We start from the raw sequence: 47,611 nt of genomic DNA, 5'->3' as shown, positions 1-47,611 counted from the left end.
CGAGCTGCTGGAGGCCGAGGCGACCCACCGCGCCATCCGGCTCGCCCAGGTCGCGGGCTCCCCGCTCTACGTCGTCCACGTCTCCGCCCGGCAGGCGGTCGAGCAGATCACCCTCGCCAGGGACGAGGGGCTGAACGTCTTCGGCGAGACGTGTCCGCAGTATCTGTTCCTGTCCACGGACAATCTNGCGGAGCCGGACTTCGAGGGGGCCAAGTACGTGTGCTCCACGCCGTTGCGGCCGAAGGAGCACCAGGCGGCGCTGTGGCGGGCCCTGCGGACCAACGACCTGCAGGTGGTGTCGACGGACCACTGCCCGTTCTGCTTCGTGGGTCAGAAGGAGCTGGGGCGGGGTGACTTCTCGAAGATCCCGAACGGTCTGCCGGGGGTGGAGAACCGGATGGACCTGTTGCACCAGGCCGTGGTGGACGGTCACATCAGCCGCCGCCGGTGGATCGAGATCGCCTGTGCGACGCCGGCGCGGATGTTCGGTCTCTATCCGCGCAAGGGCACCATCGCGCCGGGTGCGGACGCCGACATCGTGGTCTACGACCCGGACGCGGAGCAGGTCGTGTCCGCCGCCACCCACCACATGAACGTCGACTACTCGGCCTACGAGGGCAAGCACCTGCGCGGCAAGGCCCGCACCGTGATCTCGCGCGGCACCGTCGTCGTCGACCAGGACCGCTACCTGGGCAGGGCCGGTCACGGCCGCTACCAGACCCGCGAGACATGCCAGTACCTCGTCTAGCCACCCCAGGGAGCGCAGCCATGGATTTTGGTCTCGTCCTGCAGACGGACCCGCCCGCCGCGGGGGTCGTGGAGCTGATGCGGCGTGCCGAGCGCAACGGCTTCACCCACGGCTGGACGTTCGACTCGACCGTGCTGTGGCAGGAGCCGTTCGTCATCTACAGCCAGATCCTGGCGAACACCGAACGGATGGTCGTCGGCCCGATGGTCACCAATCCGGGCACCCGTACCTGGGAGGTGACCGCCTCCACCTTCGCCACGCTCAACGAGATGTTCGGCAACCGGACGATCTGCGGCATCGGCCGGGGCGACTCGGCGATGCGTGTGGCCGGACGCAAGCCCAACACCCTCGCGCGCATCGAGGAGGCGATGCACGTCATCCGGGAACTCGCCGAGGGCCGCGAGGCCGACCTCGGCAGCGGGGCGGTGGTGAAGTTCCCGTGGGTGCGGCCCGGTGCCGAACTGCCGGTGTGGATGGCGGCGTACGGGCCGAGGGCGCTGGCGATCGCCGGGGCGAAGGCGGACGGGTTCATCCTGCAGCTCGCCGACGTCTATCTGACGGAGTGGATGGTCAAGGCGGTCAGGGAGGCCGCGGTCGCCGCCGGACGTGACCCGGCCGAGGTGAAGGTGTGCGTGGCNGCTCCGGCGTACGTCACCGAGGACGACTCCCCGCAGGCGCTNGCCCACGCCCGCGAGCAGTGCCGCTGGTTCGGCGGCATGGTCGGCAACCACGTCGCCGACCTNGTNTCCANGTACGGNGAGNNNTCNGNCNCNGTNCCCNANGNNCTCACNGANTACATCANGGCCCGCNAGGGNTACGACTACTCGCACCACGGCCGGTCGGGGAACCCCGACACCGCGTTCGTCCCCGACGAGATCGTCGACCGCTTCTGCCTCCTGGGCACCCCCGAGCGCCACGTCGAGAAGCTGCGCGCTCTGGAGGCCCTCGGCGTCGACCAGTTCGCGGTCTACGACATGCACGACGCCAAGGAGTCCACCATCGACGCCTACGGCTCCAGCGTCATCCCCGTACTCCGCGGCTGAGGGGGAGCACCGCGCCCATGCCGGCCCCCACGCCGCCCGCCCAGATCACGCACCCCGACGGCCGCGTCGAGCTCCGCCTCGACGCGGCCGTCCCGCACGGCCCGTTCGCCAACCAGGACCTGCTGCCGATCCCCATCGCCAAACGGCACTGGACCACCTACAACTTCACCGCGCTGTGGGTCGGGATGGCGCACAACATCCCGTCCTGGACCCTCGCTTCCGGGCTGGTCGCCCTCGGCATGGACTGGAAGCAGGCGGTGCTCACCATCGCCCTCGCCAACGTCATCGTGCTGGTGCCGATGCTGCTCACCGGCCACGCGGGCCCCAAATACGGCATCCCCTTCCCGGTGCTGGCGCGTTCCTCGTTCGGGGTGCGCGGCGCGAACCTCCCGGCGCTGCTGCGCGCCGCCGTGGCCTGCGCCTGGTTCGGCATCCAGACCTGGATCGGCGGCCAGGGCATCTTCGTCCTGCTGGGGAAGATCTGGGGCGGCTGGGCGGGCGCCGCGCACGTGGCGGGCTACCCGTGGACGCTGTGGGTCTGCTTCCTCGCCTTCTGGGCGCTGGAACTCGCCATCATCTACCGGGGCATGGAGACGCTGCGCCGCTTCGAGAACTGGGCCGCGCCCTTCGTCATCGTCGGGGCCGTCGTGCTGCTGGTCTGGATGACGAACAAGGCGGGCGGCCTCGGCCACCTGCTGGACCAGCCCTCGGAACTGGGCTGGGGCGGGGACTTCTGGAAGGTCTTCTTCCCCGCCCTCATGGGCATGATCGGCTTCTGGTCGACGCTCTCCCTCAACATCCCCGACTTCACCCGCTTCGGGGCCGGGCAGCGTGCCCAGGTGTGGGGCCAGACGCTCGGCCTGCCGACCACGATGACCCTCTTCGCCGTCCTGTCGGTGCTCGTCACCTCCGGCTCCCAGGCGGTCTACGGCGAGGCCATCTGGGACCCGGTCGAACTGGCCGGCAAGGCCGACAACGTCCTCGGGCTGCTCTACGCCCTGGTCACGGTGCTGGTGGCCACCCTCAGCGTCAACATCGCGGCCAACGTGGTCTCCCCGGCGTACGACCTGTCCAACCTCGCGCCCCGGCACGTCGACTTCCGCACCGGCGCCCTGATCACCGGCGTCGTCGGGGTGCTGATCTTCCCCTGGAAACTGACCTCCACCCCCGAGCTGTACATCTTCACCTGGCTGGGTGTGGTGGGCGGCGTCCTCGGCACCGTGGCCGGCGTCCTCATCGCCGACTACTGGGTCGTGCGGCGCACGCACTTGGCGCTGCCGGAGCTGTACGAGGCGGGTGCCGGGCGCTACTGGTACCGCCGTGGCTGGAACTGGCGGGCGGTGCTCGCCCTCTTCGTGGGTGGTCTGCTGGCGGTCGGCGGCTCGTACTCCACCGTCGACGCCGAGGGCCGCAAGCAGGGGCCGTTCCCCGTCGACGGGCTGATCCCGCTGCTGAAGCCCCTCGCGGACTACGGCTGGGCGGTGGGCCTGGTCACCTCGTTCGTGCTGTACACCGCCCTGATGCGGAAGACGGGACCCGCCGCGCGGACGGCGTGAACCCGCCAAAGCCACGGCGGGTGCGCGGCGCCGCGGCCGATCTGGTCTGATGGAGGAGTGATCGATGACGCACTCTTCAAGGCGGTCGGGGACACCGTGCGCGCGGCCGCCGAGGCGGAGGTCGTGCCGCGCTGGCGTCAGCTGAGCGCCGCCGACATCAGCCACAAGACCGGACCGGGGGACCTGGTCACCGTCGCCGACCGCGAGGCGGAACTGCGGCTCGCCGAGGAGCTTCCGGCGCTGCTGCCGGGATCCGTCGTGGTGGGGGAGGAGGCCGTGCACGCGGACCCGGGCATCCTGCGCCGCATCGGCGGCGACGACCCGGTGTGGATCGTCGACCCCGTGGACGGCACCGCCAACTTCGTCGCCGGCAGGCCCGAGTTCGCCACGCTCGTCGCCCTCGCCCGCGGCGGCGAGGTCCACGCCTCCTGGACGTACGTGCCGCGCCTGGGCCTGATGGCCACGGCCCGGCTGGGCGGCGGAGCGCTCCTCAACGGCGAGCCGATCCGCACCGCGCGCGACGCCGACGGGTCCGCGCTCAAGGTGGCCACCTCGCAGTTCGCCTTCCTCGACGAACAGGAGCGGCGCCGCTTCGAGGGCCTCGGCACCGACGGCCTCGAGACCCGCCAGTGCACCTGCGCCGGGCTGGACTACCTGGAGGTCGCCCGGGGCGCCATCGACGCCGTCGCCTTCACCTGGGAGTCGCCCTGGGACCACGCGGCCGGCCTGCTGCTGGTCGCCGAGGCGGGCGGGGCCAGCGTCACCGCCGAGGGCGTGCCCTTCCGGATCGGCGGCGGCAACGCCTTCCCGTTCTCCGTGGCGCGCGACGAGGCGACCGCGCGACGGGTCGTCGACCTCATGGCGGGTGGCCGATGAGCAGGGCACACGTCACGGACGTCATCGTCGTCGGCGGCGGACCCAACGGCCTGACCGCCGCGGTCGAACTCGCCCGCGCCGGTTACTCCGTGGAGCTCTTCGAGGCCGCCGACCACGTCGGCGGCGGCGCGCGCACCGAGGAACTGACCCTGCCGGGCTTCCGCCACGACCCCTGCTCCGCCGTGCACCCGTTCGGCGCGGGCTCGCCCGCGTTCAACGCGATGCCGCTCGCCGAGCACGGACTGCGGTGGCTCCACCCGGAGCTGCCGCTCGCGCACCCCTTCGACGACGGCACCGCGGCGGTCCTGGACCGCACCGTCGGCGCGACCGCCGCCTCGCTTGGACCGCGCGACGCGGGCACCTACCGCCGGCTCCTGGCCCCCTACGTCGGCCGCTGGGACACCCTCGCCCACGACTTCCTGCGCCCCCAGTGGAGGGGACTGCCGCGCGACCCGCTGCGCTTCGCGAGCTTCGGGCTCACCGGGCTGCCGCCGGTGGCCGTGCTCGCCCGGCTGTTCCGCGACGAGAAGGCGCGCGGCCTGCTGGCCGGTCTCGCCGCCCATGCCATCGCACCGCTGACCAGCCCGCTCACCGGCGCGACGGCGCTGATGTTCGCCGTCTCCGGCCACGAGGTGGGCTGGCCGGTCCCGCGCGGCGGCTCCCAGTCGCTCGCCGACGCCCTCGCCTCCTACCTGCGGCAGCTCGGCGGCACCATCCACACCGGCGTCCTGGTCCGCAAGCTCGACGAGCTGCCGCCGGCCCGCGCGTACGTCTTCGACACCTCGCCGACCGCTCTGGCGCGCATCGCCGGGCTCGGCGACGCGTACCGGAACTACCGCTACGGACCCGCGGTCTGGAAGATCGACTACGCCCTCGACGGCCCCGTGCCCTGGACCGCCACCGAGCCCCGGCGGGCCGGCACCGTGCACATCGGGCCGACCTTCGCGGAGATCGGCGACGCCCTGAACCGGGCGGCGCGCGGCCGCCCGCCGCAGACCCCGTTCCTCATCACCGCCCAGCCCACGGTCGTCGACCCGGGACGCGCCCCCGAGGGCAAGCACGTCTTCTGGGTGTACGGACACGTGCCCAACGGCTGGCGCGGCGACGCCACCGAGGCCGTCGAGCGGCAGATCGAGCGCTTCGCCCCCGGTTTCCGGGATCTCGTCCTCGCCCGGGCGGTCAGCGGGCCGGCCGACCTCGCCGCCCGCAACGAGAACTACGTCGGCGGCGACATCGGCAGCGGTGCCTTCGCCGGCCTGCAGACGGCCTTCCGCCCCAAGGTGAAGTGGAACCCGTACGCCACCTCGCGCCCCGGGGTCTTCCTGTGCTCCTCCGCCAGCCCGCCCGGCCCGGGCGTCCACGGAATGTCGGGCCACCACGCGGCCCGCGCCGTCCGCCGCCACCTGGCAGGGGCCGGCCGCCGCTAGCCGCTGCCCCGCTGCCCCGTCGGCCGGGGCCGACGGGGCAGCGACTAGCATCGAAGGCATGGAGCAGCGCGTATTGGGCAGGACGGGCCGCAAGGTGTCCGTCGTGGGTCTCGGCACCTGGCAGCTGGGCGCCGACTGGGGCGAGGTCCGCGAGGAGGACGCACTCGCCGTCCTCGACGCGGCCGTGGCGGAGGGCGTGACCCTCTTCGACACGGCGGACGTCTACGGCGACGGACGCAGCGAGCAGCTGATCGGCCGCTACCTGCGGGAGCGCCCGGACGCCGGGATCTTCGTCGCCACGAAGATGGGCCGCCGGGTCGCCCAGGTCCCCGAGAACTACGTCCTGGACAACTTCCGTGCCTGGAACGATCGTTCCAGGGCCAACCTGGGCGTCGACACCCTCGACCTCGTGCAGCTGCACTGCCCGCCGACCGCCGTCTACTCCTCGGACGCCGTCTTCGACGCCCTCGACACCCTCGTCGAGGAGCAGCGCATCGCGGCCTACGCGGTCAGCGTCGAGACCTGCGAGGAGGCGCTGACCGCGATCGCCCGCCCGGGCGTCGCCAGCGTGCAGATCATCCTCAACGCCTTGCGGCTCAAGCCCCTGGAGCAGGTCCTGCCGGCCGCCGCCGAGGCCGGCGTGGGCATCATCGCCCGCGTCCCCCTCGCCTCCGGTCTGCTGTCCGGCCGCTACACCAAGGACACGGTCTTCCCGGCCGACGACCACCGCACCTACAACCGGCACGGCGAGGCCTTCGACCAGGGCGAGACCTTCTCCGGCGTCGACTACGCGACCGGCCTGGAGGCCGCCGCCGAGTTCGCCGCCCTCACCCCGGAGGGCGCGACCCCGGCCCAGACCGCGCTGCGCTGGATCATCCAGCAGCCCGGCGTCACCACGGTGATCCCCGGCGCCCGCTCCGTCGAGCAGGCCCGTGCCAACGCCGAGGCCGCCGCCCTGCCGCCGCTGCCGCAGAGCACGCTGGACGCCGTCCGCGACCTGTACGACCGGAGCATCCGCGCCCAGGTCCACCACCGCTGGTAGTCGCGGCGCAGGACCTGCCGTGAGCCGTGCCCCCGGGCGATGCCGTCCGGGGGCACCCGCGTCAGCCGGTCGCGGCCTGCCGGGCGATCCCGTCCAGGAGCGCGGGCAGTGAGCTCCCGATCGGCTCGCGCACCAACTCGTCCGCGATCTCGTCGTACGGCGTCGGCTCGGCGTTGACGATCACCAGCCGCGCGCCGTGCTCCGCCGCCATCCCGGCGAGCGACGCGGCGGGCTGCACCTGCAGGCTGGTGCCGACCGCGACGAGGACCGTGCACCCCTTGGCGATGGCCATCGCGTTGCCCAGGACCACCGGATCCAGCCGCTGACCGAACATCACGGTCGCCGACTTCAGGATCCCGCCGCACTTCCCGCACGCGGGATCCGGCTCGCCCGCCCGGACCCGCGCCAGGGCCTCGTCCATGGACGAACGGTCGTGGCACCGCGTGCACACCACGGCACGGGCCGTGCCGTGCAGTTCCAGCACCTTGCGCTCGGGCAGCCCCGCCATCTGGTGCAGACCGTCGATGTTCTGCGTGATCACGCGCAGCGGCACCCCCGACCGCTCCAGCCGGACGATCGCCTCGTGCGCGGCATTGGGCCGCGCCTCCAGCGCCGCGCTGTCCATGCGCATCCGCCACGACCTGCGGCGTACGTCGGGGTCGGCCATGTAGTGCTCGTACGTCACGAGCTTCTCGGCCTCCGGGTCTCGCCGCCACAGCCCGTTCGGACCGCGGTAGTCCGGGATGCCGGAATCGGTCGAGATACCTGCGCCACTGAGAATGGCTACGAGAGGCCTGGACATGAGCCGAGAGTAGGACGCCCGCAGGCCCCGGAGCGAACGGATATCGCGCCGCGCGTCACGCGCCGCCCGTCCCCGCCGGCCCTCGCCGCACGTGCGGTCAGCTGCGATTTTCGGGTGACCGTCCTCGCCGCGCGCGAGAAGGGTCCGCGGGGATGGAGTCACCGGTTCCGCGTCCTCCCGGGGCCGCAGCGGGCCGTGGGCGGCTGTCCGGCCGCCGCGCGGGGCTCCTCCCGGGATTCCGGCCCGGGGTCAGCCCAGCGCCGCCCGGACCTGCGCGACCAGCGCCGACGCGTCCTCCACCGCCGCCACCGGGTCGCCGAGGCCCGCCAGCACCGCCTCGGCGCGGGACCGGAAGCCGGGCGGGGTGTCCGGGAGGGCGCCCGCGGCGGCGAGGGCCCCCTTCTCGTTCAGGCACCACACGCGGTGGTGGGCGTGGAGCGACTGCGTGAGCACCCCCACCGCCCGCGACAGGCACAGCGCCGCGTGCAGGACGTCCCCGGAACCCGCGGACTTGCGGGCGTTCACCACGAGGAAGTCCGCCTCCCAGGAGGCCCCGACGAGCGCCTCGCGCAGCGGCTCCGGGTAGACCAGCGTGCCCTCGCGCAGCGCGGCCAGCTCGCCCGCCGGATCGGCCAGGACACGGCCCAGGGCCACCTCGCCGGCGTACACCGGGGACCAGAAGCCCAGCGGATGGCCGGCCTGGACGCCCACCTCGTAGCGGCCGGCGCGGCAGTCGTCCCACACCCGCCGCACCCGGTCCAGGTCCCGCAGGATCCAGTCGACCTGCAGGCCGTCGACGCGCAGCCACGCCCCGCCGTTCACCCAGGGCCCCCAGCCGCCGGGGCCGGCGATCTCCACCGGCCCGCCCGTCGCCTCGGCGGCGAGCGCGGCGAGCGCGTCCAGGTCCGGTTCCCCGCGGTAGTACACGCCGAGGTCCCAGTCGGAGTCGGGGCGGTGCGTACCGCGCGCCCGGCTGCCGCCGAGCATCACCGCGACGACACCGGGGACCCGGGCGAGAGCCCGCGCCATGGAGGAGACAGGGGGTACGTGTTCAGACTCGGGGGGCACCGTGCGAGTGTAGGAGTACCCCCCGCGCGAGGAGCACCGAATTGTTCACGACCCGGCCCACCCTCCAGGGCACCTTCGGCATGGCCTCCTCCACGCACTGGCTCGCCTCGCAGTCGGCGATGGCCGTGCTGGAGAGCGGCGGCAACGCCTACGACGCGGCGGTGGCCGCCGGATTCGTCCTGCACGTGGTCGAGCCGCACCTCAACGGACCCGCGGGCGAGGTGCCGATCATCGTCGCGCCCGCCGGCGGTCCCGTGCGCGTGCTCAGCGGCCAGGGCCCCGCCCCGGCCGGGGCGAGCGTGGACCACTACCGCGCGCTGGGCCTGGAGTTCGTCCCCGGCACCGGTCCGCTCGCGGCCGCCGTGCCCGGTGCCTTCGACGCGTGGATGGTGCTGCTGCGCGACCACGGCACCAAGCCGCTCGCGGACGTGCTCTCCTACGCCATCGGCTACGCCGAGCAGGGCCATCCCGCGGTGGAGGCGGTCGGCGCCACCGTCGGTTCCGTGCAGGCGCTGTTCGAGACGGAATGGACCACCTCGGCCGAGCTGTACCTGGCCGACGGCCGTCCGCCCCGTCCGGGCGCCCTGCTGCGCAACCCCGGTCTGGCCGCCACCTGGCGGCGGTTGCTGCGGGAGGCGGAGGCCGCAGGCAGCGGCCGGGAGGCGCAGATCGAGGCGGCCCGCAGGGTGTGGCGCGAGGGCTTCATCGGCGAGGCGCTGGCCGCCTTCGCCGCCCGTCCCGCGATGGACACCACCGGCGAGCGCCACGCCTCCACCCTGACCGGGGACGACCTCGTCGCGTACGAGGCCCGCCACGAGGACCCGGTGACCTTCGACTGGAACGGCTGGACGGTCTGCAAGGCCGGAGCCTGGAGCCAGGGCCCGGCCTTCCTGCAGCAACTGGCCCTGCTGCCGGACCCCGCCGACCTGGAGTACGGCACCGCCGACTACGTGCACACCCTGGTCGAGGGCACCAAGCTCGCGATGGCCGACCGCGAGGCCTGGTACGGCGACGCCGAGGACGACGTCCCCCTCGCCGAACTGCTCTCCCCCGCCTACAACGACGCGCGGCGCGCCCTGGTCGACCCGGCCAAGGCCTCCCACGAGCTGCGCCCCGGCAGCCCGGGCGGCCGCACACCGCGGCTGCCCCGCTTCCCGCTCCACGACCCGGCAGCGGCACCCGACTTCGACGCCATGGGGGTAGGAGAGCCGACCGTCGCCCACAACGGCGCGACCCGCGGCGACACCTGCCACCTCGACGTCGTCGACCGCTGGGGCAACATGGTCGCCGCCACCCCCAGCGGCGGGTGGCTGCAGTCCAACCCGGTGGTGCCCGGGCTCGGCTTCCCGCTCGGCACCCGCCTGCAGATGACCTGGCTGGAGCCCGGCCTGCCGAACTCCCTGACCCCGGGCCGCCGTCCGCGCACCACGCTCACCCCCTCGCTCGCGCTGCGCCACGGCGTGCCCGTGATGGCCTTCGGCACGCCGGGCGGAGACCAGCAGGACCAGTGGTCGCTGCACTTCTTCCTGGGTGTCGCCCTGCGCGCCCCCGTCCGGGGCGGCCTCGACCTCCAGGGCGCCATCGACGCGCCCAACTGGCACAACGACAGCTTCCCGAGCTCCTTCCACCCGCGGGAGATGCGGCCGGGCAGCCTCACCGTGGAGAGCCGCTTCGAGGAGTCCGTCATCGCCGGGCTGCGCGGCCGCGGTCACGACGTCACCGTCTCCGCCCCCTGGTCCGAGGGCAGGCTGTGCGCCGTGGCACGCGACCCGGAGACCGGTGTGCTGTCCTCCGCCGCCAACCCCCGCGGGATGCAGGGCTACGCGGTGGGCCGCTGACCGATGGCGGGAGGACGGCCGTTGACCAGCTCGACGGGGCAGGCGCCGTCCTCCAGCGCGGCCAGAGCGGCACGGACCCGCCGGTACAGGCCGGGGGAGAGGTACTCCTCGGCCTCCTCGGGCGTCGCCATCCGCCAGGCGGACAGCTCCTCCTCCTGCAGTACGATCGCGCCGAGCGCGGCCTCGTCGAGCACCCCGCCGTCGTACATGTACGAGGTCAGCGGCGGCCGCCCCGGCCCCTGCACCCAGTCGACGGTGAGCAGGACGCCCGGCTCGACGTCCAGTCCGACCTCCTCCAGGGTCTCCCGGCGCGCCGCCTCGCGGGGCGTCTCCCCGTCGGCCGACTCGATGGTGCCGCCGGGCAGCACCCACTTGCCGTCCTCGCGGTAGGTGGTCTCGGCGATCAGGATGCGGCCCCCGGCGTCGCGGAAGAGCGTGCTGGCCCCGGCGAGGACCTTGGGCAGGCTGTCGATGTACGCGGAGAAATCGGTGGTGGTCACGCGCCCCAACCTACGGGGTCGCGGCCCTCGACCGCGGCGGCCACCTGCGCCGGCTCCAGGCCTCCGGGGGCGCGGCGGTCGCGTGCCGCGCGGTTCGCGAGCCGCCGCAGCGTCTCGTTGACCGGCACGGGTATCCCGTGGAGCCGTCCGAGGAGCACGATCTCGCCGTTGAGCCAGTCCGCCTCGACGCTCCCGGTGCCCCGGGTCAGGCTCTGCCAGGACGAGCCGCCGCCCCGGGCGAAGCCGTCGACCGGCCGCAGGCTCACCAGGTCCCCGCGCACCGCCGCCTGCTCCTCGACGCCCGCGTACGGGATGCCGGCGGCGTCGAGCACCGCGGTGCCCTCCGCCTTCGCCCGGTCGAGGAGTCCGGCGGCCGTCTCGTCCCAGCCGCCGCACAGGGCCTCGACGGCGTTGCCGAGGTTCGACAGCAGCTTGGCGTACTTCCAGCGCATCACGTCGGGCACGACCGGGGCCGCGAAGGAGGACTTCTCCAGGTCCGCGGAGACGGCCCGCGCCAGGTCGTCCGTCCCGTGCGGGTAGCGGCCCAGGTGGAGGATCCCGGTCAGCGGCCCGCAGGGGGCGACCACCTCACCGGGCTCGAGGTGGGTCGACGGCAGCCACACGCACATCCCGTACACGTCGCGGAAACGGCGCAGTGCCATGCGTTCGTTGGCCACGCCGTTCTGGGCGCAGACGACTGGCAGACGGTCCGCGACCGGGGCCCAGGCGTCGAGCGCGGCCTGCGTGTCCTGCGTCTTGACCGCCAGCACCAGGACATCGTCCGTCCGGAGGGACAGCTCCCGCGGACCGGCGGCGACCGGGACGCGCAGCTTCAGCGTCCCGTCCGGCGTCCGCAGCGTGAGCCCGCGATCGCGCAGCGCCTCCAGGTGCGCTCCCCGCGCGACCAGGACGACCTCGTGACCGCTCTCGTGCAGCCGTCCGCCGATCGTCGCGCCGACCGCGCCCGCTCCCACAACGATGTATCGCACACGTGAGACCCTACGGCACCAGGAGAACCGTGCGACGGGCCAGTTCGCTGACGGCCACCCCGTCGAAGCCGAACACGGCGCTGCGCACCCGGTCCTCCAGCGGGTCGGTCCACTGCGAGGGGATCGCGGCCGCGCCGCAGAGCACCCCGGCGACCGAACCCGCCGTCGCGCCGCCCGAGTCCGTGTCCAGGCCGCCGCGTACGGTCAGCGTGATGGTCGCGGTGAAGTCGCCCGCGCCGTAGAGCAGTCCGGCGGTGACGAGTGCGGCGTTGGGGACGGTGTGGATCCAGTGCAGCCCGCGGGTCTCCTCGTCCAGTTCCGCCATCGTGGCGGCCCAGTCGAGCCCCGCCTCGTGCAGCGCCATGGTCCGCCGCACGGTACGTGCCAGCCTGCAGCCCGGCGGGACGTGCCGCAGCGCCGACTCCAGCGCGGCCCGGGCGTCGGGCGCCGTGAACGCCGCCGCGATCAGCGCCGCCGCCCACATCGCGCCGTACACCCCGTTGCCCGTGTGCGACAGCACCGCGTCCCGGCGGGCGAGGGAGGCGGCCCGCCGCGGATCGCCGGGGGAGGTCCAGCCGTGGATGTCGGCGCGGATCAGCGCCCCGATCCACTCCTGGTACGGGTTGTCCGCCGTGGCCGTCAGCGGCGGCTTCAGCCCGTTGGCGAGGTTGCGGTACGCCGCTCGCTCGGCGGTGAAGGTCTGCAGGTAGGGGAGGCGCAGCAGCCACAGTTCGCCGACCTGCTCGGTGGTGAAGTCCGGGCCGTACGTCTCCAGCAGGTCGAGTCCGAGGATCGCGTAGTCGACGTCGTCGTCCCGCGCGCTGCCGTGGATGTTGCCGCGGGTGCACTGCGGCCACTCCGGGCGCAGCGCGAACTCGGCCGGGTCAGGCGGCGGGTCGAGCGCCGGGATGTAGTCGGTCAGCGGGAGCGCCCCGGCCAGGCGCAGGTAGCGGTCGATGCGCTCGCGGGTCCAGTGGTCGCCGCGCTCGACGGGCTTGCCGAGCATGTTGCCGGCGATCCGGCCGAGCCAGCCGCCGAGGACGCGGTCTTCGAGGGAGAGGGCGGTGAGGGCCATGCATACGGTGTACCGCCCGGGCGCCCCGGGATAGGGTCCAAGCGGCGCGACCTGCCGTAAGGGAGATCAAAGTGACGGACGCACGGCCTGTGCGGGTGCTCATAGCAGCGGACAAGTTCAAGGGTTCGCTCACCGCCGTCGAGGTGGCGGAGCGGCTCGGGGCGGGACTGCGGCGGGCCGCTCCCGGTCTCGTCGTCGAGTCCGTGCCGGTGGCCGACGGTGGGGACGGCACGGTGGACGCCGCCGTCGCCGCGGGGTTCGAACGGCGGCTGGTGGAGGTCAGCGGGCCGCTCGGGGAGCCGGTCACCGCCGCGTACGCGCTGCGCGACGGCACCGCCGTGGTGGAGATGGCCGAGGCCTCGGGGCTGCGGCATCTGCCGCCGGGAGTCTTCGCGCCGCTGACGGCGACCACCCGCGGCACCGGTGAGCTGCTGCGGGCGGTGCTCGACGCGGGGGCGCGGTCCGTCGTGCTCGGCGTCGGCGGCAGCGCCACCAACGACGGCGGCGCGGGCATGCTCGTCGCGCTCGGCGCCCGGCTGCTGGACGACCGGGGCGAACCGGTCGGCCCGGGCGGTGCGGCGCTCGCCGGGCTGGCCTCGGCGGACCTGTCCGGTCTCGACCAGCGGCTCGCCGGCACCGAGGTCGTCCTCGCCAGCGACGTCGACAACCCGCTGCTCGGCCCCAAGGGTGCCGCGGCCGTCTACGGCCCCCAGAAGGGCGCCTCGCGGGAGGACGTCGCGACGCTGGACGCCGCGCTCGCCCGCTACGCGGAGGTGCTGGGGGCCGGTGCGGCCGCGGAGTCGCCGGGTGCGGGCGCGGCGGGCGGCGTCGGGTTCGGGGCGCTGGTGGGTCTGGGCGCCTCCTTCCGGCCCGGCGTCCAGGTGCTCCTGGACATGCTCGGCTTCGCGGAAGCCCTGGAGCGCGCCGACCTGGTCATCACCGGCGAGGGCTCGCTGGACGAGCAGACCCTGCACGGCAAGGCCCCGGCCGGTGTCGCGGCCGCCGCCCGTGCCCGGGGCGTGGACGTCGTCGCCGTCTGCGGCCGTCTCACGCTGTCCGGACCGGCCCTGGGCGCGGCCGGCATCCGGCGGGCGTACGCGCTGACCGACCTCGAGCCGGACCCGGCGCGCTGCATGGCCGAGGCCGGGCCGCTGCTGGAGCGCCTCGCCGGGGACATCGCGCGCGACCTCCCGGCCTGACCCGGGAACGCCAGGGGCCCCGAGCCTTCCCGGCTCGGGGCCCCTGGCACGTACTTCCCAGGCTGTGAGGCTGTACGGCTACGGAAGCTGTGCCGTACGCGCCTCACGCCGGTTGTTGCGGATCGTGTTGACCCGGCGGGTCGTCGCGAAGAGCGGGATCACCGCCGCGGCGCAGATCTGCAGGGCCGCGCCCGTCTGCAGCAGCACGTCGCCGCCGGGGACGGCGAACGCCCAGCAGACCAGGCAGCCCATGCTCAGCACGATCCAGGCGAGCGTGATCGTCGCGAGCCGGCCACGCGGCTTCGGGTACTCGACCCGGCTGACCATCAGCCACGCCACACCGACGATGGCCAGCACCGTCGGGATGAAGGGCAGATCCAGCAGCACGACGGAGATGACCGTCATCGCCCCGAAGGGGCTCGGCATGCCCTGGAAGATCCCCTCCCGCACCGTCGTGCAGGAGAAGCGGGCCAGGCGCAGGACGACCGCGAGCAGCACCACGACCGCCGCCACCGCCGACACCTTGCCGTAGGCGTCGTCCGAGATCAGGCCCCACACGACCACGAAGTAGGCGGGGGCCAGGCCGAAGCTGATCAGGTCGGACAGGTTGTCCAGTTCCGCGCCCATCGCCGAGCTGCGCAGCTTGCGCGCCACGAGCCCGTCGAAGAGGTCGAAGACCGAGGCCATGAGCATCAGCAGCACGGCGGTGGCGGCGCTGTGCCGCGTCATGCCGCCGTCGGTGTTGCCCATCAGGTGCGGCACGAGCACCCCGGTGGTGGTGAAGTACACCGCCATGAATCCGCAGATCGCGTTGCCGAGGGTCAGGCCGTCCGCTATCGACAGGCGCGTCGACAGCGGCATGTCATCGTCGTCGTCCTCGTCCACCGAGGCGACCCATGGTGCCTGGGTGTCGGGATCAATCACGGTCAAGGCGCGTCACCCCAGCCACGGTGGTCTGGCCGACCTCGACGGCGGGCTCGACGCCCTCCGGCAGGTAGATGTCCACACGGGAGCCGAAACGGATCAGGCCGATGCGCTCGCCCTGCTCCACCTTGGTGCCCTGCGGCACGTAAGGGACGATGCGGCGCGCCACGGCTCCGGCGATCTGCACCATCTCGATGTCGCCGAGCTCGGTGTCGAAGTGCCAGACGACGCGCTCGTTGTTCTCGCTCTCCTTGTTGAACGCGGGAACGAATCCGCCGGGGATGTGCTCCACGGACGTGACCGTGCCGGCGAGCGGCGCGCGGTTCACATGGACGTTCAGCGGGCTCATGAAGATCGCGACGCGGGTGCGCCCGTCCTTCCACGGCATGATGCTCTGCACCACGCCGTCGGCCGGCGAGATGACGCGGCCCTGGGCGATCTCGCGCTCGGGGTCGCGGAAGAACCACAGCATGCCCGCCGCGAGGGCGGTGGTGGGGACGGCCACGGCCGCCCAGCGCCCGGAGCGGCGGGCGCGGACGAGGCTGACCGCCGCGGTGGCGACGGTCGGGAGGAGCCACGGCGACGCTCCGCGCGCGAGGCGTACGCCGGCCCGGCTGTCGCGTTGTGCAGAGGAATGGCTGTGGGGCATGGAAGACCTTCGTAGCGGAGGGTGCCGCAATGATGGTGCAGGGGACGGCGGCTTTCCGTGAATGGTATCGGGAGTCCCCGGCAACTGGGCAAGCCAGCAGTCGAGTCAGTGGCCGGTATTTGATGACTGGTTGTGACCTTTGGCTCGCACAAAGTGTCACAACCCAGACATTCACCCCTGGATCCGGTACTCCTCGAGCAGCCGGCGGCCGATGATCATTTTCTGGATCTCGGCGGTGCCCTCGCCGATGAGCAGCATCGGTGCCTCGCGGTACAGGCGCTCGATCTCGTACTCCTTGGAGAAGCCGTAGCCGCCGTGGATGCGGAAGGCGTCCTCCACGACCTCTTTGCAGTACTCCGAGGCCAGGTACTTCGCCATGCCGGCCTCGAGGTCGTTGCGCTGGCCGGAATCCTTCTTGCGGGCCGCGTTCACCATCAGCGCGTGGGCCGCCTCGACCTTGGTGGCCATCTCCGAGAGCTTGAACTGGATCGCCTGGTGCTGCGCGATCGGCTTGCCGAAGGTCTGCCGCTGCTGGGCGTACGCGATCCCCAGTTCGAAGGCCCGCTGTGCGACGCCGCAGCCCCGGGCCGCCACGTTGACCCGGCCGACCTCGACACCGTCCATCATTTGGTAAAACCCGCGGCCGCTCCGTCCGCCCAGGACGCGATTTGACGGAATCTTCACGTCCTCGAGGATGAGTTCGGTCGTGTCGACGCCCTTGTACCCCATCTTCTCGATCTTGCCGGGCACGGTGAGGCCCTTCACCTTCGGGTTCGGTCCGAAGCCCGGTTCCTTCTCGATGAGGAAGGTCGTCATGGACTTGTGCGGGGCCGCGCCCTCCGGCTGGCCCTCGTCGGTCCGGCACAGCACCGCGACGAGGTTGGACGTGCCGCCGTTGGTCAGCCACATCTTCTGGCCGTTGATGACGTAGTCGTCGCCGTCCCGGACCGCCTTGGTGCGGATCGCCGAGACGTCGGAGCCGAGGCCCGGCTCGGACATGGAGAAGGCGCCGCGCACCTCACCCGTGGCCATGCGGGGCAGGAAGTACTCCTTCTGCTCCTCGGTGCCGTGCTGCTTGAGCATGTAGGCGACGATGAAGTGCGTGTTGATGATGCCCGACACGCTCATCCAGCCGCGGGCGATCTCCTCGACGGTCAGGGCGTAGGTGAGCAGGGACTCGCCGAGGCCGCCGTACTCCTCGGGGATCATCAGCCCGAAGATGCCGAGTTCCTTGAGGCCCTCGACGATGTCGGTGGGGTACTCGTCCTTGTGCTCCAGCTCGTTGGCGACCGGGATGATCTCCTTGTCGACGAAGCTGTGGACGGTGGAGAGGATCTCCTGCTGGATGTCGGTCAGCCCGTCGGTCTGCGCGAGGCGGCTCATGTCTGCGGTCTCCTAGGCGTTCAGCTCGGGGCGGCCGGGCTGCTCGCCGCCGCGCTCCTTGATGTAGGTGGCGGTGGGGACCATCACCTTGCGGCGGAAGACGCACACCAGGGTGCCGTCCTGCTTGTACCCCTTGGTCTCCACGTGGACGATCCCGCGGTCGTCCTTCGACTTCGACGCCCACTTGTCCAGCACGGTCGTCTCGCCGTAGATGGTGTCGCCGTGGAAGGTCGGTGCCACGTGCTTGAGCGACTCGACCTCCAGGTTGGCGATCGCCTTGCCGGAGACGTCCGGCACCGACATGCCGAGCAGCAGGGAGTAGACGTAGTTCCCCACGACCACGTTCTTCCCGAAGTCGGTGGTCTTCTCGGCGTAGTTGGCGTCCATGTGGAGCGGGTGGTGATTCATGGTCAGGAGGCAGAAGAGGTGGTCGTCGTACTCAGTGACCGTCTTCCCGGGCCAGTGCTTGTAGACGGCGCCGACCTCGAACTCTTCATACGTACGGCCGAACTGCATCTCTCCTGCGCCTCCGGGGTGTCGAACGTGTTCGTACAGGTGTTCGTCGCGGTGGTCACGCGGCGACCTCCAGCGGGTCCAGCTTGTTGGCCCTGCGGATCTCGTCCACGATCCTGCCGATGATCTCGGTGATCCCGAAGTCCTTCGGCGTGAACACGGCCGCGACCCCGGACTCGACCAGCTTGGCCGCGTCCGCCGGCGGGATGATGCCGCCCGCGATGACCGGCACGTCGTCCACGCCGGCCCTGCGGAGCCGGTCCAGCACGTCCGGCACCAGCTCGGCGTGCGAGCCGGAGAGGATCGACAGGCCCACGCAGTGGACGTCCTCGGCGACCGCGGCCGAGACGATCTGCTCGGGTGTCAGCCGGATGCCCTGGTAGACCACCTCGAAGCCGGCGTCGCGCGCCCGCACGGCTATCTGCTCGGCGCCGTTGGAGTGACCGTCCAGGCCCGGCTTGCCCACCAGCAGCCGCAGCCTGCCGGTGCCCAGCTCCCCGGCGGTCAGCGCCACCTTGCGGCGTACCTCGGCCAGCGGCGTGCCCGGCTCGGCGGTGACCGCGACCGGGGCGTCGCTCACGCCCGTCGGGGCGCGGAACTCGCCGAAGACGTCGCGCAGCGCCCAGGACCACTCGCCCGTCGTGACGCCCGCCCGGGCGCACTCCAAGGTGGCCTCCATGAGGTTGCCGGTGCCGGCCGCCGCGGCCTTGAGGGCCTCCAGCGACCGCTGCGCCCGCACCTCGTCCCGGTTGTCGCGCCACGCGTGGAGGGCGGTGACGACCCGCCCCTCGTTCTCCGGGTCGACGGTCATGATGGCGCCGTCCAGATCCGAGGTGAGGGGGCTGGGCTCGGTGCCCTCGTAGCAGTTCACGCCGATGATCTTCTCCTCGCCGGACTCGATCCGCGCCCGGCGCTCGGCGTGCGAGGAGACCAGCTGCGACTTCAGGTAGCCGGACTCCACGGCGGCCATGGCGCCGCCCATCTCCTGGATGTGCCCGATCTCGGCGAGGGACCGCTCGACCAGCTCGGCGACCTTCGCCTCGACCACGTGGCTGCCGTCGAAGATGTCGCCGTACTCCAGCAGGTCGCTCTCGTGGGCCAGAACCTGCTGGATGCGCAGGGACCACTGCTGGTCCCAGGGGCGCGGCAGGCCCAGCGCCTCGTTCCAGGCCGGCAGCTGCACTGCGCGTGCCCGGGCGTCCTTGGAGAGCGTCACGGCCAGCATCTCCAGCACGATGCGCTGGACGTTGTTCTCCGGCTGGGCCTCAGTCAGGCCCAGCGAGTTGACCTGCACCCCGTAGCGGAAGCGGCGCTGGCGGGGGTCCTCGATCCCGTAGCGCTCACGGGTGACCTTGTCCCAGATGCGGGTGAAGGCCCGCATCTTGCACATCTCCTCGACGAAGCGGACACCCGCGTTGACGAAGAAGGAGATGCGCGCGACGACGTCGCCCATCCGCTCCTGCGGAACCTGTCCGGAGTCGCGGACGGCGTCCAGGACGGCGATCGCGGTGGACATCGCGTACGCGATCTCCTGCACCGGCGTGGCCCCGGCCTCCTGCAGGTGGTAGCTGCAGATGTTGATCGGGTTCCACTTGGGGAGGTGGTTGACCGTGTACGCGATCATGTCCGTCGTCAGCCGGAGCGACGGGCCGGGCGGGAAGACGTACGTCCCGCGCGACAGGTACTCCTTGACGATGTCGTTCTGCGTCGTCCCCTGGAGCCTGGTGACGTCGGCGCCCTGCTCCTCGGCGACCACCTGGTAGAGCGCGAGCAGCCACATGGCGCTGGCGTTGATGGTCATCGAGGTGTTCATCTCCTCCAGGGGGATGTCCTGGAAGAGCCGGCGCATGTCGCCGAGGTGGGCGACCGGGACCCCGACCCGGCCCACCTCGCCGCGGGCCAGGATGTGGTCGGGGTCGTACCCGGTCTGCGTCGGGAGGTCGAACGCGACCGACAGGCCGGTCTGGCCCTTGGCGAGGTTGCGGCGGTACAGGGCGTTGGACGCCTCGGCGGTGGAGTGCCCCGCGTACGTCCGCATCAGCCACGGACGATCCTTCTGACGCTCGTTCATGCTCCCTCCCGGTCTCAGACGTTCCGGAAGCGGTTGATGGCGTCGATGTGCCGGGCCCGCAACTCCGCGTCGCGGACGCCGAGGCCCTCCTCGGGGGCGAGCGCCAGCACGCCGACCTTGCCCTGGTGCGCGTTGCGGTGCACGTCGTGGGCGGCCTGGCCGGTCTCCTCCAGGCGGTACGTCTTCGACAGCGTGGGGTGGATCTTGCCCTTGGCGATGAGGCGGTTGGCCTCCCACGCCTCGCGGTAGTTCGCGAAGTGGGAGCCGACGATGCGCTTGAGCGACATCCACAGGTAGCGGTTGTCGTACTCGTGGTTGTAGCCCGAGGTCGACGCGCAGGTGACGATCGTGCCGCCCTTGCGGGTGACGTAGACCGAGGCTCCGAAGGTCTCGCGGCCCGGGTGCTCGAAGACGATGTCGACGTCCTCGCCGTCGGTCAGCTCGCGGATGCGCTTGCCCAGGCGCTTCCACTCCTTCGGGTCCTGGGTGTGCTCGTCCTTCCAGAAGCGGTAGTTCTCGGCGGTGCGGTCGATGATGGCCTCGGCGCCCATGCGGCGGCAGATCTCGGCCTTCTGCGGCGAGGAGACCACGCAGATCGGGTTGGCGCCGCCGGCCAGCGCGAACTGGGTGGCGTAGCTGCCCAGGCCGCCGCTGGCGCCCCAGATCAGTACGTTGTCGCCCTGCTTCATGCCGGCGCCGTTGCGGGAGACCAGCTGGCGGTAGGCCGTGGAGTTCACCAGCCCCGGGGCCGCGGCCTCCTCCCAGCTGAGGTGCCTGGGCTTGGGCATCAGCTGGTTGGACTTGACCAGCGCTATCTCGGCGAGGCCGCCGAAGTTGGTCTCGAAGCCCCAGATGCGCTGCTCGGGGTCGAGCATCGTGTCGTCGTGGCCGTCCGCGGACTCCAGTTCGACGGACAGGCAGTGCGCGACGACCTCGTCGCCCGGCTTCCACAGGTTCACGCCGGGTCCGGTGCGCAGCACGACGCCGGCCAGGTCGGAGCCGATCACGTGGTAGGGCAGGTCGTGCCGCTTGGTCAGCGGGGAGAGCCTGCCGTACCGCTCGAGGAAACCGAACGTCGAGACCGGCTCGAAGATCGAGGTCCACACCGAGTTGTAGTTGACCGAGCTGGCCATGACGGCCACCAGGGCCTCGCCCGGGCCGAGCTCGGGCACGGGCACCTCGTCCAGGTGCAGCGACTTGCGCGGGTCCTTCGCGCGGCTGTCCACGCCCTCGAACATGCCGGCCTCGTCCTTGTGGACGGTGATGGCGCGGTACGACTCGGGCAGCGGCAGTGCGGCGAAGTCCGCGGCCGTGCTTTCGGACGCCATGATTGCGTCGAGGATGTCCTTCACGGTGATGCCTCCGGCGAAGCGCGACGTAGGGACGCTTGAGGGAACGTCGGGGGTTTGCTGGGGGTGGTGCCGTCGGTTCGGCGGTGGTGCCGGCTGTCCGTGGCGGTCGCACGGATGGAGCGGAGCGCGTGGTGGCGCGGTGAATGCCTGTGACGCAGGCGCCCGGGCCTTGGGGACAGACGGCGTACGACGGATCCCAGTACGCCGCCCGCCCGGACAGCTCTTACGTTATGGCACCGCGTGCCACCCTGCAAGACACTGGGTGCCAACAATTTTTCTCAGATGGCACCACGACTTCACGTTTGAGCAACACAGGCAGGCGCCCCCGGCACGAAGGCCTGGGGGCGCCGGTGGGGTGGCGGGAGTACGGGAGGGCGCCGGGGGCGCGAAGGGGCGGCTACGCGCCCTTCAGGGCTTTTTCGATCGTCCGCATGACCTCGGCCGGCGAGGCGTCGGTGCGGGCCACGGCGACGACGACCTCGCCCTGCTGGGAGGCGAGCACCGGGGTGGGGGAGGGGCGCCGGCCGATGCCGGTGCCGAAGGTCTGCTTGATCACCTCGAAGGCGTGGTCCAGCTGCGACTCGACGTCCCCCTTGCCGCCCGCGCGCAGCCAGCGCCGCAGCACATGGTTGTGGGCGGCGACGACGGCGGACGCGGCGACCTCCGCCAGCAGCGGGTCGTCGTCCCCGTCGTGGTGGGCGCCCTCGTCGAAGTGGCCCAGCAGGTAGCGGGTGAACAGCCGCTCGTAGCGGGCCACCGAGGCGATCTCGCGCTCCCGCAGGATCGGGATCTCGCGGGTCAGGCGGTAACGCTCCACCGAGACCTCGGGAGCCTCGGCGTACATGCGCAGCACCTCGGTGATGCCGCGGCACACCGTGTCGAGCGGGTGCTCGTGCGGCTCGGCGGAGTCCAGCACCTGCCCCACACGCACCAGGGTGTCGTCGTGGTCGGGGAAGATCGCCTCTTCCTTGGAGCGGAAGTGCCGGAAGAACGTCCTGCGCGCGACCCCGGCGGCCGCCGCGATCTCGTCGACCGTGGTCGCCTCGTACCCCTGGGTCGCGAAGAGGTGCATCGCCGCGGCGGCCAGTTCCTGGCGGACACGATGGCGCTGGGCGGTGCTGGAGGACGCACGGGCGGGCTTCACGGGCTGGGGCATACCGCGAACGTACTGCATTCCCGCCGAGGCGTGGACCGACCCCGGTGTGCGGAGGCGGTGGGGCGGTCCCAGCAGACCGCCCCAGCCGCCGGGATCGTCCCGGCCGTCCCAGGCGCCCGCGTGGTCAGCGGCGGGCATACTCGCGGAAGCCGCGGCCCGTCTTGCGGCCGAGGCAGCCCGCGGACACCAGGTGCTCGAGCAGCGGCGCCGGTGCCAGGCCCGGGTCGCGGAACTCCTTGTGCAGCACCTGCTCGATCGCGAGCGAGACGTCCAGCCCGACCACGTCGAGCAGTTCGAAGGGCCCCATGGGGTAGCCGCCGCCGAGCTTCATCGCCGAGTCGATGTCCTCGACCGTCGCGTAGTGCTCCTGCACCATCTTCACGGCGTTGTTGAGGTAGGGGAACAGGAGCGCGTTGACGATGAAGCCCGCACGGTCGCCGCAGTCCACGGCGTGCTTCCTGATCCGGCCGCAGACCTCGTGGACCGTCGCGCGCACGTCCTCGGCGGTCAGCACGGTGCACACCACTTCCACCAGCTTCATGGCGGGCGCCGGATTGAAGAAGTGCATGCCGATGACGTCCCGCGGGCGCGTGGTGGCCGTCGCGACGGCCACCACGGGCAGCGAGGACGTCGTCGTGGCCAGCACCGCGCCCGGCTTGCAGACCTTGTCCAGGGTCGCGAAGAGCTGCTGCTTGACGGGCAGGTCCTCGGCGACCGCCTCGACGGCCAGGTCCACGTCGGCGAAGGCGTCCAGCGAGCCGGCCGCGGTCACCCGTGCCACGGCGGCGTCGCGCTGCTCCTGGCCGAGCCGGCCCCTCGCGACCGACCGGTCCAGCGACTTGGCCAGTGCCGCGACCGCCTTGTCGGCCTTCTCCTGGCCGCGGGCGGCCAGCACGACCTCGTACCCGGCCTTGGCGAAGACCTCCGCGATGCCGGTGGCCATCGTGCCCGAGCCGGCGACGCCCACGCTGCGCACGGGGCGCCCGCCGCCGGCACCGGCGGCCTCGGCCGGGGTCTCGGCGTCCGGGACGACCGTCGCGCTGCCGGGGGCCTCGTAGGTGTAGAAACCGCGCCCGGCCTTGCGGCCCTTGAGGCCGGCGGCGGTGAGCTGCTTCAGGACGGGCGCGGGGGCGTGCAGCCGGTCGCGCGAGGCCTGGTACATCGCCTCCAGGACGGTCTGCGCCGTGTCGATGCCGATCAGGTCCAGCAGGGCGAGCGGGCCCATGGGCAGGCCGCAGCCCAGCCGCATCGCCGCGTCGATGTCCTCACGGGTGGCGTACCGGGCCTCGTACATGGCCGCGGCCTGGTTGAGGTAGCCGAAGAGCAGTCCGTCGGCTATGAAACCCGGGCGGTCGCCGACCGCCACCGGCTGCTTGCCGAACGAGCGGACCAGCTCGGTCACGGCGTCGGTGGTCTCGGGGGAGGTCAGCACGGTGGAGACCACCTCGACCAGCTTCATGGCCGGGGCGGGGGCGAAGAAGTGCAGGCCGAGGACGCGGTCCGGGCGCGAGGTGTGCGAGGCCAGCTCGGTCACCGACAGCGCGTTGGTGCCGGTCGCCAGGACGGCGCCGGGTTTCACGATGGCGTCGAGGGCCGTGAGGACCTCGCGCTTGATCTCGAAGTGCTCGGTGACGACCTCGATCACCAGATCGGCGTCGGCCGCCGCCTGCAGGTCGGGGAAGGTGCGGAATCGGGCCAGGATGTCGCCGCGCTCGGACTCGGTGATCCGTTCGCGCTGCACGGCGCGGGCGGTGGAGCTTTCCAGGGCGGCGACGGCGCGTTGCGCGGCCGCGTCGTCGATCTCTATGCCGACGACTTCGCGGCCGGCCCGGGCGACGACCTCGGCGATGCCGGTGCCCATGGTGCCGAGACCGATGATGGCGACGGTGGGGAAGGGACGTGGACGGTCCATCGCGGAACTCCGAATGCTGAGGGTCCGCGCCGTGCGTCTCTGCTGCGCAGGCGCGGGGGCGGGAGAGTCGAGGAGCCGCGGGGGTGCGTACGCGTGTGTGTGCGTACCCGCGTGAGATCCGGCGAGCCCTGTCCCGGGGCTGCGCCACGATGGTGCCGAACCGACGACGGCGGCACACGGCGGCTGCGTCACCAGGCCGCTGTGTGCGTTGGTTAGAGGGTAACCGGCGAGTAACCTCGGCGCCAGCCCTCCGCCCATGTGATTTACACCGCCTACAGATGAGCGCGCCATTAGGGTGAGCGCAGCGGGACAGGGGGAGAGCGTGGAACAGGTGCAGGGGGGCGCCGGTCATGCGGCGCGGCGCGCGGCCGAGCTGTACGGGGCCGTGCGGGCGGGGGAGGCGGACGTCGCGCGGCTGCGCGGGCGCGGGGAGCCGCGCCGGGTCCTGGGGCTGCTGGAATTCGCCACCCAGGGCCGGCGCGAGGAACGCGGCGCCTATCTGCGCAGGCTCGCCGCCTCGCCGGACGCCGCCGCCATGGTGCGGCCCTGGCTGGGGACCACGGAACGGGCGGTGCTCGATGTCGCCGCCGACCGCGCGCCGGGGGTGCCCGCGCTGCTCGGCGACGTGGGCCACGACGACCGGGCGCGCCGCGTCTACGCCCGGGAGGCCCTCGTCGCGCGACGTCACCTGGAGGCGGTCGGACCGCTCTTCGAGAGCCTGGCCGGGCCGGAGCCCGACCAGGACCACTGGGATCGCGAGTTCGGGTGGGACGACGGGGTGCGGAACCACATCAGCCGCCTCGTCACGGGCAGCGGACTCCAACCCTGGTGGCGGTTCCCCGGCCACCGGGGGACGCCGCCCGTGCCCGAGAGCGTGCCCGTTCTGCTCCGCCACTGCGGCCACCAGGTGCCCAGGGTCAGGGCGCTCGCCCTCACCTTGCTGGGGCCGGCCGCGGATCCGGAACATCTCGGCGTGTTCACGGCCGCCGCAGGCGACCTTGACGCGGACACGCGCCAGGCGGCCTTTGTGACGCTCGGCAGGCTGGACCATCCGGCGGCGAGGGACGCACTGGCCGATGTGCTGACCGAGCCGTCGCGCTCTCTGGGGGATCGGGAGATCGCCGCCGTGATGCTCGGCCGGGCCGGCGACCGGAGGGCGTTCGAGACGCTGGTCCTGCTCCTCAACCATCGCGACGCCCACCGCAACGCCTCGGCGGCCGAAGCCCTCGCCCGGCTCGGCGACCCGCGGACCGCGCGTGCCGCCGCCACGCTCGCCACGAACCGGCTGCGGATCGCCTACGCACTGGCCGCCGTGCGCCTGCTGGGACGCATGCGGGCGCCGGAGTCGCTGCCGGCGCTGACGTCGACCCTGACCTGGCTGCTGGACGAGGACCGCACGGCCTGCCAGGCCGCCGCCGGCTGCGTCGGGGAACTGGGGCGGCTCGGCGACGCGCGCGCCGTACCCGTTCTGACCCGGGCGGCCGGGGATCCCCGCCTGCGCGCGGCGGCCGTGGACTCCCTCGGCCGGATCGGGGGTCCCGAGGTGCTCGGGACGCTGCTTGAGGCCGCGTCGGACGAGGACCCGGACGTGCGCGGCGCCGCGGCGCGCGGGCTGGCCCGCTACGAGGACGAACCCCGGGCGACCGCCGCCCTCGCGGAGTCCTGCGCGCCCCCGTACCCCCGGCGGATCGTGCGGGCCCTGGTGCGGTCGGGCGACCCGGTGGCCGCACCGGTACTGGCCGCGGTGCGGGACGGGGCGCCGAGCGCCGCGACGCGGCGTCTCGCGGGGCGCTTCAGGCCGGATCCGCCACGTACCGCAACTCCTTGAGCGGCACGCCGTCGTACGTCTCGATCTGGTCGGTGCCGTCGGGCGCGAATCCGCACCGGTCGTAGAAGCGCAGTGCCCGCTCGTTGTCCGCGAGCACCCACAGGCGCAGGCTCCGGAAGCCGCGTTCGCGGGCGCGGGCGCGTACGGCGTCCATGAGCGCGCGCCCCGCTCCCCGGCCGATCCGGTCGGGGTGTACGTAGATCGCGTACAGCTCGCCGACCTCGCCGCCGTCCGGCTCGCCACGGTAGGGGCCGAGCGCCGCCCACCCCGTCACCTCGCCGCCGTCCGTGGCCACCAGGTTGTCCACCCGGTCCCCGCCCTCGTCGAACCACTCCTTACGGCGCTCCGCGTCCGCCCCGGCGTCCATCGCGTCGAGGTACGACTGCGGCACGATCCCCGCGTAGGCCGTCCGCCATCCCCGGACGCGGACCGCCGACACGGCGTCGATGTCGTCGCGGGTCATCACTCTCACAACCGTCATGGCCGCGACGTTAAGTGGGGTGGAGCCCGGCCGGCACCCGTTTTTCGCGAGTTCAGATCAGGGTCAGCTGGGTCGGCCGGGCCGGATCGGGTGCGGCGGGCGGACCGGGGGTTTCGTCCTCGGGTGCGGCGATCCGGCGCGCGGCCCCGGAGCGGCCGGGCCCGATCCCGAACTCGGTCGCGAATTCGTGCACTTGGCGGGTGATGCGCCGCTGGTACCAGGTGGGCGCGTAGGCGCCGTCCGCGTAGAGCGCCTTGTAGCGGGAGATCAGCCGGGGGTGGTGCACGGAGAGCCAGGCCATGAACCACTCCCTCGCCCCGGGGCGCAGGTGCAGCACCAGCGGCGTGACGGACGTGGCGCCCGTCCCGGCGATCGCGCGGACCGTCTCGCGCAACTGCTCCGGGGAGTCGCCGAGGTACGGCAGTACGGGTGCCATCAGGACGCCCGAGGGTATGCCGTGCTCATTGAGCGTGCGGCAGACCTCCAGCCGTTTCGCGGGCGACGGCGTACCGGGTTCCACGGTGCGCCACAGGTCCCGGTCGACGAAGCCGACCGAGACCGCGGTCGACACGTCGGTGACCTCGGAGGCCTGCACCAGGAGGTCCAGGTCGCGCAGGATCAGCGACCCCTTGGTGAGGATCGAGAAGGGGTTGGCGCGGTCGCGCAGCGCGGCCAGGATGCCCGGCATGAGCCGGTAGCGGCCCTCCGCGCGCTGGTAGCAGTCGACGTTGGTGCCCATGGCGATGTGCTCGCCGTGCCAGCGGGGCGAGGCGAGCTCACGGCGGAGCAGTTCGGGTGCGTTGACCTTCACGACGATCTGGGAGTCGAAGTCCAGGCCGCTGTCGAGGTCCAGATAGGCGTGCGTCTTGCGTGCGAAGCAGTACACACAGGCGTGGCTGCAGCCGCGGTAGGGGTTGATCGTCCACTCGAACGGCATCCGGGACGCGCCCGGCACGCGGTTGACGATCGTGCGGGCGCGCACCTCGTGGAAGGTGATCCCGCGGAACTCGGGGGTGTCGAACGTACGGGTCACGGCGTCCACGCCGAAGAGCGCGGGTGTGGTCGCCGCCGTGTCGCGGCTCAGGTTGTCCCACCTCATGCCGCCTCCTTCGTTGCTCTCCTTCCGAGAATAGAACATCTGAGCGATTAGCGTCGAGGGGGATCCGGGGGATTCCTGGGGCCACTGTGCGTGACCGCGTGGTGCGGGGACCCCGGGCGCCGGCCGGCGGCGGGCGCCCGGGGGACCCTGCGGGACCGTCCGCCGTCACCGCGGCCGCAGGCTCAGTACGAGGTCGCGCGGCAGGCCATGGGTGTCGTGGAGGTAGTGGAAGTCCTCCTCGCCCAGCGGACCCCGGAACCGGGGGCGGGCCAGTACCTGACGGCCGCGCTCCAGGAGCCGCCGGAACCGGCGCTCCTCCTCCAGCAGCACCCGGCGCGGCTCGTCCGGGTCCACGGTCTGGTGGAAGTGGTCCAGGGTGTGCCGGACCAGCTCCTGCGGCAGGTCCCCGAGGCCGCGGGAGGGATCGTCCCGCCACAGGGTGGTGAGGACCCGCCGCACCAGCCGCCGCAGCACGTAGCCGCGACCGGTGTTGGCCGGGCGCACCCCGTCCCCGATGACCACCACGGCCGAGCGCAGATGGTCGCTGACCAGGCGCAGCGACGGTTCGTCCAGCGGCCACAGGGGCGGTACGAGGCGCCGCCAGGGGGTGAGGGCGTCGCACTCGAAGACCGACGTCCGGCCCTGCAGGAGCGAGGCCAGCCGCTCCAGGCCGAGGCCGGTGTCGACGTTGCGCTGGGGGAGCGGCACGAGCGAGCCGTCCCCGAGCCGGCGGTGGCGCATCATGACGTGGTTCCAGACCTCCACCCATCGGTCGTCGCCCGTGGGCGTGGAGCGCGGTGGGGTGTCCCCGGTCCACATGAAGATCTCCGAGTCGGGGCCGCACGGACCGGTGGGCCCGTTGGACCACCAGTTGTCCTCCACCGTGAGCTCCACCGGAACCCCGTGCTTCTCCCACAGCTCCAGGGAGGCGGTGTCGGGACCGGTGCGGTCGTCGCCGCCGAACACCGTGGCGTGCAGCCGCCCGGGGTCGACGCCGAAGCCCTCGGTGAGCAGCCCGTAGGCCCAGTCGAGGCTCTGCGGGCCCTCGTAGTCGCCGAGCGACCAGGTGCCGAGCATCTCGAAGACCGTCAGATGGGTGGGGTCGCCGACCTCCTCCAGGTCGGTGGTCCGCAGACAGCGCTGCACGTTGACCAGCCGACCGCCGAGCGGGTGCGGGCGCCCCTCCAGGTGGGGAGTGAGCGGATGCATGCCCGAGGTCGTGAACAGCACGGGGTCGCCGGGCGGCGGCAGCAGGGTCGATCCGGTGATCCGGTGGTGGCCGCGGTCCTCGTAGTACTCGACGAACGTGCGGACGATCTCTTCGGTGTCCATGGGAGGTGGCTCCTTCGCGTGGAGGGCGGGGAGGCACCGGGCAAGCGGTCCGCACGATCTCCGGAATCGGGGCGGGAACCACGAAACCACCGGCGGGCCGTTCCCGGTCGCCGGTGGTGAGGAAGGGGGTACGTCAGGCGGCGGCAACCGGCGAGCTGGTCGCTCGCGCGGTCGCGGTGCTGCTGTGGCCTGTGACGTTCATGCGGCCGACGATAACGCGCCGCGAGCCGCCGGGCACGCGATTTCCGGCCGGGCCGCACAGGACACCCCGATGCCTTCGCACGGGGTTCCGTCAGCGGGAGGGCGGCCCGATTTCGCGGGCACGCGACCGTGGTGATTGGCTTGTGGACGACGGCAAACGGATCGACGGAGGACGGCGATGGCACAGGTCGAGGCCACCACGCAGCGCGAGATCGCGGCGAGCCCGGAGAGCGTCTTCGCGGCGCTCGCCGACTACGCGGGCACCCGGCAGCGGCTGCTTCCCGAGCAGTACAGCGAGTACGAGGTGCGTGAGGGCGGCAGCGGATCGGGCACCCTCGTGCACTGGAGGCTGCAGGCGACCGAGAAGCGGGTCCGGGACTGCCTCCTCGCGGTGACCGAGCCGACCCCGGGGCAACTGGTCGAGAGCGACCGCAACTCCACCATGGTCACCACCTGGACGGTCACCCCGGCCGGCGAGGGCCGCGCCAAGGCGGTCGTCACCAGCACCTGGACCGGCGCCGGCGGCATCGGCGGCTTCTTCGAGCGCACGTTCGCGCCCAAGGGCCTGAACCGCATCCACGACGCGGTGCTCGCGCGGCTCGCCGCGGAGACGGAGAAGTAGCAGGCGGCACAAGGGAGGCGGCCGGAGCCCGGTGACGCCCGGCCGCCTCCTTTGACGTACCGGCAGGGCCGGCCGTGCCCTGCGCGTCCTGCGCGTCCTGTGTCCCGGCCGTCGCCCGGTGGGCGCACGCCGGTGGGCACGTCACTTGAAAGGGTGGATCTGCCGCGCTCCGGCGCATCCCCGGCGCCCCAGATCGTTGTCGCAGGGCAGGCGCGACGAGGGGAGCGGTAGGCAGATGGGCGGCACCACCGGGACGACCCTGTCCGAGGCGACCGACACCCTCACGGACACGACCGGCTCCGGCACGGGCCCCGACGGCAGACCCGCGGCCGTCCCGCCGGAACAGGGCGCGCCCGTCGCCGGGCTGAGCCCGCGCAGGGTGCGGCTGGTCTTCCTCGGGCTGATGCTCACCCTGCTGCTGGCCGCCCTCGACCAGATGATCGTGGCGACCGCGCTCCCCAAGATCGTCGGCGAACTGCACGGCCTGGACAAGATGTCCTGGGCCGTGACCGCCTACCTGCTCGCCTCCACCGTCGGACTGCCGATCTACGGGAAGCTCGGCGATCTCTTCGGGCGCAAGAGCGTCTTCCAGTTCGCCATCGTCGTGTTCGTCATCGGATCCGCCCTCGCCGGCTGGTCGCGCTCCATGGACGAGCTGATCGCCTTCCGCGCCATCCAGGGCGTCGGCGGCGGCGGGCTGATGATCGGCGTCCAGGCGATCATCGCCGACATCGTCCCGCCCCGGGACCGCGGCCGTTACATGGGCCTGATCGGCGCCTCGTTCGGTCTGGCCTCCGTGGCCGGCCCGCTGCTCGGCGGCTTCTTCACCGACCACGCCTCGTGGCGCTGGTGCTTCTACATCAACGTGCCCTTCGGTCTGCTGACCCTGGCCGTCATCGCCGTCGTGCTGGAACTGCCGCGACCGGCCGTACGCCCGCGGCTGGACGTGCTGGGCGCGCTGCTGCTGGCCGCCGGCTCCACCTGCGTGGTGCTGCTGACCAGTTGGGGCGGGACGACCTACGCCTGGCGCTCCGACGTGATCATCGGGCTGGGCGCGGCGACACTCGTCTGCGCCGTGCTGTTCGTCGTGGTGGAACGGTTCGCCGTCGAACCGGTCATCCCGCTGCGGCTCTTCCGCGACGGCGTCTTCACCGTCTCCGCGCTCATCGGTGCCGTCGTCGGCGTCGGCCTCTTCGGCGCCGCCAGCTACCTCCCCACCTTCCTGCAGATGGTGAACGGCGTCAGCGCGACCGAGTCCGGGCTGCTGATGCTGCCCATGATGCTCGGCGTCGTCCTGGCCTCCGTGGTCTCCGGCCACATGATCAGCCGTACCGGACGCTACCGGGTGTTTCCGCTGGCCGGCGGGGCGCTCTCGGTGGCAGGCATGTGGCTGCTGTCCCTGCTGGAGAGGGACACCCCGCGCGTCGAGTACAGCGTCTACATGGGCGTGCTGGGGCTGGGCATCGGCCTCGTGCTGCCGGTGCTGATCCTCGCCGTGCAGAACTCCGTGCGGCCCGCCGACCTGGGCACCGCCACCAGCGCCAACAACTTCTTCCGGCAGATCGGCGGCTCGGTCGGGGCGGCCGTCTTCGGCACCCTGTTCGCCAACCGGCTCGCGGACGGGCTCGCCGACCGGCTGCCGGGCGGCGTCGACCTGCCGGACCCCCAGTCCATCACCCCGCACATGGTGCACGCGATGCCGGCGCCGCTGCGCGACGCCTATGTGCAGGCGTACGCGGAGGCCATGCCGCGCATCTTCCTCTACCTGGTGCCGGTGCTCGGCCTCGGCTTCCTGCTCGCCTTCCTGCTCAAGGAGAAACCCCTGGTGACCCAGCAAGTCCCCACCGCCCGCAAGGCCGAGACCGTAGGCGTCCCGGTGTGCGGAACCGTCCAGCACGCCGACGGCAGCACCGTGGGCCGGGCGGCGCTCACCCTCATCGATGTGACCGGCCGACAGATCGGGCGCGGCGCCACGGGCGAGGACGGACGCTACGCGCTGAGCACCCCGGGCAGCGGCAGCTACGTCCTGATCGCCGCCGCCGGAGGGCACCAGCCGCAGGCCGTCAGCGTGACCGTCGGGGAACGCCCGGTCGAGCTCGACGTGGTGCTCGGCGGCGCCGGGCGGCTCGCGGGCACGGTGCGCACCGCCGACGGCACGTCCGTACGGGAGGCCACGGTCACCCTCACCGACTCCCGTGGGGACGTGGTGGCCACCACCCGCACGGGCCGGGACGGCGACTACGTCCTGAGCGACCTCGTCGCGGGGGAGTACACGCTCGCCGCCAACGCCCCCGCCTACCGGCCCGCGGCGCTCCCGGTGTCGGTGCACGCGGCCAGGGAGACCCGGCAGGACGTCGAACTCGCCGGCGGCGCGCTGCTGCGCGGCACCGTGCGCGGCCCGGGCGGCAGCGCGGTGGAGGACGCCCGGGTCACCCTGCTGGACGCCGCGGGAAACGTCCTGGACACGGTGACGACGGGCCCGGACGGCGTCTTCCGCTTCGTCGACCTGGCGGCGGGCGAGTACACCGTCGTGGCCTCGGGGTACCCGCCGGTGGCGACCGTGCTGCGGCTCAGCGGCGGCGAACGCACCGAGCGCGACGTCCACCTCGGCCACGAGGACTGACCGGACCCTGACAGCCTCTGACGACCACTCGGAGTGAGGGTGTGCGCCCGCGCATGCCCCGGCGCGTTCACGGCCCTGCGCGGGGGCAGACCGGATTCGTCCAATGCGCTACGCGGCACCCGGTGTCGGTCGTACGGTGGTTGCGGAGCCGCAGATCTTGCGCCGGGGGCCGACCACCTCCGGTCTCCGTCGGGATCCGGGCGCCGCAGGGGAAGGAGCCGGACGCGTCATGCAACGTCGCACTCCGCCGGGGGAGGGGAGCCGCGCCGCGCTGCCGGAGCAGCGGACCGCACTCTCCGGACGCATTCCGCTCGCCGTGGTCGTGGTCGACGGCGACGGACTCGTCTCGCACTGGAGCACGGGCGCTCGCAAGCTCTTCGGGCGGGCCCGGGAGGAGGCCGTGGGCCGTCCTGCCGTCGACCTGCTGCCGGTCTCCGGCGCGCTGGGCGAGGAGCCCGCGCAGGACGGCACCGAGGCACCGGCCGGAGCCGACCTCGACGTCACGCTGAGCGGCGCGACGTCCTACCCGACCGCCGGACGCGCCCGGCTCAACCAGGGGCCCGCCCCCGACCCCGGGGGCATCCCGGCGGACGTTTTGTGGTGGGCCTACCCGCTGGTCGGCCCGGGCCCAGAGCGCCTGCTCGTACTGGCCGCCGACGCGGCCCTGGTGCACGGCGAGGACGATGCCCCGCCCGGGGAGTCCGAGCGGATCGCGCCCGGCTTCGCCCTGCACACCGAGTTCCCCGGCGCGGACGGGCTCGCCAAGCGGCTCCCCGAGATCCTGCCCAGCATGAGCGTCGCCGAGAGCGGGCGCATCGTCTCCCAGGTGCTGGAACTCGGCTACCCGGTCCTGGAGATCAGCCGGCACGACCGGGTGCCCGTCACCCCCGACTGGGGCGTGCCCCGGCGGGAGGAGCGCAGGGCCCTGCGGCGGCGCGCCGCCCGGGATGCCGCCGACGAGCCGCGCGGTGGTGCGTCGGAGGAGCTCGAACCCGACCTGGAGTACGCCGCCGTCCGCGAGCGCCTGGAGTTCCTCAACGAGGCCAGCGGGCGCATCGGCACCTCCCTCGACCTGACCCGCACGATCCGGGAGGTGTGCGCCGCCGTCGTCCCGCGCTTCACCGACGTCGCGGGCACCTACCTGCGCGAACAGGTGCTCGCGGGTGAGGGCTTCCCCGACGGCCCGCCCGACGTCACCACCATGTGGTACCGGGCCGCCCTGGAGCACACCGACGAGCCCGGCCGCTGGGACGACGTCGTCCCGGTCGGCGAGTCCATGCCGTTTCCCGAGCACACGCCGTTCTTCCAGTGCATGACCAGCGGTCGACCGGTGCTGGTGCCCAGGATCACCGAGCCCATGGGCGAGGCGATCGCCTCGCAGTTCGAGAAGCGCGACATCCGGCCGCTGATCACCGGGCGGTCGATGCTGGTCGTGCCGCTGAAGGCGCGCAACGTCGTCCTCGGCTTCATGATCCTGCTGCGGCACGGGGAGCGCCCGCCGTTCAACGACATGGACCGCGTGACGGGCGCGGAACTGGCCGCCCGAGCCGGGCTCGTCCTGGACAACGCCCGCATGTACACGTACCAGGAGAACGTCGCCGACACGCTGCAGGACAGCATGCTGCCGCAGATCACCCCGCGGATGCCGGGGTGCGACGTGGCGACCCGCTACCTGCCCGGCACCCGGCTGGGCCGTGTCGGCGGCGACTGGTTCGACACCATCAAGCTGCCCGGCTCGCGGCTCGCCCTGGTCGTGGGCGACGTCATGGGCCACGGTCTCAACGCGGCCGCCATGATGGGCCAGTTGCGCACCGCCGTGCAGACCATGGCGGCCCTGGACATGCCGCCGGCCCAACTGCTGCGCAACCTCGACGACCTGGCGCAGCGCCTCGGCGAGCACTACCTCGCCACCTGCCTGTACGCCGTGTACGACCCGATCCGGTCCGAGCTGCACATCGCCAACGCGGGCCACATCCCGCCCGTGCTGGTGCGGGCCGAGGACGGCCGCAGCGAGCTGCTGGACGTGCCGACGGGCGCGCCGATCGGCATCGGCGGGGTGCCCTTCGAGACGGTCAGGGTTGCCGTCGGCCCCGGCGACCGGCTCGTGCTGTGCACGGACGGGCTGGTCGAGGTGCGCGGGCAGGACATCGGAGCCGGTCTCGCCGCGCTTTGCGAGAGCGCCGCTCACCCCGCCGCCTCCATGGACGACGCCTGCGACACGATCATCCGCGCGCTCAACCCGCCGGGCGGCCGCAAGGACGACGTGGCCCTGCTGATGGCCCGGCTCAACGGCATCCCCCGCGAGGACGTCGTCAGCTGGCAGCTCGCCCTCGACCCCCGCGAGGTGGGCAGGGCCCGCATCCTGACCCGGGGCGCCCTGGAGCGCTGGGGGCTGGACGAGGCAGCGGAGGCGGCCGAGCTGATGGTCGGCGAGGTGGTCACCAACGCCGTCCGGCACGCGCACTCCCGGCACGTCGAGCTGCGCCTGGTCCGCACCGACGCGCTGCTGTGCGAGGTCTCGGACGACGACCACGCCGTGCCCGTGCTGGTGGGGGCCGGGCCCGAGGACGAGTCGGGGCGGGGACTGCGGATCGTGAGCCGGCTCGCCCGCGAATGGGGCGCCAGCCGTACGGCGCAGGGCAAGACCGTCTGGTTCGAGCAGGCGCTGCCGTGGCGGCGGACGGCGGGGCGCGGCGGGGCCCCGGCGGGTGCTCGAACGTAGCGGACACGGGGGCTCGAACCCAGCGAACAGGGGGACGCGACTTCCCCCGGACGCTTGCCCGCGCCGGTCCCCACCTGTAGCACAGAGCTGACGGGGCTTCGGCCGCGAGGCCGGAGCGGTCCGCGGCGACGGACACGTGGACCTGGGGAGATCGCATGGACGTCACGGGCACGAACCTGCAGGCGTGGGAGGGCTTCTGGCGCGACGCCCCCGGAGGGCCGGGGGCGGTGCTCTGGGACGCGGCGGCGGAGCTCACCGCGGCGGCCCACCTCCCCTTCTTCGAGGCGCACTTCGACCCGTCGCTGCCAGTCGTGGACCTCGGCTGCGGCAACGGCACCCAGACCCGCTTCCTGGCCGAGCGGTACGGCCGGGCCGTCGGGGTGGACCTCGCGGCGGCCGCGATCGGCCACGCCCGGCACCAGGACCCGGGCGGTGTCGCCGAGTACCGGCAGCTCGACGCGGCCGACCCCGAGGCGGTCCGGCGGCTGGGCGAGGAGCTGGGCGAGGTGAACGTGTACATGCGTGGAGTGCTCCACCAGTGCCGGCCCGAGGAACGCGCACCGCTGGTCGAGGGCATCGCCGTACTGACCGGAGGACGCGGCCGGGTGTTCGCGGACGAACTCGCGGCGTCCGCGAAGGACGCGCTGATGGGGCTCGCGCGGCGGCCGGACGGGCCGCCCGCCAAGCTCGCGGCGATCTTCGCGCACGGGATCGCGCCGGCCGAGATGCCCGACGCGGCCGTGCCGGAACTCTTCCGTGCGGCGGGGATGGAGGTGCTCGCACGCGGTGAGGTCGCGCTCGTGACAACGGAGCGGCGGGCGGACGGTTCGTGGTTCGAGGTGCCGACGAACTGGCTGGTGGCAGGGGGTGCCGGCTGACCGCCACCGGACTGGGCCACTGAAGTTTTCCACAGGCGGCCCGGGGGCCTGGTGCGGGGCGGTGACTTTGCGTAACGTTCCGTGCCATGAAGATCCTGATCAGCGCGGACATGGAGGGCGCCACCGGGGTGACGTGGCCCGGTGACGTCCTGCCTGGCACGGAGGGCTGGCAGCGGTTCCGGCATCTGTTCACCTCGGACGTGAACGCCGCGATCGCCGGCTTCTTCGACGGCGGCGCCGACGAGGTCCTGGTCAACGAGGCCCATTGGTCGATGCGGAACCTGCTGCTGGAGCAGCTGGACGAGCGGGCCGAGATGGTCACCGGGCGGCACAAGGACCTTTCCATGGTCGAGGGCGTGCAGCACGGCGACGTGGACGGCATCGCCTTCGTCGGCTTCCACACGGGCGCGGGGACGGAGGGCGTGCTCGCCCACACCTACCTTCCGAACTCGATCACCGGCGTGTGGGTCGACGGCAGCCCGCCGGCGAGCGAGGGCCGGCTGAACGCACTGGTGGCCGCGGAGTACGGGGTGCCCGTCGTGCTGGTCACGGGCGACGACCGGACCGGGATCGACGCCCGGGACTACGCGCCGGCGGCGCGCACGGTCGCCGTCAAGGACTACGTCTCGCGGTATGCGGCCGTGTGCCGGCCGCCGGCCCGCACGGCGGCCGACATCCGCGCCGCCGCCAAGGACGCGACGTCACTCGCGGTCCGGCACGAGCCGGTGCGGGGCGGGCCGTTCACGATCGAGGTCGAGTTCGACGCGGCCCACCTGGCGGGAGCCGCCGCGATCGTGCCCGGTGTGGAGCGCACGGGCGAGCGCCGCGTCGCCTACACCTCACCGACCATGTACGAGGGGATCCGCTGCTACAAGGCCGTGACCACCCTGGTCTCGGCAGCTGTGGAGGAGCAGTATGGCTGACACCCGGGCACTGGACGAGGCGGTCCGCTTCACCTCGGAGCTGATCCGGATCGACACCACCAACCGCGGTGGCGGGGACGGGAACGAGCGTCCGGCGGCGGAGTACGCCGCGCAACTGCTCGACGAGGCCGGGATCGAGGCGCGGGTCCTGGAGTCCGCGCCGGGCCGGGCCAACGTCGTGGCGCGGATCGAGGGCGCCCGGCGCGCCGGGAACGGACCGGGCGCGCTGCTCGTCCACGGCCACCTGGACGTCGTGCCCGCCCAGGCCGAGGACTGGAGCGTGCACCCCTTCTCGGGCGAGGTGCGGGACGGAGTGGTCTGGGGTCGCGGCGCGGTCGACATGAAGGGCACGGTGGCGATGGTGCTCGCCACCGTGCGCTCCTGGGCCCGCAGGGGGCTGCGCCCCGAGCGGGACATCGTGCTCGCGCTGACGGCCGACGAGGAGGACAGCGCCACCTACGGGGCGACCTACCTCGTCGAGCGGCACGCGGAGCTGTTCCGCGACTGCACCGAGGGCATCAGCGAGTCCGGGGGTTTCACCTTCCACGCCGGGCCCGGGCTGAGGCTGTACCCCGTGGCGGCCGGCGAGCGCGGGACCGCCTGGCTGAAGCTCACGGCGCACGGCAGGGCGGGTCACGGCTCCAAGGTCAACCGCACCAACGCCGTGACCCGGCTCGCCGCGGCCGTCTCCCGCATCGGCGAGCACCGCTGGCCGGTGCGGATCATCCCCACGGTGCGGGCGGCACTGACCGAACTGGCGGCGCTGCACGAGGTCGAGCCCGACTTCGACGACGTCGACACCCTGCTCACCAAGCTGGGCCCGGCAGCCGCCCTGGTGGAGCCGGTGATCCGCAACAGCGCCAACCCGACGGTGCTCGAGGCCGGCTACAAGGTCAACGTCATCCCCGGTGCCGCGGTCGCCTACGTCGACGGCCGGGTCCTGCCCGGCGGCGACGAGGAGTTCGCGGCCACCATGGACGAACTCACCGGCCCCGACGTGGAGTGGGAGTTCCACCACCGCGAGATCCCGCTGGAGGCACCCCTCGACGCGCCGGTCTACGCCGCGATGCGGGAGGCCCTGATCCATTTCGACCCGGACGCCCACGTCGTGCCCTATGTGATGGGCGGCGGCACCGACGCCAAGCAGTTCTCGCGGCTCGGCATCCAGGGGTACGGCTTCTCCCCGCTGAAGCTGCCCGAGGGCTACGACTACGCGGGGATGTACCACGGCGTCGACGAGCGGGTCCCGGTGGAGGGGCTGCACTTCGGCGTCCGCGTACTCGACCGGTTCATGCTGGGCCGGCAGGACACGACCTACGGAGTCGCCCGATGACGCGCGCCCCGATCATCGCCCCCTACGGCGCCTGGGAGTCGCCCGTCGACGCCCGCACCGCCGCCTCCCACGACGGACGCCCCGAGTTCCCCGCGTTCGTCGGTGACGAGGTGTGGTGGACCGAACCCCGGCCGGCGGAGGGCGGCCGCCGTGCCCTCGTGCGCCGCCGCGCGGACGGCACGGCCGGCAGCCCGCTGCCCGCGCCGTGGAACGTCCGCACCCGTGTCATCGAGTACGGCGGCCGGGCCTGGGCGGGCACGGCACGCCCGGGGACGGGACCGCTGATCGTCTTCTCCCACTTCCCGGACCAGCGGCTGTACGCGTACGAACCCGACGCCGAGGGCGCCGTGCCCCGGCCGCTGACCCCGCTCTCGCCGGTCGGTGACGGGCTGCGCTGGGCCGATCCGCAGATCCACCCGGACCGCGGTGAGGTGTGGTGCGTGCTGGAGGAGTTCACCGGGGAGGGCCCGAGCGACGTACGGCGGGTGGCCGCCGCCGTCCCGCTCGACGGCTCGGCCGCCGAGGACCGTACCGCGGTGCGTGAACTCTCCGACGCCTCCCACGACTTCGTGACCTCGCCACGCCTCTCCCCGGACGGCGGGCAGGCCGTGTGGATCGCCTGGGACCACCCCCGGATGCCCTGGGACGGCACGGAGCTCAAGCTCGCCGCCGTCGGACCCGACGGCACCTTCGGCGCAGCCCGGACGATCCTGGGCGGCCCCGCCGAGTCCGTCGCCCAGGCGGAGTGGACACCGGACGGCACCCTCGTCGCCGCCACCGACCGCGACGGCTGGTGGAACCTGCACCGTGTCGACCCGGCCACGGGCGAGGCGGTCAACCTGCGTCCGGCGCAGGAGGAGTTCGCCGGTCCGGGCTGGCAGATGGGCGCGCGCTGGTTCGCCCCGCTCGCCTCCGGGACCCTGGCGGTGCTCCACGGCAAGGGCGCCCAGCGGCTGGGGATACTCGACCCGGCGACCGGCGAGTCGGCCGACGTACCGGGGCCGTGGAGCGAGTGGACGGCCGCGCTGTCCACGCAGGGCACCCGGGTGGTCGCCGTGGCCGCATCGGCCCGCAGTTCGTTCGAGGTCCTCGAACTCGACACCTGCACCGGCCGCACCCGAGTCATCGGCGCCGCCCACCATGACATCGTGCCCCCGGAGTTCCTGCCCGATCCCGTGGAGCGGATCTTCACAGAGCCCGGCGGACGGGAGATCCACGCCCAGCTCTACCCGCCGGCGAACCCCTACTTCGCCGCGCCCGAAGGAGAACTTCCCCCCTATGTCGTGTGGGTGCACGGCGGCCCCACCAGCCGGGCACCGCTCGTGCTCGACCTGGAGATCGCCTACTTCACCTCGCGCGGTATCGGGGTCGTGGAGGTCAACCACGGCGGCTCCACCGGCTACGGGCGCGCCTACCGCGAACGGCTGCGCGAGCAGTGGGGCGTCGTCGACGTCGAGGACTGCGCCGCCGTCGCGCGGGCGCTGGCCGAGGAGGGAACCGCCGACGGGAGGCGCCTCGCGATCCGCGGCGGCAGCGCCGGCGGCTGGACGAGCGCGGCCTCCCTCACCGGCACCGACGTCTACGCCTGCGGCGTGATCAAGTTCCCGCTGCTCGACCTCACCGGCTGGGCCGAGGGCGGTGAGACCCATGACTTCGAGTCCCGCTACCTCGACTCGCTCATCGGGCCCTACACCGAGGTCCCGGAGCGCTACCGGGACCGCTCTCCGGTGACCCGGGCCGACCGGCTCACCGTCCCCTTCCTGCTGCTGCAGGGCCTGGAGGACGTGATCTGCCGGCCCGTGCAGTGCGAGCGGTTCCTGGAGCGGATCAAGGGACGCGGCGTCCCTCACGCCTACCTCACCTTCGAGGGCGAGGGCCACGGCTTCCGCCGCGAGGACACGATGATCACCTGTCTCGAGGCCGAACTCTCCCTCTACGGGCAGGTATTCGGCTTCACCCCGCCCGCCGTACCAGCTCTGGAGCTCACCAAGTGACACCGCTCGTCCCGCTCACCCGCCCCCGCCGCCTCGTCCCCGGGGACCGGGTCGCCGTCGTCGCCCCCAGCGGACCCGTGCCCCGGGAACGGCTGGACGCGGGGCTCGACATTCTCCGCGGCTGGGACCTCGACCCGGTGGTGGCGCCGCACGTCCTGGACCGGCACCCCACCTTCGGCTACCTGGCCGGACAGGACGCGGCGCGCGCCCGCGACTTCCAGGAGGCGTGGTGCGACCCGTCGGTGGCCGCCGTGCTGTGCGCCCGCGGCGGCTACGGCGTCCAGCGCATGACCGACCTCCTGGACTGGGAGGCGCTGCGCGCGGCCGGGCCCAAGACGCTTCTCGGCTTCAGCGACATCACCGCGCTGCACGAGGCGTTCGCGGTCCGGCTGGGCCTTGCGACCCTGCACGGAACCATGATCGCGGCGCACGGCTTCCTCAAGGACGAGCCCACCCGTGCCCAGTTGCGGGACACCCTCTTCCGGCCGGAGGGGACGCGGGTCCTCGGCGCCACGACCGCCCGGCCCCTCGTCCCCGGCACGGCACGCGGCGTCACCGTGGGCGGCTGCCTGGCCCTGCTCGCCTCCGGCCTCGGCACGCCGGACGGGCGGCCCGGGGTGCCCGGCGGCATCCTCCTGCTGGAGGACGTCGGCGAGGAGCCCTACCGGATCGACCGGATGCTGACCCAGTTGCTGCGGGCCGGCTGGCTGGACGGTGTGGCGGGTATCGCCCTCGGCTCCTGGCGGGAGTGCGGGCCCTACGAGGAGGTGCGGGCGGTGCTCCTGGACAGGCTGGGCGGACTGGGCGTCCCGGTCGTCGAGGAACTGGGCTTCGGCCACTGCGAGACGAGCCTGACCGTGCCGCTCGGCGTCCCCGCCGTGCTGGACGCGGACGCCGGCACCCTCACGGTGGAGGCGGCCGCGACGGAGGACTGACCGGGCGGCACGATCGTGCGATGGATGTCCGCCATGGGCGGGTCCGGTGTGCCGTCCGTCGCCCCGTGCCGGGCTCTCAGGACGGTTCGGCCGCCGAGAGCGCGGTGACGGCGGCGACGCCGTCGCACTCGGCGAACACCCCGTCGTCCAGGGCGACCTGATGCCTGCCCGCACCGCCGGGCAGGCCCAGCACCATCGTCGGGTACTGGACCGGGGCCTCCCCCGAGGCGCAGGATCCGTCGCCCTCGCCCTGCACCTGGTGGAACGTCAGCTTCACCCAGGCGCGGCCGCCCGGTGCCAGCGCGACCGGCGCGGCCGTACCGGTGTGCCGCACCGTCAGCGGCACGTTCATCTCCGGCGAGCCGTTGGCCGCCCCGGCCACCGTCGGGAAGCCCTCGACGACGCAGGGCGCGCCGGAGGTGTTGGTGAACCCGACCACTGCCGCCCCGGTGCCGGTTCCCTGGGGGCGCACGGCGGCCTGGTGCGCCGCCGTCGCCTCCAGGTCCTCCGCGTCGCAGCGGCCCGCGGGCTCCGCCGAACCACCGGGCGCCGGTGAAGTGCTGGAGGCCGGGACCGTGTCCCCCGCCGTCCGCGACGGCGCGGCCGTCGGCGGAGCGGTCGGTGCGGACGAGCCACCGCCCGCGCCATCGCCCGCGCCACTGCCCGCCGCGCCGACGTCCCCCTGGCACCCCGTCAGCAGCACCGCCGCCGTCGCCGTCAGTGCCGCCGCGATCGCGGCCCGCCTCGTGTTCCTGCGCTCCATGACGTCCCCCCAGGTCTTTCGGCTGCTGTGCTGCCGCGGAACACGAGGCCGCCGCCCTTCCGGGTTCCGTGCGTACACCCCTGGTACGGAACGGTGACGCCACGGAGTCGTCCGCTCCGCGCAGTTGCGGCCGCCGGGATGTGGTGGCCGCCGCGGGACCGGGCAGGAGCAGAGGTACGACTCGACAGGGGAGGAGAGCCGTCACATGACCGACGACCGGATCCGGAACCGCAGGACGACCCTGCGCGCCGGCGCCGCGACGTGCGCCTTGGCCGTCGTCGCGACGCTGCCGGCCTGCAGCGGCTCCGGCGGCGGAGGGCCCCACGCCGCGGAGCCGCAGCCCGCGATCGCCGTCGCCCCGGCCTCCGGCGGGCGGGCCGTGCCCGTCGACCGCAAGGTGACCGTGCGGACCACCGCCGCGCGGATCGAATCCGTACGCGTCACCGCCCCCGGCCCGGGGCCGTTGCGCGGCACGCTCGCGTCCTCCAAGGACAGCTGGACCTCGGCGGGCCGGCTGGCCCCCGGCGTGACCTACGACGTCCTCGTCCGCGCCACCGCCTCCGACGGCAAGCGGCTGACGGAGCACACCACCTTCACCACCGCCGAACCGAAGCGCACCTTCGTGGGGGAGTACCACCCCGACAAGGGCACCACGGTCGGCGTCGGGATGCCGGTGTCGATCGTCTTCAACAAGCCGATACGCGACCGGGCGGCCGTCGAGCGCAAGCTGGGCGTCACCGCGAGTCCGGCCGTCGAGGGCGCCTGGAGCTGGATGAAGGACTGGAGCGGCCGCGACCGCGTCGACTTCCGTCCGCGCTCCTACTGGAAGCCCGGAACCGACGTCACGCTCCGCATGGACCTCGACGGGGTCGACGCGGGCGGCGGCCTCTACGGCACGCAGAACCGGGTTGTCCGCTTCCGGATAGGGGAGTCGGTCGTCACGACGGTCGACACCGTTCGCAAGACCCTCACCCTGCGCAGGGGCGGCGAGGTCCTGCGCACCATCCCCGTCTCCACGGGCAAGCCCGGTTTCGAGACGTGGAACGGGACGATGGTCGTCCTGGAGAAGACGCCCAGCATCACCATGAACTCCCGCACCGTGCGCATCTTCGGACCCGAGGCATACAACCTGAAGGACGTGAAGTGGGACGTCCGGCTCACCACATCGGGCACCTTCGCCCACGCCGCGCCCTGGAACGAGGGCAAGTTCGGCCGCGTCAACGGCAGCCACGGCTGCATAGGACTGAGCACGTCCGACGCCAAGTGGTTCTACGACCACGTGTCTCCGGGCGACCCGGTGACCGTCGTCAACTCCACCGACACCGTGCAGGTCAACAACGGCTACGGCGCCTGGAACGCCGGTTGGGCGGACTGGCGGGCGGGAAGCGCCCTGTGACCGCCGGCCGGTGAGGTCAGGGGTTCACCCACCCCGCCACGAGGACCGCGGGGAAGAGCCGGTGGACGGCGAGGAAGCCGAACGGGCGCAGGAACTCCACGCGCACCCGCCTGGCTTGCCGGGCCTGCCCGGGAGCGCTGCCGACGATCAGGGAGACCGCGGTGACGGCGGCTGCCCGGAAGCCCTTCGCGCTGAAGGTCGCCGTGGCCGCCTGCTTCGCCGCGCCGACGGCCAGGGGCCGCGCGCTGATGCCGGGGAAGTGGCCGGCGCCGGCGTCCCGGGCGGCCGCCAGCCCGAACAACTCGGCGCGGTCGAGGAGATCGTGCTCGGCGCCCACGGTGAACGGCACCGTGGTCAGGTCGAGCGCGGGCGCCGGGTCGAAGCTCGTGACGTCCTCGACCACGACCCCCGGCCCGGGCCGCCCGTACGGCAGCAGGTTGCCGGGCAGCACCTGGTACGTCCCGTCGAGGGCGGCCACCCCGGCGGCGAGCACCTCGCCGGGGGCGACGTGGCCGGGGCCGCGCAGCAGGTGGACCTCGATCCCGTTGGTGCCGTTCACCTTCGCCATGGTCAGCGGGCCGAAGGGGGTGGACGCGACCCCGGCCATGTCCAGATGGCGCGAACTGCGGCAGAGCGTCCCGGTGTGGTGGTCCTGGAAGGGCTCGGCCCAGTCGGTGCGCAGGGCCAGCGCGTTGGCGAGCAGCAGGAGGGTGTTCCGGTCGACGGCGACCGGCATCCTGGGGACCATGCCGTGGGTGCGGTCCGCCGCCCAGGCGTCCAACGTCCCGCGGTCGGTCTCGGTGTCGCCCGTGAAGTGCCCGTGGGCGCCCGCCGGGAGCAGCGAGAGCCAGCCGGGTACGAGCGGCAGGGAGGCGCGGGTCCACAGGCCGACGGCGGTGTCGACGCCGTCCATGGCGTCCAGCCGGGCGAGCAGCCGTCCCGAGGCGCCGGCAGCCGTCGCGGCGTCCATCGCGACGGCCTGCTCCAGTTCGCCGCGGGCGGGGCCGGAGGCGCCCGCGGCGAGCAGGGCCAGCAGCGGCCAGACTCCCGCGGCGGAGAAGACCGTCTCCCCCGCGCCACCACCGGTCAGGGTCTCGCGGGCCCACCGCGCCGTCAGTGCGTTGAGCGCGCTCACCAGTGTGCGGTCGTCCATGTCCCCCACCGTCCCCCACCGTCCCCCGCCACGCCGGCGTAGCCGCGTCCTCCGCGTCCTCCGCGTCCTCCGCGTCCTCCGCGTCCTCCGCGCCGGAGGATCATCCCAGCGTCCGGGCCGAGCGGCCAAGGGGTCAAGCAGCGCCGAGGGGCTGAGGCGCCGCCGCGGCACCGGCCGCAGCGGCGCAGCAGGGCCCGCGCTCGCCGCGCGGGCCCTGCTGTCCTGCGGTTCGACGACCTACGAGGTGGGACTCCCTTCGCCGGCATGGTCCGGATCAGGTGCTAGGGGTCGCTCTCCGGTCTCAAAACCTCTTCCCGACCTTCGAGCCTCTCAGCCCGGCCGTTGAACCCGGTTCCGGTGGAAGCCGCTGCTTCCGCTCCGCAACCAGTGCTACCGAACTCCCTCGCTCGCCCCGTAGGCCACATTCCAATCTACTCAGCACGGGACCGGACGACTAGGGGTAAATCATGCCAAACAATTATTTTCTTCACTTGATTTCGCCTCTTGTGCCTCCTGCGCCCCTGCTCTCCCGTTCGCGACACCACTGTCATCGACGAGCCGTTGTGCGATCCGTTGACGGCGTCGCGCGACGCCCCTACCGTCACTTGGCGCGCCACCCAATGAACGACAGTTCACTGTGCGAACGGAACTGATCAGAACAGGGAGTGCCCATGCGTCGCACCTTCCCCCTGCTCCTGACGGCGGCAGCGCTCCTGGCCGCCGGGGTCACCGCCTGCGGCGACTCCTCCCGGCCCGCCGGCAAGGGCGCCTCGTCCGGTTCCGGCGGAGGAACGCGAAGCGTCACGATCGGCGCCATCGCCATCGTCGACACCGCTCCCGTGTACCTCGCCCAGAGCCAGGGCTTCTTCAAGAAGCACGGCATCGACGCGAAGATCACCTCGGTGCAGGGCGGCGCCGCCAGCATCACCGGCGTCATGGGCGGCCAGTTCGCCTTCGGCTTCGCCAACACCACCTCCCTGCTCACGGCCCGGCAGCAGGGGCTGCCGCTCAAGGTCGTCGCCAACGGCGTCGCCTCCACCGGCGAGCGGGACACCGACTACAGCGCCGTACTCGTCCCGGCAGGCAGCCCGGTCACGTCCGCGAAGGACCTCGCGGGCAGGACCGTCGCGGTCAACCAGCTGAAGAACATCGGCGACACGACCGTGCGCGCCGCCGTGCGCAAGGACGGCGGCGACGCCTCCAAGGTGGAGTTCGTCGAGATGCCGTTCCCCGACATGCCGGCCGCCCTCGCCAAGGGGCGGGTCGACGCGGTCTGGGAGGTCGAGCCCTTCGTCACCCAGGCCACCGGCCAGGGTGCCCGCGCCGTCGCCTGGCCCTACGCCGACGCCGCACCGGACCTCACCGTGGCCATGTACTTCACCACGCAGTCCACGCTCCGGAAGGACCCGGAGCTGGTGAAGGACTTCACCGCCGCCATGAACGAGGCCCTCGCCTACGCCGACGCCCACCCGGACGCCGTGCGCGAGATCCTCAAGTCGTACACCTCGATCCCCGCCGAGGCGATCGCGAAGATCAAGCTGCCCACGTGGCCGACGGAGATCAACCGGGAGTCCGTGCAGACCGTCGCCGACGACGCCCGCCAGGACGGCACACTCACCAAGGACGCCGACGTGGCGGCCCTCCTGCCATGAAAGGACGCGACGCCGCGTACGGAGCGGCCGGCCTTGCGGTGCTGTTCTGCGTCGCCGAGGCCGTCCCGCGGTTCGGCTGGGTCTCCCGGGACTTCCTGCCCCCGGCGAGCGAGATCCTGCTCACCCTCGGCCGTGAACTGAGGACCCGCCAACTCTGGTCGGCGCTCGGCGACACCATGAGCGCCTGGGCCCTGGGCCTGGCCATCGCGTTCGTCCTCGCGGTCGCGCTCGGCACCCTCATCGACGCCGTCCCGGGCGCCCGCGCCGCCACCGCCTCCACCGTCGAGTTCCTCCGGCCCATCCCCTCCGTGGCGCTCATCCCGCTCGCCACCCTCCTCTTCGGCGCCGACCTCGGCTCCAGCCTCCTGCTGGTCGTCTACGCCGCCTTCTGGCAGGTGCTCATCCAGGTGCTGTACGGCGTGGCCGACGTGGACCCCGTCGCCCGCGAGACCGCCCGCTCCTACCGCCTCGGCCACTGGACGACGCTGCGCCGGCTCGTCTGGCCCACCGCGCTCCCGTACGTCATGACCGGACTCCGGCTCGCCGCCTCCGTCGCGTTCATCCTCGCCGTCACCGCCGAACTGGTCATCGGCAGCCCCGGACTCGGGCTGCGCATCCAGCTCGCCCAGTCCGGCGGCGCCGTGGCCACCGTCTACGCCCTGATCACCCTCGCCGGGATCATCGGGGTCCTCGTCAACCTCGCCGTACGCCGCCTGGAGCGGTGGCTATTGGCCTGGCACCCCTCCGTCCGCGGGGAGGCCGCCGCATGAGCCGTGCCGTGCGTCTTGTGCGCGGCGCCCTGCGGGTGCTGGGGCTGCCCGTCCTCCTCGTCCTCGGCTGGTGGGCGTGGAGTGTGTGGCGGCCCAGCTTCTACGTGCCCTCGCCGCAGCGGATCGCCGTTGTCTTCGGCGACGTGTGGCTCACCGCCCGCCTCGGCGACGACGTGCTGCCCAGCCTCCTGCGGCTCCTCGCCGGGTACGTGCTCGCCGCACTGCTCGGCGTCGCCCTCGGCACCGCCATCGGCCTCTCGGCCCGGCTGCGCGCCGCCACCGAACCCGCCCTGGAGTTCTTCCGAGCGATCCCGCCGCCCGTGCTCGTGCCGCTGATCATGCTCGTCGCCGGGCTCGACACCGCCATGAAGGTCCTCGTCATCGTCTCGGGCGCGATCTGGCCCGTGCTGCTCAACACCATCGAGGGCGTGCGCGCCGTGGACGAGGTGCTCTCCGACACCGCGCGGGTCTACGGACTGCGCGGCCCCGCCCGGCTGCGGCGCCTCGTCCTGCCCGCCGCGAGCCCGCAGATCATGGCCGGTCTCCGGCAGGCGCTGTCCATCGCCATCATCCTCATGGTCATCGCGGAGATGTTCGCCAGCACCTCGGGCATCGGCCACACCGTCGTGCTGTTCCAGCGGCAGTTCCAGATCCCGGAGATGTGGAGCGGCATCGTGCTGCTCGGCCTGGTCGGCTTCCTGCTCTCGCTCGCCTTCCGCGCCCTGGAGCGCCGGGTCCTGCACTGGCACCAACGGGAGACACATGCTTGAGATCACCGGACTG

At 72.8% G+C, this 47,611-nt stretch carries 40 protein-coding genes (1 of these 40 cut by a window edge); 22 read left to right on the top strand and 18 right to left on the bottom strand.

The window, feature by feature from the left end:
- From B085_RS0123340 to B085_RS0123315, 6 genes are all read left to right on the top strand, one after another.
- Positions 1-748: amidohydrolase family protein (locus B085_RS0123340; protein WP_018561017.1), on the top strand; the 748-nt coding region annotated here is incomplete at its 5' end.
- A 20-nt stretch (positions 749-768) separates the two neighbouring features.
- Positions 769-1,791: a TIGR03842 family LLM class F420-dependent oxidoreductase gene (locus tag B085_RS0123335; RefSeq protein ID WP_018561016.1), complete on the top strand. Its 1,023-nt coding sequence runs from the start codon at positions 769-771 to the stop codon at positions 1,789-1,791.
- A 17-nt stretch (positions 1,792-1,808) separates the two neighbouring features.
- Positions 1,809-3,347, top strand: a complete 1,539-nt coding sequence (locus B085_RS0123330) for an NCS1 family nucleobase:cation symporter-1 (RefSeq protein ID WP_018561015.1) — start codon at positions 1,809-1,811, stop codon at positions 3,345-3,347.
- Between the two features lie 57 nt (positions 3,348-3,404).
- Complete coding sequence (locus tag B085_RS0123325; protein WP_018561014.1) at positions 3,405-4,223, top strand: inositol monophosphatase family protein; 819 nt, start codon at positions 3,405-3,407, stop codon at positions 4,221-4,223.
- Positions 4,220-5,650 carry a phytoene desaturase family protein gene (locus tag B085_RS0123320; RefSeq protein ID WP_018561013.1) on the top strand — a complete coding sequence of 477 codons (1,431 nt, stop codon included), beginning with the start codon at positions 4,220-4,222 and terminating at the stop codon, positions 5,648-5,650. Before B085_RS0123325 ends, B085_RS0123320 begins: the two co-directional genes overlap by 4 nt.
- Before the next feature lie 58 nt (positions 5,651-5,708).
- Positions 5,709-6,692 (top strand): aldo/keto reductase, encoded by a 984-nt coding sequence (locus B085_RS0123315; protein ID WP_026251351.1) that lies wholly within the window; start codon positions 5,709-5,711, stop codon positions 6,690-6,692.
- Between the two features lie 61 nt (positions 6,693-6,753).
- On the opposite strand, the gene B085_RS0123310 is transcribed toward B085_RS0123315, so the two are convergent.
- Both B085_RS0123310 and B085_RS0123305 read right to left on the bottom strand, forming a co-directional pair.
- A complete protein-coding gene (locus B085_RS0123310) occupies positions 6,754-7,494 on the bottom strand; it encodes an SIR2 family NAD-dependent protein deacylase (RefSeq protein ID WP_026251350.1) in 741 nt (246 codons plus the stop codon).
- A 249-nt stretch (positions 7,495-7,743) separates the two neighbouring features.
- Positions 7,744-8,523: a nucleotidyltransferase domain-containing protein gene (locus B085_RS0123305; protein ID WP_018561010.1), complete on the bottom strand. Its 780-nt coding sequence runs from the start codon at positions 8,521-8,523 to the stop codon at positions 7,744-7,746.
- A gap of 80 nt (positions 8,524-8,603) precedes the next feature.
- Here B085_RS0123305 and B085_RS0123300 point away from each other — a divergent pair, with 80 nt between their 5' ends.
- Entirely contained in the window at positions 8,604-10,400 is a 1,797-nt protein-coding gene (locus B085_RS0123300) for a gamma-glutamyltransferase family protein (protein ID WP_018561009.1), read from the top strand.
- On the opposite strand, the gene B085_RS0123295 is transcribed toward B085_RS0123300, so the two are convergent.
- Genes B085_RS0123295 through B085_RS0123285 form a run of 3 tightly spaced genes read right to left on the bottom strand, consistent with a single transcriptional unit; the run spans position 10,382 to position 12,964 of the window.
- Positions 10,382-10,900, bottom strand: a complete 519-nt coding sequence (locus tag B085_RS0123295) for an NUDIX domain-containing protein (protein ID WP_018561008.1) — start codon at positions 10,898-10,900, stop codon at positions 10,382-10,384. The two genes, B085_RS0123300 and B085_RS0123295, sit on opposite strands and share 19 nt — an antisense overlap.
- Positions 10,897-11,889, bottom strand: a complete 993-nt coding sequence (locus tag B085_RS0123290; RefSeq protein ID WP_026251348.1) for a ketopantoate reductase family protein — start codon at positions 11,887-11,889, stop codon at positions 10,897-10,899. Before B085_RS0123290 ends, B085_RS0123295 begins: the two co-directional genes overlap by 4 nt.
- 10 nt (positions 11,890-11,899) lie before the next feature.
- Positions 11,900-12,964 (bottom strand): ADP-ribosylglycohydrolase family protein, encoded by a 1,065-nt coding sequence (locus B085_RS0123285; protein ID WP_018561006.1) that lies wholly within the window; start codon positions 12,962-12,964, stop codon positions 11,900-11,902.
- A gap of 71 nt (positions 12,965-13,035) precedes the next feature.
- Here B085_RS0123285 and B085_RS0123280 point away from each other — a divergent pair, with 71 nt between their 5' ends.
- Entirely contained in the window at positions 13,036-14,163 is a 1,128-nt protein-coding gene (locus tag B085_RS0123280; RefSeq protein WP_420706623.1) for a glycerate kinase, read from the top strand.
- Positions 14,164-14,241: 78 nt separating this feature from the next.
- On the opposite strand, the gene pssA is transcribed toward B085_RS0123280, so the two are convergent.
- The 8 genes from pssA to B085_RS0123240 form a co-directional block, all read right to left on the bottom strand.
- Entirely contained in the window at positions 14,242-15,093 is an 852-nt protein-coding gene (gene pssA / locus B085_RS0123275; RefSeq protein WP_026251346.1) for a CDP-diacylglycerol--serine O-phosphatidyltransferase, read from the bottom strand.
- Positions 15,080-15,736, bottom strand: coding sequence for a phosphatidylserine decarboxylase (locus B085_RS0123270; protein ID WP_018561003.1), 657 nt, complete (start codon positions 15,734-15,736; stop codon positions 15,080-15,082). Before B085_RS0123270 ends, pssA begins: the two co-directional genes overlap by 14 nt.
- Positions 15,737-15,907: 171 nt before the next feature.
- Positions 15,908-17,119, bottom strand: coding sequence for an acyl-CoA dehydrogenase family protein (locus B085_RS0123265; protein ID WP_018561002.1), 1,212 nt, complete (start codon positions 17,117-17,119; stop codon positions 15,908-15,910).
- Positions 17,120-17,131: 12 nt separating this feature from the next.
- Positions 17,132-17,635: a MaoC family dehydratase gene (locus B085_RS0123260; RefSeq protein WP_018561001.1), complete on the bottom strand. Its 504-nt coding sequence runs from the start codon at positions 17,633-17,635 to the stop codon at positions 17,132-17,134.
- A gap of 55 nt (positions 17,636-17,690) precedes the next feature.
- Entirely contained in the window at positions 17,691-19,703 is a 2,013-nt protein-coding gene (locus B085_RS0123255) for a protein meaA (RefSeq protein WP_026251345.1), read from the bottom strand.
- A 14-nt stretch (positions 19,704-19,717) separates the two neighbouring features.
- Positions 19,718-21,055, bottom strand: coding sequence for a crotonyl-CoA carboxylase/reductase (gene ccrA / locus B085_RS0123250; RefSeq protein ID WP_018560999.1), 1,338 nt, complete (start codon positions 21,053-21,055; stop codon positions 19,718-19,720).
- A gap of 397 nt (positions 21,056-21,452) precedes the next feature.
- Entirely contained in the window at positions 21,453-22,229 is a 777-nt protein-coding gene (locus tag B085_RS0123245) for a TetR/AcrR family transcriptional regulator (protein ID WP_026251344.1), read from the bottom strand.
- A gap of 106 nt (positions 22,230-22,335) precedes the next feature.
- Entirely contained in the window at positions 22,336-24,123 is a 1,788-nt protein-coding gene (locus tag B085_RS0123240) for a 3-hydroxyacyl-CoA dehydrogenase family protein (RefSeq protein ID WP_018560997.1), read from the bottom strand.
- Positions 24,124-24,658: 535 nt separating this feature from the next.
- Here B085_RS0123240 and B085_RS45835 point away from each other — a divergent pair.
- On the top strand, positions 24,659-25,951 hold the full coding sequence (locus B085_RS45835; RefSeq protein WP_078620030.1) for a HEAT repeat domain-containing protein: 1,293 nt from the start codon (positions 24,659-24,661) through the stop codon (positions 25,949-25,951).
- Here the strand turns inward: B085_RS45835 and B085_RS0123230 are convergent.
- The 3 genes from B085_RS0123230 to B085_RS0123220 form a co-directional block, all read right to left on the bottom strand.
- Positions 25,917-26,432 (bottom strand): GNAT family N-acetyltransferase, encoded by a 516-nt coding sequence (locus tag B085_RS0123230; protein ID WP_026251343.1) that lies wholly within the window; start codon positions 26,430-26,432, stop codon positions 25,917-25,919. The two genes, B085_RS45835 and B085_RS0123230, sit on opposite strands and share 35 nt — an antisense overlap.
- A gap of 52 nt (positions 26,433-26,484) precedes the next feature.
- Complete coding sequence (locus B085_RS0123225) at positions 26,485-27,531, bottom strand: Rv2578c family radical SAM protein (protein ID WP_018560994.1); 1,047 nt, start codon at positions 27,529-27,531, stop codon at positions 26,485-26,487.
- A 165-nt stretch (positions 27,532-27,696) separates the two neighbouring features.
- A complete protein-coding gene (locus B085_RS0123220) occupies positions 27,697-28,863 on the bottom strand; it encodes an alanine--tRNA ligase-related protein (RefSeq protein WP_018560993.1) in 1,167 nt (388 codons plus the stop codon).
- A gap of 379 nt (positions 28,864-29,242) precedes the next feature.
- Between B085_RS0123220 and B085_RS0123215 the strand changes: the two genes are divergently transcribed.
- From B085_RS0123215 to B085_RS0123180, 8 genes are all read left to right on the top strand, one after another.
- A complete protein-coding gene (locus tag B085_RS0123215) occupies positions 29,243-29,686 on the top strand; it encodes an SRPBCC family protein (RefSeq protein ID WP_018560992.1) in 444 nt (147 codons plus the stop codon).
- Positions 29,687-29,921: 235 nt separating this feature from the next.
- Positions 29,922-32,309, top strand: a complete 2,388-nt coding sequence (locus B085_RS0123210) for an MFS transporter (protein WP_018560991.1) — start codon at positions 29,922-29,924, stop codon at positions 32,307-32,309.
- Positions 32,310-32,538: 229 nt separating this feature from the next.
- On the top strand, positions 32,539-35,031 hold the full coding sequence (locus tag B085_RS0123205) for an ATP-binding SpoIIE family protein phosphatase (protein ID WP_018560990.1): 2,493 nt from the start codon (positions 32,539-32,541) through the stop codon (positions 35,029-35,031).
- A 155-nt stretch (positions 35,032-35,186) separates the two neighbouring features.
- On the top strand, positions 35,187-35,909 hold the full coding sequence (locus tag B085_RS0123200; RefSeq protein ID WP_018560989.1) for a class I SAM-dependent methyltransferase: 723 nt from the start codon (positions 35,187-35,189) through the stop codon (positions 35,907-35,909).
- A gap of 86 nt (positions 35,910-35,995) precedes the next feature.
- The gene (locus tag B085_RS0123195; protein WP_018560988.1) at positions 35,996-36,832 is read left to right on the top strand and encodes a M55 family metallopeptidase; all 837 of its coding nucleotides are present in this window, start codon (positions 35,996-35,998) and stop codon (positions 36,830-36,832) included.
- Complete coding sequence (locus B085_RS0123190) at positions 36,825-38,165, top strand: M20/M25/M40 family metallo-hydrolase (RefSeq protein ID WP_018560987.1); 1,341 nt, start codon at positions 36,825-36,827, stop codon at positions 38,163-38,165. Before B085_RS0123195 ends, B085_RS0123190 begins: the two co-directional genes overlap by 8 nt.
- Complete coding sequence (locus B085_RS0123185) at positions 38,162-40,159, top strand: prolyl oligopeptidase family serine peptidase (RefSeq protein ID WP_018560986.1); 1,998 nt, start codon at positions 38,162-38,164, stop codon at positions 40,157-40,159. The genes B085_RS0123190 and B085_RS0123185 overlap by 4 nt, the downstream gene beginning before the upstream one ends.
- The gene (locus B085_RS0123180) at positions 40,156-41,094 is read left to right on the top strand and encodes a S66 peptidase family protein (protein WP_018560985.1); all 939 of its coding nucleotides are present in this window, start codon (positions 40,156-40,158) and stop codon (positions 41,092-41,094) included. The genes B085_RS0123185 and B085_RS0123180 overlap by 4 nt, the downstream gene beginning before the upstream one ends.
- A gap of 76 nt (positions 41,095-41,170) precedes the next feature.
- Here the strand turns inward: B085_RS0123180 and B085_RS0123175 are convergent, their stop codons facing one another.
- A complete protein-coding gene (locus B085_RS0123175) occupies positions 41,171-41,857 on the bottom strand; it encodes a DUF4232 domain-containing protein (protein WP_018560984.1) in 687 nt (228 codons plus the stop codon).
- 205 nt (positions 41,858-42,062) lie between these two features.
- Between B085_RS0123175 and B085_RS0123170 the strand changes: the two genes are divergently transcribed.
- Complete coding sequence (locus B085_RS0123170) at positions 42,063-43,253, top strand: L,D-transpeptidase (RefSeq protein ID WP_018560983.1); 1,191 nt, start codon at positions 42,063-42,065, stop codon at positions 43,251-43,253.
- Positions 43,254-43,269: 16 nt separating this feature from the next.
- On the opposite strand, the gene B085_RS0123165 is transcribed toward B085_RS0123170, so the two are convergent.
- Positions 43,270-44,406 (bottom strand): serpin family protein, encoded by a 1,137-nt coding sequence (locus tag B085_RS0123165; RefSeq protein ID WP_018560982.1) that lies wholly within the window; start codon positions 44,404-44,406, stop codon positions 43,270-43,272.
- A 671-nt stretch (positions 44,407-45,077) separates the two neighbouring features.
- On the opposite strand from B085_RS0123165, the gene B085_RS0123160 reads away from it, so the two are divergent.
- The 4 genes in view from B085_RS0123160 to B085_RS0123145 are tightly spaced (each overlapping or abutting the next) and all read left to right on the top strand, a layout consistent with a single transcriptional unit that may run on beyond the window.
- Complete coding sequence (locus tag B085_RS0123160; RefSeq protein WP_018560981.1) at positions 45,078-46,058, top strand: ABC transporter substrate-binding protein; 981 nt, start codon at positions 45,078-45,080, stop codon at positions 46,056-46,058.
- Positions 46,055-46,828, top strand: a complete 774-nt coding sequence (locus B085_RS0123155; RefSeq protein ID WP_018560980.1) for an ABC transporter permease — start codon at positions 46,055-46,057, stop codon at positions 46,826-46,828. Before B085_RS0123160 ends, B085_RS0123155 begins: the two co-directional genes overlap by 4 nt.
- Positions 46,825-47,598: an ABC transporter permease gene (locus B085_RS0123150; protein WP_051102144.1), complete on the top strand. Its 774-nt coding sequence runs from the start codon at positions 46,825-46,827 to the stop codon at positions 47,596-47,598. The genes B085_RS0123155 and B085_RS0123150 overlap by 4 nt, the downstream gene beginning before the upstream one ends.
- Positions 47,591-47,611, top strand: partial view of an ABC transporter ATP-binding protein gene (locus B085_RS0123145; protein WP_018560978.1) — the start only. The gene runs 780 nt beyond the window's last position; only the first 21 of its 801 coding nucleotides appear in the window; it begins with the start codon at positions 47,591-47,593; its stop codon lies beyond the right edge, outside the window. Before B085_RS0123150 ends, B085_RS0123145 begins: the two co-directional genes overlap by 8 nt.

This window comes from Streptomyces sp. BoleA5 (assembly GCF_000373665.1).
GTDB lineage: Bacteria > Actinomycetota > Actinomycetes > Streptomycetales > Streptomycetaceae > Actinacidiphila.
Note: the sequence above shows the minus strand (reverse complement) of the source record. Positions and strands in the feature narration are given on the sequence as shown.

What these genes read in the sequence shown, in the direction of transcription:
- B085_RS0123195 (WP_018560988.1), top strand. Translation starts at nt 35,996, where the DNA reads ATGAAGATCCTGATCAGCGCGGACATGGAGGGCGCCACCGGGGTGACG.
- B085_RS0123305 (WP_018561010.1), bottom strand. Translation starts at nt 8,523, where the DNA reads ATGGCGCGGGCTCTCGCCCGGGTCCCCGGTGTCGTCGCGGTGATGCTC.
- B085_RS0123215 (WP_018560992.1), top strand. Translation starts at nt 29,243, where the DNA reads ATGGCACAGGTCGAGGCCACCACGCAGCGCGAGATCGCGGCGAGCCCG.
- B085_RS0123265 (WP_018561002.1), bottom strand. Translation starts at nt 17,119, where the DNA reads ATGAGCCGCCTCGCGCAGACCGACGGGCTGACCGACATCCAGCAGGAG.
- B085_RS0123160 (WP_018560981.1), top strand. Translation starts at nt 45,078, where the DNA reads ATGCGTCGCACCTTCCCCCTGCTCCTGACGGCGGCAGCGCTCCTGGCC.
- B085_RS0123240 (WP_018560997.1), bottom strand. Translation starts at nt 24,123, where the DNA reads ATGGACCGTCCACGTCCCTTCCCCACCGTCGCCATCATCGGTCTCGGC.
- B085_RS0123260 (WP_018561001.1), bottom strand. Translation starts at nt 17,635, where the DNA reads ATGCAGTTCGGCCGTACGTATGAAGAGTTCGAGGTCGGCGCCGTCTAC.
- B085_RS0123210 (WP_018560991.1), top strand. Translation starts at nt 29,922, where the DNA reads ATGGGCGGCACCACCGGGACGACCCTGTCCGAGGCGACCGACACCCTC.
- B085_RS0123270 (WP_018561003.1), bottom strand. Translation starts at nt 15,736, where the DNA reads ATGCCCCACAGCCATTCCTCTGCACAACGCGACAGCCGGGCCGGCGTA.
- B085_RS0123165 (WP_018560982.1), bottom strand. Translation starts at nt 44,406, where the DNA reads ATGGACGACCGCACACTGGTGAGCGCGCTCAACGCACTGACGGCGCGG.
- B085_RS0123285 (WP_018561006.1), bottom strand. Translation starts at nt 12,964, where the DNA reads ATGGCCCTCACCGCCCTCTCCCTCGAAGACCGCGTCCTCGGCGGCTGG.
- B085_RS0123185 (WP_018560986.1), top strand. Translation starts at nt 38,162, where the DNA reads ATGACGCGCGCCCCGATCATCGCCCCCTACGGCGCCTGGGAGTCGCCC.
- B085_RS0123320 (WP_018561013.1), top strand. Translation starts at nt 4,220, where the DNA reads ATGAGCAGGGCACACGTCACGGACGTCATCGTCGTCGGCGGCGGACCC.
- B085_RS0123190 (WP_018560987.1), top strand. Translation starts at nt 36,825, where the DNA reads ATGGCTGACACCCGGGCACTGGACGAGGCGGTCCGCTTCACCTCGGAG.
- B085_RS0123220 (WP_018560993.1), bottom strand. Translation starts at nt 28,863, where the DNA reads ATGGACACCGAAGAGATCGTCCGCACGTTCGTCGAGTACTACGAGGAC.
- B085_RS0123310 (WP_026251350.1), bottom strand. Translation starts at nt 7,494, where the DNA reads ATGTCCAGGCCTCTCGTAGCCATTCTCAGTGGCGCAGGTATCTCGACC.
- B085_RS0123225 (WP_018560994.1), bottom strand. Translation starts at nt 27,531, where the DNA reads ATGAGGTGGGACAACCTGAGCCGCGACACGGCGGCGACCACACCCGCG.
- B085_RS0123230 (WP_026251343.1), bottom strand. Translation starts at nt 26,432, where the DNA reads ATGACGGTTGTGAGAGTGATGACCCGCGACGACATCGACGCCGTGTCG.
- B085_RS0123315 (WP_026251351.1), top strand. Translation starts at nt 5,709, where the DNA reads ATGGAGCAGCGCGTATTGGGCAGGACGGGCCGCAAGGTGTCCGTCGTG.
- B085_RS45835 (WP_078620030.1), top strand. Translation starts at nt 24,659, where the DNA reads ATGGTGCGGCCCTGGCTGGGGACCACGGAACGGGCGGTGCTCGATGTC.
- B085_RS0123175 (WP_018560984.1), bottom strand. Translation starts at nt 41,857, where the DNA reads ATGGAGCGCAGGAACACGAGGCGGGCCGCGATCGCGGCGGCACTGACG.
- B085_RS0123155 (WP_018560980.1), top strand. Translation starts at nt 46,055, where the DNA reads ATGAAAGGACGCGACGCCGCGTACGGAGCGGCCGGCCTTGCGGTGCTG.
- B085_RS0123245 (WP_026251344.1), bottom strand. Translation starts at nt 22,229, where the DNA reads ATGCAGTACGTTCGCGGTATGCCCCAGCCCGTGAAGCCCGCCCGTGCG.
- B085_RS0123330 (WP_018561015.1), top strand. Translation starts at nt 1,809, where the DNA reads ATGCCGGCCCCCACGCCGCCCGCCCAGATCACGCACCCCGACGGCCGC.
- B085_RS0123150 (WP_051102144.1), top strand. Translation starts at nt 46,825, where the DNA reads ATGAGCCGTGCCGTGCGTCTTGTGCGCGGCGCCCTGCGGGTGCTGGGG.
- B085_RS0123255 (WP_026251345.1), bottom strand. Translation starts at nt 19,703, where the DNA reads ATGAACGAGCGTCAGAAGGATCGTCCGTGGCTGATGCGGACGTACGCG.
- B085_RS0123205 (WP_018560990.1), top strand. Translation starts at nt 32,539, where the DNA reads ATGCAACGTCGCACTCCGCCGGGGGAGGGGAGCCGCGCCGCGCTGCCG.
- B085_RS0123170 (WP_018560983.1), top strand. Translation starts at nt 42,063, where the DNA reads ATGACCGACGACCGGATCCGGAACCGCAGGACGACCCTGCGCGCCGGC.
- B085_RS0123200 (WP_018560989.1), top strand. Translation starts at nt 35,187, where the DNA reads ATGGACGTCACGGGCACGAACCTGCAGGCGTGGGAGGGCTTCTGGCGC.